Annotated in this window: 55 protein-coding genes and 1 tRNA gene (1 of these 56 running past the window's edge); 26 read left to right on the top strand and 30 right to left on the bottom strand. The window is 52.3% G+C overall.

Annotation, left to right across the window (positions count from 1 at the left end; all coding sequences use genetic code 11):
• From Q394_RS0111740 to Q394_RS0111680, 13 genes are all read right to left on the bottom strand, one after another.
• Positions 1–495 carry the 5' portion of a phosphatase PAP2 family protein gene (locus tag Q394_RS0111740; RefSeq protein WP_028489452.1) on the bottom strand. Its footprint begins 39 nt before the window's first position, so the window shows 495 of its 534 coding nt (coding positions 1–495); it begins with the start codon at positions 493–495; the stop codon falls past the left edge of the window.
• A complete protein-coding gene (locus Q394_RS0111735) occupies positions 470–1,627 on the bottom strand; it encodes a glycosyltransferase family 4 protein (protein ID WP_245606786.1) in 1,158 nt (385 codons plus the stop codon). The genes Q394_RS0111740 and Q394_RS0111735 overlap by 26 nt, the downstream gene beginning before the upstream one ends.
• A gap of 142 nt (positions 1,628–1,769) precedes the next feature.
• A complete protein-coding gene (gene phoB, locus Q394_RS0111730; RefSeq protein WP_028489450.1) occupies positions 1,770–2,456 on the bottom strand; it encodes a phosphate regulon transcriptional regulator PhoB in 687 nt (228 codons plus the stop codon).
• A gap of 75 nt (positions 2,457–2,531) precedes the next feature.
• Positions 2,532–3,395, bottom strand: coding sequence for an RNase adapter RapZ (gene rapZ, locus Q394_RS0111725; RefSeq protein WP_028489449.1), 864 nt, complete (start codon positions 3,393–3,395; stop codon positions 2,532–2,534).
• A 4-nt stretch (positions 3,396–3,399) separates the two neighbouring features.
• Entirely contained in the window at positions 3,400–3,888 is a 489-nt protein-coding gene (locus Q394_RS20090; protein ID WP_051543346.1) for a PTS sugar transporter subunit IIA, read from the bottom strand.
• A 9-nt stretch (positions 3,889–3,897) separates the two neighbouring features.
• Positions 3,898–4,236 (bottom strand): ribosome hibernation-promoting factor, HPF/YfiA family, encoded by a 339-nt coding sequence (gene hpf, locus Q394_RS0111715; RefSeq protein WP_028489448.1) that lies wholly within the window; start codon positions 4,234–4,236, stop codon positions 3,898–3,900.
• Between the two features lie 62 nt (positions 4,237–4,298).
• Positions 4,299–5,792 carry an RNA polymerase factor sigma-54 gene (locus Q394_RS0111710; RefSeq protein ID WP_028489447.1) on the bottom strand — a complete coding sequence of 498 codons (1,494 nt, stop codon included), beginning with the start codon at positions 5,790–5,792 and terminating at the stop codon, positions 4,299–4,301.
• 127 nt (positions 5,793–5,919) lie between these two features.
• The gene (lptB, locus tag Q394_RS0111705) at positions 5,920–6,645 is read right to left on the bottom strand and encodes an LPS export ABC transporter ATP-binding protein (protein WP_028489446.1); all 726 of its coding nucleotides are present in this window, start codon (positions 6,643–6,645) and stop codon (positions 5,920–5,922) included.
• Positions 6,642–7,106 (bottom strand): lipopolysaccharide transport periplasmic protein LptA, encoded by a 465-nt coding sequence (gene lptA, locus Q394_RS0111700; RefSeq protein ID WP_245606785.1) that lies wholly within the window; start codon positions 7,104–7,106, stop codon positions 6,642–6,644. The genes lptB and lptA overlap by 4 nt, the downstream gene beginning before the upstream one ends.
• Positions 7,107–7,146: 40 nt before the next feature.
• On the bottom strand, positions 7,147–7,587 hold the full coding sequence (gene lptC / locus Q394_RS0111695; RefSeq protein ID WP_028489444.1) for an LPS export ABC transporter periplasmic protein LptC: 441 nt from the start codon (positions 7,585–7,587) through the stop codon (positions 7,147–7,149).
• Positions 7,584–8,138: a 3-deoxy-manno-octulosonate-8-phosphatase KdsC gene (kdsC, locus tag Q394_RS0111690; protein ID WP_051543344.1), complete on the bottom strand. Its 555-nt coding sequence runs from the start codon at positions 8,136–8,138 to the stop codon at positions 7,584–7,586. The genes lptC and kdsC overlap by 4 nt, the downstream gene beginning before the upstream one ends.
• A complete protein-coding gene (locus tag Q394_RS0111685; RefSeq protein WP_028489442.1) occupies positions 8,138–9,112 on the bottom strand; it encodes a KpsF/GutQ family sugar-phosphate isomerase in 975 nt (324 codons plus the stop codon). The genes kdsC and Q394_RS0111685 overlap by 1 nt, the downstream gene beginning before the upstream one ends.
• 111 nt (positions 9,113–9,223) lie before the next feature.
• A tRNA-Leu gene (locus Q394_RS0111680) sits at positions 9,224–9,310 on the bottom strand.
• Positions 9,311–9,420: 110 nt separating this feature from the next.
• Between Q394_RS0111680 and queA the strand changes: the two genes are divergently transcribed.
• Positions 9,421–10,458, top strand: coding sequence for a tRNA preQ1(34) S-adenosylmethionine ribosyltransferase-isomerase QueA (gene queA, locus Q394_RS0111675; RefSeq protein WP_028489441.1), 1,038 nt, complete (start codon positions 9,421–9,423; stop codon positions 10,456–10,458).
• A 137-nt stretch (positions 10,459–10,595) separates the two neighbouring features.
• Positions 10,596–11,426 (top strand): hypothetical protein, encoded by an 831-nt coding sequence (locus Q394_RS20085; protein WP_038141347.1) that lies wholly within the window; start codon positions 10,596–10,598, stop codon positions 11,424–11,426.
• Between the two features lie 43 nt (positions 11,427–11,469).
• Here the strand turns inward: Q394_RS20085 and folD are convergent, their stop codons facing one another.
• From folD to ppsA, 3 genes are read right to left on the bottom strand one after another with little or no spacing between them, the layout of a single operon-like run.
• Positions 11,470–12,327: a bifunctional methylenetetrahydrofolate dehydrogenase/methenyltetrahydrofolate cyclohydrolase FolD gene (folD, locus tag Q394_RS0111665; protein WP_028489440.1), complete on the bottom strand. Its 858-nt coding sequence runs from the start codon at positions 12,325–12,327 to the stop codon at positions 11,470–11,472.
• 44 nt (positions 12,328–12,371) lie between these two features.
• On the bottom strand, positions 12,372–13,217 hold the full coding sequence (gene ppsR / locus Q394_RS0111660; protein WP_028489439.1) for a posphoenolpyruvate synthetase regulatory kinase/phosphorylase PpsR: 846 nt from the start codon (positions 13,215–13,217) through the stop codon (positions 12,372–12,374).
• On the bottom strand, positions 13,214–15,604 hold the full coding sequence (gene ppsA / locus Q394_RS0111655; RefSeq protein ID WP_028489438.1) for a phosphoenolpyruvate synthase: 2,391 nt from the start codon (positions 15,602–15,604) through the stop codon (positions 13,214–13,216). The genes ppsR and ppsA overlap by 4 nt, the downstream gene beginning before the upstream one ends.
• 269 nt (positions 15,605–15,873) lie before the next feature.
• Between ppsA and Q394_RS0111650 the strand changes: the two genes are divergently transcribed.
• The gene (locus tag Q394_RS0111650) at positions 15,874–16,785 is read left to right on the top strand and encodes a LysR family transcriptional regulator (RefSeq protein WP_038141345.1); all 912 of its coding nucleotides are present in this window, start codon (positions 15,874–15,876) and stop codon (positions 16,783–16,785) included.
• 9 nt (positions 16,786–16,794) lie between these two features.
• Here Q394_RS0111650 and asnB read toward each other — a convergent pair whose 3' ends face one another.
• The 3 genes from asnB to Q394_RS0111640 form a co-directional block, all read right to left on the bottom strand.
• Complete coding sequence (gene asnB / locus Q394_RS0111645) at positions 16,795–18,654, bottom strand: asparagine synthase (glutamine-hydrolyzing) (RefSeq protein WP_051543343.1); 1,860 nt, start codon at positions 18,652–18,654, stop codon at positions 16,795–16,797.
• Positions 18,599–19,867, bottom strand: a complete 1,269-nt coding sequence (locus Q394_RS22430; RefSeq protein ID WP_038141343.1) for a glycosyltransferase — start codon at positions 19,865–19,867, stop codon at positions 18,599–18,601. Before Q394_RS22430 ends, asnB begins: the two co-directional genes overlap by 56 nt.
• A gap of 145 nt (positions 19,868–20,012) precedes the next feature.
• Entirely contained in the window at positions 20,013–21,320 is a 1,308-nt protein-coding gene (locus Q394_RS0111640; protein WP_028489435.1) for a hypothetical protein, read from the bottom strand.
• A 703-nt stretch (positions 21,321–22,023) separates the two neighbouring features.
• Here Q394_RS0111640 and hemN point away from each other — a divergent pair.
• Positions 22,024–23,409, top strand: a complete 1,386-nt coding sequence (hemN, locus tag Q394_RS0111625) for an oxygen-independent coproporphyrinogen III oxidase (protein ID WP_028489434.1) — start codon at positions 22,024–22,026, stop codon at positions 23,407–23,409.
• A 17-nt stretch (positions 23,410–23,426) separates the two neighbouring features.
• Here the strand turns inward: hemN and fnr are convergent, their stop codons facing one another.
• Positions 23,427–24,179 (bottom strand): fumarate/nitrate reduction transcriptional regulator Fnr, encoded by a 753-nt coding sequence (gene fnr, locus Q394_RS20075; protein WP_038141341.1) that lies wholly within the window; start codon positions 24,177–24,179, stop codon positions 23,427–23,429.
• 257 nt (positions 24,180–24,436) lie between these two features.
• Between fnr and pssA the strand changes: the two genes are divergently transcribed.
• From pssA to folK, 6 genes are all read left to right on the top strand, one after another.
• Positions 24,437–25,219, top strand: a complete 783-nt coding sequence (gene pssA / locus Q394_RS0111615) for a CDP-diacylglycerol--serine O-phosphatidyltransferase (protein ID WP_028489433.1) — start codon at positions 24,437–24,439, stop codon at positions 25,217–25,219.
• Between the two features lie 116 nt (positions 25,220–25,335).
• A complete protein-coding gene (locus Q394_RS0111610) occupies positions 25,336–26,886 on the top strand; it encodes a 2-isopropylmalate synthase (protein WP_028489432.1) in 1,551 nt (516 codons plus the stop codon).
• 6 nt (positions 26,887–26,892) lie between these two features.
• Positions 26,893–27,627, top strand: a complete 735-nt coding sequence (locus tag Q394_RS0111605) for a uracil-DNA glycosylase (RefSeq protein WP_028489431.1) — start codon at positions 26,893–26,895, stop codon at positions 27,625–27,627.
• Entirely contained in the window at positions 27,590–28,078 is a 489-nt protein-coding gene (gene rimI / locus Q394_RS0111600) for a ribosomal protein S18-alanine N-acetyltransferase (protein ID WP_245606784.1), read from the top strand. The genes Q394_RS0111605 and rimI overlap by 38 nt, the downstream gene beginning before the upstream one ends.
• Positions 28,079–28,200: 122 nt before the next feature.
• A complete protein-coding gene (gene pcnB / locus Q394_RS0111595; RefSeq protein WP_051543340.1) occupies positions 28,201–29,535 on the top strand; it encodes a polynucleotide adenylyltransferase PcnB in 1,335 nt (444 codons plus the stop codon).
• Positions 29,532–30,023, top strand: a complete 492-nt coding sequence (folK, locus tag Q394_RS0111590) for a 2-amino-4-hydroxy-6-hydroxymethyldihydropteridine diphosphokinase (RefSeq protein WP_028489428.1) — start codon at positions 29,532–29,534, stop codon at positions 30,021–30,023. The genes pcnB and folK overlap by 4 nt, the downstream gene beginning before the upstream one ends.
• Here folK and Q394_RS0111585 read toward each other — a convergent pair.
• The 3 genes from Q394_RS0111585 to Q394_RS21515 are packed head-to-tail and all read right to left on the bottom strand — an operon-like array spanning position 30,008 to position 34,883.
• Entirely contained in the window at positions 30,008–33,148 is a 3,141-nt protein-coding gene (locus Q394_RS0111585; RefSeq protein ID WP_028489427.1) for an efflux RND transporter permease subunit, read from the bottom strand. The two genes, folK and Q394_RS0111585, sit on opposite strands and share 16 nt — an antisense overlap.
• Positions 33,145–34,242 (bottom strand): efflux RND transporter periplasmic adaptor subunit, encoded by a 1,098-nt coding sequence (locus Q394_RS20070; protein WP_051543339.1) that lies wholly within the window; start codon positions 34,240–34,242, stop codon positions 33,145–33,147. The genes Q394_RS0111585 and Q394_RS20070 overlap by 4 nt, the downstream gene beginning before the upstream one ends.
• 5 nt (positions 34,243–34,247) lie before the next feature.
• Positions 34,248–34,883: a TetR/AcrR family transcriptional regulator gene (locus Q394_RS21515; RefSeq protein WP_051543336.1), complete on the bottom strand. Its 636-nt coding sequence runs from the start codon at positions 34,881–34,883 to the stop codon at positions 34,248–34,250.
• A 115-nt stretch (positions 34,884–34,998) separates the two neighbouring features.
• Between Q394_RS21515 and Q394_RS0111570 the strand changes: the two genes are divergently transcribed.
• The 6 genes from Q394_RS0111570 (at position 34,999) to Q394_RS0111550 (ending at position 37,129) form a co-directional block, all read left to right on the top strand.
• Positions 34,999–35,349: a YajD family HNH nuclease gene (locus tag Q394_RS0111570; protein WP_028489426.1), complete on the top strand. Its 351-nt coding sequence runs from the start codon at positions 34,999–35,001 to the stop codon at positions 35,347–35,349.
• Positions 35,350–35,358: 9 nt separating this feature from the next.
• Entirely contained in the window at positions 35,359–35,532 is a 174-nt protein-coding gene (locus Q394_RS21955) for a toll/interleukin-1 receptor domain-containing protein (protein WP_084260443.1), read from the top strand.
• Positions 35,533–35,547: 15 nt separating this feature from the next.
• On the top strand, positions 35,548–36,015 hold the full coding sequence (locus tag Q394_RS0111560; protein ID WP_156946846.1) for a hypothetical protein: 468 nt from the start codon (positions 35,548–35,550) through the stop codon (positions 36,013–36,015).
• Positions 36,015–36,263, top strand: a complete 249-nt coding sequence (locus Q394_RS23085) for an SUMF1/EgtB/PvdO family nonheme iron enzyme (RefSeq protein WP_425426753.1) — start codon at positions 36,015–36,017, stop codon at positions 36,261–36,263. Before Q394_RS0111560 ends, Q394_RS23085 begins: the two co-directional genes overlap by 1 nt.
• Before the next feature lie 172 nt (positions 36,264–36,435).
• A complete protein-coding gene (locus Q394_RS0111555) occupies positions 36,436–36,801 on the top strand; it encodes a type II toxin-antitoxin system RelE/ParE family toxin (protein WP_028489424.1) in 366 nt (121 codons plus the stop codon).
• Positions 36,794–37,129 carry an XRE family transcriptional regulator gene (locus Q394_RS0111550; RefSeq protein WP_028489423.1) on the top strand — a complete coding sequence of 112 codons (336 nt, stop codon included), beginning with the start codon at positions 36,794–36,796 and terminating at the stop codon, positions 37,127–37,129. Before Q394_RS0111555 ends, Q394_RS0111550 begins: the two co-directional genes overlap by 8 nt.
• 19 nt (positions 37,130–37,148) lie before the next feature.
• Here the strand turns inward: Q394_RS0111550 and Q394_RS0111545 are convergent, their stop codons facing one another.
• From Q394_RS0111545 to Q394_RS0111535, 3 genes are all read right to left on the bottom strand, one after another.
• On the bottom strand, positions 37,149–40,208 hold the full coding sequence (locus tag Q394_RS0111545; protein WP_028489422.1) for an efflux RND transporter permease subunit: 3,060 nt from the start codon (positions 40,206–40,208) through the stop codon (positions 37,149–37,151).
• 105 nt (positions 40,209–40,313) lie between these two features.
• Positions 40,314–43,397, bottom strand: a complete 3,084-nt coding sequence (locus Q394_RS0111540) for an efflux RND transporter permease subunit (RefSeq protein ID WP_028489421.1) — start codon at positions 43,395–43,397, stop codon at positions 40,314–40,316.
• On the bottom strand, positions 43,394–44,539 hold the full coding sequence (locus Q394_RS0111535) for an efflux RND transporter periplasmic adaptor subunit (RefSeq protein WP_028489420.1): 1,146 nt from the start codon (positions 44,537–44,539) through the stop codon (positions 43,394–43,396). The genes Q394_RS0111540 and Q394_RS0111535 overlap by 4 nt, the downstream gene beginning before the upstream one ends.
• A gap of 220 nt (positions 44,540–44,759) precedes the next feature.
• Between Q394_RS0111535 and Q394_RS0111530 the strand changes: the two genes are divergently transcribed.
• The 3 genes from Q394_RS0111530 (at position 44,760) to lysS (ending at position 48,376) form a co-directional block, all read left to right on the top strand.
• Positions 44,760–45,638 carry a hypothetical protein gene (locus tag Q394_RS0111530; protein WP_156946845.1) on the top strand — a complete coding sequence of 293 codons (879 nt, stop codon included), beginning with the start codon at positions 44,760–44,762 and terminating at the stop codon, positions 45,636–45,638.
• Positions 45,639–45,758: 120 nt separating this feature from the next.
• A protein-coding gene (gene prfB, locus Q394_RS0111525; protein WP_156946850.1) for a peptide chain release factor 2 occupies positions 45,759–46,854 on the top strand; the annotation gives its coding sequence in 2 pieces (ribosomal slippage) (positions 45,759–45,830 and positions 45,832–46,854; 1,095 coding nt in all).
• A 13-nt stretch (positions 46,855–46,867) separates the two neighbouring features.
• Positions 46,868–48,376, top strand: coding sequence for a lysine--tRNA ligase (lysS, locus tag Q394_RS0111520; protein WP_028489417.1), 1,509 nt, complete (start codon positions 46,868–46,870; stop codon positions 48,374–48,376).
• Between the two features lie 42 nt (positions 48,377–48,418).
• On the opposite strand, the gene Q394_RS0111515 is transcribed toward lysS, so the two are convergent.
• On the bottom strand, positions 48,419–49,540 hold the full coding sequence (locus Q394_RS0111515) for a Fic family protein (RefSeq protein ID WP_028489416.1): 1,122 nt from the start codon (positions 49,538–49,540) through the stop codon (positions 48,419–48,421).
• A 207-nt stretch (positions 49,541–49,747) separates the two neighbouring features.
• Between Q394_RS0111515 and Q394_RS0111510 the strand changes: the two genes are divergently transcribed.
• From Q394_RS0111510 to Q394_RS22730, 4 genes are all read left to right on the top strand, one after another.
• The gene (locus Q394_RS0111510) at positions 49,748–50,812 is read left to right on the top strand and encodes an alkene reductase (RefSeq protein ID WP_028489415.1); all 1,065 of its coding nucleotides are present in this window, start codon (positions 49,748–49,750) and stop codon (positions 50,810–50,812) included.
• A gap of 82 nt (positions 50,813–50,894) precedes the next feature.
• The gene (locus Q394_RS20060; protein ID WP_051543335.1) at positions 50,895–51,179 is read left to right on the top strand and encodes a DUF1294 domain-containing protein; all 285 of its coding nucleotides are present in this window, start codon (positions 50,895–50,897) and stop codon (positions 51,177–51,179) included.
• Positions 51,180–51,283: 104 nt separating this feature from the next.
• On the top strand, positions 51,284–51,673 hold the full coding sequence (locus tag Q394_RS20055; RefSeq protein WP_051543332.1) for a YkgJ family cysteine cluster protein: 390 nt from the start codon (positions 51,284–51,286) through the stop codon (positions 51,671–51,673).
• 80 nt (positions 51,674–51,753) lie between these two features.
• A complete protein-coding gene (locus tag Q394_RS22730; RefSeq protein ID WP_028489414.1) occupies positions 51,754–52,500 on the top strand; it encodes a hypothetical protein in 747 nt (248 codons plus the stop codon).
• A gap of 69 nt (positions 52,501–52,569) precedes the next feature.
• Here the strand turns inward: Q394_RS22730 and moeA are convergent, their stop codons facing one another.
• Positions 52,570–53,808: a molybdopterin molybdotransferase MoeA gene (moeA, locus tag Q394_RS0111490; RefSeq protein ID WP_028489413.1), complete on the bottom strand. Its 1,239-nt coding sequence runs from the start codon at positions 53,806–53,808 to the stop codon at positions 52,570–52,572.
• Positions 53,809–53,935: 127 nt separating this feature from the next.
• Between moeA and Q394_RS0111485 the strand changes: the two genes are divergently transcribed.
• The 3 genes from Q394_RS0111485 to dapD all read left to right on the top strand — a co-directional run bounded on the left by Q394_RS0111485 (position 53,936) and on the right by dapD (position 56,523).
• Complete coding sequence (locus tag Q394_RS0111485; protein ID WP_028489412.1) at positions 53,936–54,379, top strand: hypothetical protein; 444 nt, start codon at positions 53,936–53,938, stop codon at positions 54,377–54,379.
• 89 nt (positions 54,380–54,468) lie between these two features.
• Positions 54,469–55,662, top strand: a complete 1,194-nt coding sequence (gene dapC, locus Q394_RS0111480) for a succinyldiaminopimelate transaminase (protein WP_028489411.1) — start codon at positions 54,469–54,471, stop codon at positions 55,660–55,662.
• A gap of 27 nt (positions 55,663–55,689) precedes the next feature.
• Entirely contained in the window at positions 55,690–56,523 is an 834-nt protein-coding gene (gene dapD, locus Q394_RS0111475; protein WP_028489410.1) for a 2,3,4,5-tetrahydropyridine-2,6-dicarboxylate N-succinyltransferase, read from the top strand.
• 128 nt (positions 56,524–56,651) lie between these two features.
• Here dapD and Q394_RS0111470 read toward each other — a convergent pair whose 3' ends face one another.
• A complete protein-coding gene (locus tag Q394_RS0111470) occupies positions 56,652–56,834 on the bottom strand; it encodes a hypothetical protein (RefSeq protein WP_156946700.1) in 183 nt (60 codons plus the stop codon).
• Positions 56,835–56,842: 8 nt separating this feature from the next.
• On the bottom strand, positions 56,843–57,008 hold a 166-nt coding region (locus Q394_RS23080; protein WP_038141337.1), incomplete at its 5' end, for a transposase.

Raw genomic sequence — 57,008 nt, 5'->3', positions numbered from 1 at the left:
CAGACCAGCGCCCAAAAACGCGCCCATCAGCACATCGCTAGGGTAATGCAGCCCCAGCACCACCCGCGACAAGGCGACGAGGATGGTAAACGGCACTACCAGCACGAACCATTCCGGGTAATAGCTCAGCAATACCCAGCTAAACCCAACCGCGTGCAAGGTATGCCCGGAAGGGAAGCTGAACTGGTCGAGTGCCGCTACATTTTGCAGGATATTGTCGCTGTGGCTGTAAGGGCGTACCCGCTCGGTGGAGCTTTTCAGCCATTTGTAAACCAGCAGGGCAGCCAGCCCCACCAAAGCCATGTGCAACGAGACTTGCAGGGCTTGCCAGCCGTAAATCAGCGGCAACATCAGCATGAGCACGTACCAAAAGACCCCGTTTCCCAAACGGCTGATCGCCGCAAAAAACAGGCTGATCGGTTTTAAGTGGTTGACCCGGTTGAACAGAAGGCACAACGGGATTTCACGGTCATTTAGTTGGTGTAGCAGCTTCATGGCGTACCTCGTGCAGAATGGTCTGGAGGGTTTGGTGTAAACGTTCCACCACTTTTTCCCAGCTCAAGCTGAGGGCGGTCTGGTGGGCGGCATGGCCTTGGGTTTTGCGTAAAACAGGGTTGAGCGCGAGTGTGGTGCTTGCTTGAATGAAAGCGGCATTGTCATCCAGTGCCATGCTCATGCCGTTGATATTGCTGCGTAAATGTTCGTGAGCGGCTGCGTAATCGAAGGTGACGACCGGCAGGCCGCTGGCCATCGCTTCTAGCACTACATTGCCGAAGGTTTCGCTGGTGCTGGGGTAAAGGAATAGGTCGCCGCTGGCGTAATGTTCCGCCAAGGTTGTGCCGGTTTGCATTCCTACGAACAGGCAGTCGGGGTGGGCATCTTGCAAGCGTTTGCGTTCTGGGCCATCGCCAACCAGCAGGAAACGTGCTTTGGGAACGTGTTGTTGAATCGCGCGAAAGGCTTCAAACGCCAGATCGAGGTTTTTTTCTTGTGCCATGCGTGAGACCAATGTGACCAGCAATTGGTCGGGCTGGACGCCGAGTTGTTCGCGCAGGGCAGGGCTGCGGCGTTGTGGGTTGAACATTTTTACATCAATGCCACGATCCAGAATGCCCAGTTTGGTGTAGCCGTTGGTGCTCAGTTGTTGCTGCAATTCTCGGGTGGGCACGAGCGTCACCAGTGTCTGGTTGTGGACGTGGCGTAAATAACGCTTTGCCAGACTAAACAGCCCGCTCAAGCGGTAGTAGCGGCTGTATTGGTCAAAGTTGGTGTGGAAGTCGCTGATGACCGGAATGCCGAGCTTGTTCGCCGCTTTCATGGCGGAATAACCGAGTGGGCCTTCGGTGACGATTTGCACGATGTCGGGGCGCTGCTTTTTCCACAAGCGTTTCAGGGCGTTGTATTGCGGGAAGCCGAGCCGAACTTCTTTGTAAAACGGCAGCGTCAGCCCATTGACGAGGTATTCCTGAAAACCGTCTGCGTGCAAGGCTTTGTCACGCGCAGTCTGGCGTGGGCGCACTAACTGGATGTGATAGCCGCCGTGTGCACGCAAGCCTGTCACCATCTGGCTGATGGTGCGTGCTACCCCGTTGATTTCTGGTGGCCACGTTTCGGTGACGACGCTCATGCGGGTGCTGCTGCTGATAAGCTGGAGGTTGGGCTTTGACACAAAAATGTACGTCTCGTAGTGGATACCTTACTGATTTTGCAGGGTTAATACTGCAAGACAGTGACGTTTTTGTGACGGTTGTGTTTACGCTGGCAGAAGGTCAGGGGTTCGGCGAAAAACGGTAGCCTGAGCCGCGCACGGTTTGGATGTAATGTTCAAACCCGTGCGGTGCGAGGGTCTTGCGTAGGCGCAAAATATGCACATCCACCGTGCGTTCTTCCACGTAAACATTGCGTCCCCAAGCGTTATCCAGCAGTTGTTCGCGGCTGTACACACGGTCTGGGTGTTGCATGAAAAATTTCAGCAGGCGGAATTCGGTGGGGCCAAATTCGAGTTCAGTGTCGCCTGCGGTCACGCGGTGGCTGAGTGGGTCGAGAGTCAGCCTGTCGAATGCGAGGATGTCTGCCGGTTGGGAATGCTGGGTGCGGCGCAATACGGCTTGAATTCTTACCACCAATTCGGCGGGGGAAAACGGCTTGCTGATGTAATCGTCGATGCCTGCCTGAAACCCGGAAATGCGGTCGGCTTCTTCGTTGCGTGCGGTTAGCATAATGACAGGGATGTCTTGGGTGTTGCTGTCGCGTTGTAAGCGCTTGACCAGTTCAATGCCGCTCATGCCGGGCAGCATCCAATCCATCAGGATCAGTTCCGGGCGTTGGCGGTGGATCGCGGTGTACGCTTGTTCAGCCGTTTCCGCTTCGTTCAGGGTGAAACCTGCCCGTCCTAGGGCAAAGCCGACCATTTTGCGGATCGGCTGTTCATCTTCGACAATCAGGATATTGCTCATGTGAAACCTGTATGAATTTCATGTTATACAGGCATTTAAGCGTAAGTATGTGTCACTTTCGTGACAGCAGCGCGACTAACGCACGTAGTTGAGTTCGCGGTGACGCAGGATGACGTTTTCACCCATGGTTTTGCGAAAGTGCTTGTAGAGCTGTTCGGCCAGATACACTGAACGGTGTCGTCCACCCGTGCAGCCAATGGAGACTGTCAGGTAAGCACGCTGGTTGGTGTTGTCGATACTGGGAATCCAGTTGTCTAGGAAAGCACGCAGATCGTGATACATACGTTGTACTTCATCATGCTTTTCGAGCCATTCGATAATGCCTGCATCTCGACCTGTCAGGGTGCGTAGGTCAGGTTCCCAGTAAGGATTGGGCAGGCAGCGCACGTCAAACAGAAAATCAGAATCCGACGGGGCAGTGTGTTTGAAGCCGAATGATTGGATCATCAGCGACAAGTGCTGTTGGTCGGTTTGGCTGATGCGTGCAGTTAGCATACGCCCCAACTCATACACGCCAATATGCGAGGTATCCAGCCGTAAGTCAGCGTCAATAGCCAGTGGCTCCAAGAGGGTGGACTCTAACGCAATGGCTTTGTCGAGTTCCTGAGCTTCGCTGGTTAAGGGGTGACGGCGGCGGGTTTCATTGTAACGTTTACGCAAGACTTCCTGTGTGGCATACAGGTAAATGACTTGTGTGCTGGGCACGCGCTGACGTACCCGCTTGATAATGTCGGGGGTATCCAGCAGGCTGTCGCGCCCACCTCGGATGTCAATGCCAACAGCTAAATATGGCTGTTTGGCTATTTGCGGAGTACTGAGCAAGGCTTCCAGCAGTTGGGAAGGCAAGTTATCAATACAGTAGTAACCGTTATCTTCGAGTGTGTGCAAGGCATAACTTTTGCCAGCACCAGACATACCGCTAATGATGACTAAATGCATACTATTAGGCCGCTAATGCACCCTCTAACGGGTGGTTGGATGGAGTGAATAACATAATGAAGTGATCCAGCATCGCTTCACTGTCACAATAGCTACAGATTTCTTCAATCAATGTTTTTTGTATCAGAGTGCTGGTCAGTTGGGTAATGAGCTCAGAATAATCAGGGGCTTGGTTGGGTGGAACCAGAATCGCCATGAACAGTTGCACGGGTTTTTTATCCGGCGCATCCATTTTGACCCCGTCTTCCACTAACAACAAAGCCCCGCAAGGTTGAGTGACGGACATACACGCATGGGGAATAGCAACGCCATTGCCGATAGTGGTACTACCCAGCTTCTCCCGGTTGATGAGTGCGTCAAAAACAGCATCGGCACTTAAGGTGCTTTGATTTAAGGCAAGCATTTCAGCCAAATATTCAAAGGCACGTTTCTTACTGGAAATGTCTGGCTTGCAGGCAATTCGCTCGGGAGATAGCAGGGTAGTGATGTCCATAATAATATATCAGTCCACAGTTTCTTCAGTGATAGCAGCTAGTTGTACAGCTTCCTGACGATGATGGTCTTTTATCTTTTCCTTGTGTTTGACAATTTGCCGATCGAGCTTGTCAGTCAGGGCGTCAATGGCTGCGTACATATCATCTGCAATGGCATCTGCAAAGAAGTGGTTGCCATTGACATGAAAAGTTGCTTCAGCCTTGTGGTTCTGTTTTTGGACTTCCAGAATGAAATGGATTTTCATTACTTGGTCAAAATGACGCTTCAGGCGTTCTGCCTTTTCACGCACATAGTTGTTCATGGAGTCTGTCACTTCAAGATGATGCCCAGTGATTTCTAATTGCATAATGCAAGCTCCTTATTCGAGGTCATGGATGAAACTGTGTTTGTCATGATAACAGTCACAGTTCAGGTCGGAACCAATGTCTTCCGATCATGTGATGACGGAATCGACATTGCTTCACGATACTTAGCGACAGTGCGTCGCGCTACATTAATACCCTGCTGGTTGAGCAGGTTGGTCAATTGGTTGTCGCTTAGGGGTAAGTGCTGGTCTTCTTCATTAATGAGTTTTTTGAGCATGGCACGAATGGCCGTCGAAGAGCAGCTAGATCCCGTATCAGTATCGACTTGACTGGAGAAGAAATATTTGAATTCAAAGATACCGCGTGGGGTATACAGGTATTTGTTGGTGGTGACGCGGGAGATGGTGGACTCGTGCATTTCAAGCTCTTCTGCTATATCCCTGAGAATCAATGGCTTCATTGCCTGCTCACCATATTGCATGAAAGCGCTTTGACGTTCAACTATTGCTTTGGCAACATTCAGCATGGTGGTATTGCGGCTTTCCACGCTGCGGATCAGCCAGCGGGCTTGTTGCAAATTGGATTTGAAGTAGCTGGCATCATGCTCACTTTTGGCCTGTCCCAGCATGTCAGCGTAATACTGATTGACTTGCAGGTGTGGTGTGACTTGCGCGTTCAGTGAAACCACCCATTCTCCTTTGATCTTGCGGACATAGGCATCAGGCACGATGTAATCGGCACTGGATGCTGAATAAGCACTACCCGGTCGTGGTTGAAGGCTGCGTAACAACAAGATGATCTCTTCGAGTTCTCCCTGTTCTATTTTCAACCTTTTGCTTATTTCTTTATAGTCGCGCCGCTCCATCAAGTCCAGATTTTTTTCGACGAGCTGGCGAGCCTTGAAGAGAATGCGGCTTTCTGGAAGGTGCGCCAACTGGATCAATAGGCATTCACGTAAGTCGCGTGCACCTACGCCTACCGGGTCGAGTTGCTGGATAAATTTGAGGACAACTTCGAGGTCTTCAATGTCAATCAGCAGGTCGTTGCGGAGGTCTTCAAAGATTTCTTCGAGCGGGTCGCACAAGTAACCGGCATCATCGAGCGAGCCTATCAGCACTTCCGCAATTTGCTTGTCGATGCTGGTCAGGTTGCTCATGCGAATTTGCCATAGCAGGTGTTCCTGCAAGCCACTGTCGGCGGTATCTCCTTGATTTTCTAGGAATCCATTCGCATCGCCGTTGCCGTCACTGTTGCTGCTGCGCGTATCGTAAATATCTTCCCATTCGGCATCCATGTGCAGTTCGTCGGGAATGTCCTGATCAAGCTGGGAATGGTCGTTAGATGCCTCTGCGGAAGATTCCGTGTCGGATAGCTCGGTAGTATTGGTGGTGGCTTCGGCGAGCGGCTCGTTGGGTATTTCAGGGCGCGAGTCATCGGCTTCATCGGCAAGTTGCAGCAAAGGATTGTCTTCCAGTGCTTGCTGAATTTCGTTCTGTAACTCCAGTGACGATAATTGCAACAAGCGAATGGCCTGTTGTAATTGTGGCGTCATCGAGAGTGTCTGGCCAAGTTTGAGATCAAATCCCTGTTTGAGCATTGTTCTTGTTATTCCTTTTTGCTGTGTCGCCGATGAATCCTGTCTGTCATGGCTTTTATACTACGCTAATCGTTTGCTGGTGCAAAGATGCGATAATCGAGGTGAATGGTGGCTGACTTAAGCTAGCTCACAATTTAAAATTTTCCCCGAGGTAGACACGCCGGGCTTGTTCATTCTGCAAAATGTCATCAGGTGAACCTTCGACCAGAATTTTACCTTCGCTGAGAATGTAGGCACGGTGGCAAATACCTAGGGTTTCGCGCACATTATGGTCGGTGATGAGCACGCCGATGTCGCGGGCGACTAGGTGTCGAATGATTTTCTGGATTTCCAGTACGGAAATCGGGTCAACCCCGGCAAATGGCTCGTCTAGCAGGATGAAGGCAGGTTCGCTGGCAAGGGCGCGGGCAATTTCAGCACGGCGCCGTTCGCCACCTGAGAGGCTGATGCCTTGGCTGTCACGCAGGTGAGTCAGTTGGAATTCTTCCAGTAAGCTATCAACCTTGGCTTGGCGTTGGCTACGGTTCAGCTCTTTGCGTAACTCCAGCACGGCCATGATGTTTTGCGCCACGGTCAGTTTGCGGAAGATGCTGGCTTCTTGTGGCAGGTAGCCGATGCCTTCACGGGCGCGTTCGTGCATGGCGGCGGCGGTCATGTCTTTGTCGTTGAGCATCACTTGCCCAGCATCAGCGCCAACCAGACCGACGATGATGTAGAAACAGGTGGTCTTACCCGCCCCGTTCGGCCCGAGTAAACCCACGACTTCTGCCGTGTTGACATGCAAATCTACACCTTTGAGGATTTGACGTTTTTTGTAACTTTTCTGCAAGTTACGGGCGGAAAGGGTATTCATTCGGCGGCTTTATTGGTGGGGTAAAACACGGCGGATACTCGGCCTGCTTTGCCTTTGCTACTGGTGCCGCCTGCTTTAAGTTGGCCTGTGCCTGTTAGGTATTCGATGTGATTGCTGGTGAATCTGTCCTGATCTTGCAGGAGCTCGGCATTACCGTTGAGGATCAGGCGCTTTTCCTTGACTAGATACTGCATTTCACGGGCTTTGCCACTGGCGAGTTTGCCATTGTCCATTTTTTGCTTGAGGCTGACGGGGGAGCCTGTGGCCACAATGCTGACGATTTCGTTGTTGGGGGCGTTGATTTCAATGTGGGCAGCGAGGATTTCCAGCGTTCCCTGACGGATGCTGACGTTGCCGTCGTAGCTGGCTTTACCCGCTATTTTGTCGAATACGGCTGAGTCCGCTTCAATTTGTACCGGAGCTTCCACATCGGAGGTAATAGCCTGAGTGGTCGAAACCATGCCTGCTAGCAGTAAGCACAAAATCCAAGGGGTTAACCCTTTATTTGACTTGATAGGTTGAGCGAACATTGGAATCCAGTTTTAGTAAATTATCGTCAAGTTTAGCGGTAAGTCCGGTAGATTGTGTGGTGCCAGAAGGTGATGTAATGAACACTTCGGCATCGGTGGAAATTTCCCGTGTGGCTTGATCATACAACAGACGGTCTGACTGTAGCTTGAATCCTGCCGAGGTCTTTATTTCTGCGGCAATGATGCGACTTTGGCGTTTGCCTTGCCAATGTGACAAGTGCTGCCCAGTCAGTTCATAACCTACCTTGCCATCGGACTCTATTGCCATGATGGAAAAATCGGATAGGTAGTAGTCTATCTGGTCTTTTTCCATCGTCAATTGGCTGATGTCGGTTTTACCTAGATAATCTTCAGCCTGCGTAATCAGCAGGATGATGATCAGGGTGACAACCAGCGCAATGAGGTGTTTCATGTCAGGTAGCTGTCTAGCTTGGCTTGTAATTTACCGTGGGCGTGTAGCAGCATTTCACAGACTTCACGGCCTGCGCCACGACCACCGTTGGTTTGCGTGACCCAGTGGGCGTGCTGTTTGACGTGGTAATGTGCATCCCCCACCGCGATAGCAAAACCGACTTGCGCCATGACAGGTAAATCCACCACGTCATCACCCACGTAAGCAATGTTTTCCGGCTTTAACCCGGTTTGGGCAAGTAGGTCGGCGAAGGCCGGACGCTTGTCGCGGTAGCCTTGCCAGATGCGGTTACGGGGAATTTTCAGGTTGTCGGCACGGTGCAACACCAGTTCGGATTGTCGCCCGGTGATCAGCGCCATTTCTAGGCCGCTTTCTAGCAACATGCGGATGCCGTGCCCGTCTTTGGAGTTGAAGGCTTTGTATTCTTGGCCGTCATCGCCGTAGAACAGGCTGCCATCGGTCAATACGCCGTCGATGTCGAAAATGACCAGACGGGTGTTGCGGGCGCGTTCGAGCACAGCGGCGGGGAGATTGTCAAAAGTGTTTATCATCAGGCGATTCCTGCGCGTAAAAGATCATGCATGTGGATGATACCGATAACGCTGCCATCCTGCACGACTGGCAGCACGGTAATCGCGTATTCCTGCATCAGGTTGAGGGCTTCGACCGCGAGGCTATTGGCGTCGATGCTACGGAATTGTGTAGTCATCAGGGCGGAAATGGGTTGTGTATGCAGGTCTTGGCCTTTATCGAAAGAGCGTCGCAAGTCACCATCGGTGAAGATACCTTGCAGTTTACCGTGAGTATCGGTGATGGCTGTCATGCCGAGTTTTTTGCGGGTCATTTCCAGAATCGCTTGTTGCAGCGGTGCATCTGGGTTGACCTGTGGGATGTCTGCACCGGTATGCATAATGTCATGCACATGTACCAGCAAGCGTTTGCCCAAGCGTCCGCCGGGGTGGGAACGGGCGAAATCTTCAGCGGTAAAGCCGCGTGCTTCCAGCAGGGCAACCGCGAGCGCATCGCCCATCACCAGTGTGGCGGTGGTGCTGGAGGTAGGTGCAAGCCCCAGCGGGCAGGCTTCTTTATCTACCCCAATATTGATGTGGAAATCGGCGGCTTCTGCCATTGGTGAGTGCGGGTCGCCAGTCATGGCGATGACACGCACGTCGAGGCGGCGAATGACGGGCAGTATGGCGAGAATTTCTGAACTCGTGCCGGAGTTGGAGAGTGCGATGATGACATCACCATTAACAATCATGCCGAGGTCGCCGTGGCTAGCTTCGCCGGGGTGCAGGAAAAACGCGGGTGTCCCGGTGCTGGCAAGCGTTGCCGCGATTTTATTGCCAATGTGTCCGGATTTGCCCATGCCGGTGACAATGACGCGCCCCTTACAGACCAGTATGGCTTCGCAGGCGTTCAGGAATTCGTTGTCTAAGCGTGAGGGTAGGGCGGCGAGGGCAGCAATTTCAGTGTCGATAACCGCTTTCGCGAGCGCGAGGAGGTCTTTGGCATGGTGTGACATTGTGGTTAGCCCTTTGTCGTTGTTAGCCTTTTGGTCTGGTGTGCCGAATGCGGGCACAAAAAAACCCGCGACTGGCGGGTTAGATGTTCTCACTTGTTATTAGTTCACAAGTGGTGCCGAGAGCGAGACTCGAACTCGCACAATGTTACCATCGGCGGATTTTGAATCCGCTGCGTCTACCAATTCCGCCATCCCGGCAGGGTGTGAAGGCTGCGAATTATACCTAAATTTTTCGATTTGTCGAAAGAAATTTTACGAAATGTTATTATTTCTTTCCTCATAACTGCCCAATACAATAACGGATGCCCATGCAACTGAGTGATTTCCATTATGACCTCCCGCCTGAACTGATTGCTGCTGAGCCATTGGCAGAACGTAGCGCCAGTCGTCTACTGATTCTGAATGGCACCACCGGTGCATACCGCGATGGTCGGTTCACCGATGTGTTAGACCTTATCCAGCCAGAAGATTTGTTGGTATTCAATAATACTCGGGTGATTCCTGCCCGCTTGCACGGTGAAAAGGCCAGCGGTGGCAAAGTCGAGGTGTTGGTGGAGCGTATTACAGGCGAACATACCGCGCTTGCTCATGTGCGTGCCAGTAAAGCGCCTAAAGCGGGGACGCGCTTACGGTTGGAACAAGCAATTGATGCAGAGGTGACTGGGCGTCAGGGGGATTTGTTTGAGGTGAAGTTTTTGCATACGGATTCTGCTTTGAGTTTATTGGAGCAGTATGGGCATATGCCCTTGCCACCCTATATTGAGCGTGAGGATACCTTAGCAGACCGGGAACGTTATCAAACGGTGTTTGCCCAGCAGCCCGGAGCAGTGGCAGCACCAACCGCTGGTTTGCATTTTGATCAGGCATTGTTGGATGCTTTGCAGCATAAAGGCGTGCAAATGGCTGCCGTGACCCTACACGTTGGCGCAGGAACGTTTCAGCCAGTGCGTGTGCAGGATTTATCGCAGCATGTTATGCATGCCGAATATGTTGAGGTTTCCCAGCAGGTTTGTGATGCGGTGGCGGCTTGTCATGCGCGTGGCGGTAAAGTGGTGGCTGTTGGTACAACCTCTGTGCGCAGCCTAGAAAGTGCGGCACAGGATGGCAGTTTAAAGCCTTTTCAAGGTGACACCCGTCTATTCATTACACCCGGTTGTGGGTTTCGAGTGGTAGGGGCGCTGATTACTAATTTCCATCTGTCTGAATCTACCCTGTTGATGTTGGTGTCTGCGTTTGCGGGTTATGAAAATATCAAGCAAGCCTATCAACACGCGATTCGTCAGCAATACCGCTTCTTTAGTTATGGTGATGCCATGTTTATGTCCTATAAGCAGAATAAATCGTAACTTCATCCGTCAAGGTTGTGACTTTTTTGCAACTGTAAGATCATAATCATCTTGTGTAAATATATGTTTATCAAAGATTAATCAGGCTTGTCATTGATTTCTTTTTGATCAAGTTGAGAATGTGCTGGAGATTGATTATGAATAAGCAAAGCGTCTTGAAAACAACCTCTCGGGTATGGTTGGGTGGTTTTATGTTGTTAGTTACACCATTACTGTGTAATGCAGCGTTGCCTATGCCTGCTGATACCTCGTTGGTTTACCGCGTCCAAGGTTTGGATGCGGGTAATGTCTTGAAAATGTACAAAGATCCGGGTAAAGAAGTTCTGGTCAATATTCCTCATAATGCTACTTGGATTGCTCGGCGCAATGCACAAATGACCGTTGGCGATCAAGTCTGGGAAAAGGTGAGTTGGGATGATCAAACGGGGTGGGTATTATCCGATGCATTAGTCGATGATCCCGCTGCGACAGCAGAGGCAAATAAACGGCGCCAATGTTTGATTGACCCAGCTATACAGGATAAGGAGTGCTGTGGTTATCCAGAGGCTGCTAAAGGTGGCTTATTCAAATCCATCCCGGTGTATGCTGTCCAAAATTTATCTCCCGGTGAAAGTTTGATGATGTTCGTTGATCATGGTGAGGATGCCATTGCGGTGGAAATTCCCCACAGCGGAACCAGCATCGTCAAGCTGGGGCAACGTGCCGAAGCCGGTGCATTTGCGATGGAACGCGTGCGCTGGGCAGGCCAGAATGGCTGGATTGATGCTGCTAAAATTACCTATGACGAAGCCAAAACCAAAGCAGGTGATGCCAAACGCCAGAAGTGCGGTGGTGTATCCGGCGGGGTTGATTTCCGCTCATCTGAGGTGGTTTGCTTGCCAGCACCGGTGATCCGCCGCTTGCAAGAGTCCGGTGCACTGGATGCCGAAACGGTTAAAATGCTGCTGGAACAAGCCGGTAAGAAATAAGAGGTTCAGGACAGGGGCGTATTGAATACGCCCCTGTTCACGCCTAGAACGAATGTTTTTCGCAGGCTTCCAGCGTATTTTTCATCAGCATGGCCACGGTCATCGGGCCGACGCCACCGGGAACCGGGGTAATCCACGCTGCGCGTTCTGCTGCGGCGGCAAATTCTACATCGCCAGCCAGTTTGCCGTTTGCTAGTCGGTTGATGCCTACGTCGATCACGGTTGCGCCCGGTTTGATCCAGTCACCCTTGACTAGCCCCGGTTTGCCCGCCGCAGCGATTACGATGTCGGCTTGCCGAACCAGATCGGGGGTGGAACAGCCACTAAAGCGGTGGGTGACGGTGATGGTTGCACCGGCTAATAGTAATTCCAGCGCCATCGGGCGACCGACAATATTGGACGCGCCCACAATGACCGCATGGCGGCCTTTGTAGACTTCGCCGGTGCTATCCAGTAGGCGCATTATGCCATAGGGTGTGCAAGGGCGGAGGCTGGGAATACGTAGGGTTAGTCTGCCAACATTGGTGGGATGGAACCCATCCACGTCTTTGCTAGGATTGATTTGTTCGATGATCAGGGATGAATCTAGATGCGCAGGCAGGGGTAGTTGCACCAGAATGCCGTCAATCAGCGGGTCGTTGTTGAGTTCGTTGACCAGTTCGATCAGTTCGTGCTGGGTGGTTTGCGGGGGCAGGTCGTAAGAGCGTGACATAATGCCCACTTCGTCGCAGGCTTTGCGCTTGTGGCTGACGTACACTTGCGACGCAGGGTCGGAACCGATGAGGATAACGGCAAGGCCGGGGCGGCGCTTGCCTTGTTGTAGGCGTGCATCGACACCTTGTTTGACTTCGACACGGACGTCGGCGGCGATTTTCTTTCCATCAATGATCTGGGCTGTCATGGCGTTTCCGGGGCTGGGAAAAAGTGCGTATTGTCGCACTTGACTTACTCCCCGTACAACTGCCGTTTCAAGCCGCTGCGGTTGAGGATGGTGGTCGCCATTTCCTCAATCGACGTTGCAGTCGTGTCGATGTAGGGAATTTTTTCGCGTTGATACAAACTTTGCTGCCATTGAAGTTCTTGCTGGCATTGATTCAGCGAGGAGTAGCGGCTGTTAGGTTTGCGTTCTTGGCGAATTTTATGTAACTGCTCTGCCGTAATCGTTAAGCCAAACAATTTGTTTTTGAAGGGCTTGATGATTGAGGGAAGGGATGATGAATCCATGTCCTCTTCCGTCAGTGGGTAGTTAGCAGCGTAAATGCCGTATTGCAAGGCCAGATACAAGCAGGTTGGCGTTTTGCCAGAGCGTGAAACCCCCACCAGAATGATGTCAGCTTCGGCGAAACTTTTCGCGCTGATACCATCATCGTTGGTTTGGGCAAAGTTGACGGCTGCAATCCGCTTGGTGTACGAGGCATTGTTATTGACCCCGTGCGAACGCCCGATAGCGTGGGAGGATTGCTGCCCCAGTTCCTTTTCCATCGAGTCAATGAAGCTCTCGAAAAAATCGTAAATGGCGCAGTCAGCCCGCTCTATCAGGGAACGTACCGCAGGATCGATCAGGGTACTGAATACCAGCGGGCGGCAGCCATCCTGTTTGCCGGTCAGGTTGATTTGGTCGGCGGCAGCTTTGGCTTTTTCCTCAGAATCCAGAAACGGGATGCTGATTTTACGCCATTTAATGCCATCGAACTGGGTCAACAAGCTGTGACCCAGCGTTTCGACGGTAATGCCTGTGCGGTCGGACAGGTAAAACACTGTCCGCTGCTTCTTGCACGTTTCGGTACTCATGCCTTGGCGTTGTCAAGGCTGGCGAGGTGCAGCCAAGTATCCACCACCGTATCCGGGTTCAATGACAAGCTGCTGATGCCTTGTTCGTGCAACCAAACCGCGAAGTCGGGGTAGTCCGAAGGCCCTTGTCCGCAAATACCGATGTATTTGCCTTGCTTGTGGCAAGCATCAATCGCCATTTTCAGCAGCTTTTTCACCGCAGGGTTACGCTCGTCGAACAGATGTGCGATCAGGCCAGAGTCACGGTCAAGACCGAGTGTCAATTGTGTCATGTCGTTGGAGCCAATGGAGAAGCCATCGAAGTATTCGAGGAATTCTTCGGCTAGTACAGCATTGGAGGGGATTTCGCACATCATGATGAGGCGTAAACCGTTTTCACCCCGTTTGATGCCTTGTGTTGCCAGCAATTCGGTAACTTGCTGAGCCTCTTCCAAGGTACGGCAGAACGGGATCATGATTTCGACGTTGGTTAAGCCCATTTCTTCGCGGACTTTACGCAAGGCACGGCATTCCAGTTCGAAGCAATCCCGGAAATTGGTGGACAGGTAACGGGAAACGCCACGGTAGCCGATCATTGGGTTTTCTTCGTGTGGCTCGTAACGGTCGCCCGCCATCAGGTTGGCGTATTCGTTCGACTTGAAGTCGGACATGCGCACGATCACCTTGTTGGGTGCGTAGGCAGCCGCAAGCGTGGCGATGCCTTCGACCAGTTTTTCCACGTAGAAATCGACCGGGCTGGCGTAACCGGCAATCTTCGCGCCGATTTTGGCTTTCAGGTCGGCGGGTAGGTTATCGAATTCTAGCAAAGCCTTCGGGTGAATACCGATGGTGTTGTTGATGATGAATTCTAACCGTGCCAGACCAACGCCCGCATTCGGCAGGCGTGAGAAGGCGAAGGCGCGGGACGGATTGCCCACGTTCATCATGATTTTCACGGAAAGGTCAGGCAAATTGCCCGTGTCAGCCGTGCGCACTTCAAACGGCAGTAGGCCGCTGTAGATGAAGCCGGTGTCGCCTTCTGCACAGGAAACGGTGATAGGGTCGCCGTCTTTGATGTGTTGAGTGGCATCGCCACAACCAACGACAGCAGGGATGCCCATTTCACGCGCAATGATCGCAGCGTGGCAAGTACGTCCACCCCGGTTGGTGACGATGGCGGAGGCGCGTTTCATGATCGGTTCCCAATCTGGGTCGGTCATGTCGGTTACGAGTACATCGCCTTCCTTCACTTCGTCCATCTGGCTGATGCTCATGATGATACGGGCAGGGCCTTGGCCTATTTTCTGACCGATTGAGCGGCCTTCAGCAACGACATCGCCTTTGGCTTTAAGCTGGTAACGTTCGATGATGGTGGCAGAGGCGCGGCTTTCGACGGTTTCAGGGCGAGCTTGCACGATGTAGAGCTTGCCATCACCGCCATCCAGTGCCCATTCGATGTCCATCGGGCGTTGGTAATGCTTTTCGATGATCATGGCTTGGCGGGCAAGCGATTCGACCTGTTCTTCGGTTAGGCAGAAGCGTTGGCTGCGTGCTGCGTCGACTTCACGGGTTAATGTTGCTTTATTGTGCGCGTCGCCTGCGGTAGCAGCGTAGACCATTTCAATGGCCTTAGTGCCCAAACGACGGCTGAGGGTCGCAGGACGACCAGCTTCAATATTAGGCTTGTAAACGTAAAATTCGTCGGGGTTGACAGCACCTTGTACGACCGTTTCGCCCAAGCCATACGCGCCGGTTACGAATACTGCGTCGCGGAAACCAGATTCGGTGTCGAGGGTGAACAGTACGCCACTGGCACCAATGTCACTGCGTACCATTTTTTGTACGCCAGCTGACAGGAATACCTTGTCGTGCTCGAAATGCTGGTGGACGCGGTAGGCAATGGCGCGGTCATTATACAGGGAGGCGAATACTTCCTTGATGGCGGCAATGACATTGTCGAGGCCACGTACATTGAGGAATGTTTCTTGCTGGCCTGCAAAGGAGGCATCTGGCAAATCTTCAGCGGTGGCTGAAGAACGTACTGCGAAAGAAGCGGTGTCGCCAGAACCAGCGGCTAAGGTGTCATAAGCTTCACGTACCGTTTCCAGTAGTTTTTGTGGTAAGGGAGTATCCATTACCCAACCACGGATGGTCTTCCCCGCCGTCGTGAGTGCGTGGATGTCATCGACATCGAGTGAATTCAGTAGCGCGTTGATGCGGTCAGCGAGACCATCAGCGCGGATAAAATCTTGATAAGCATGTGTGGTGGTCGCAAAGCCATTGGGTACGCTAACGCCCGCGTTTGCCAGATTGCTGATCATTTCTCCAAGAGATGCGTTTTTGCCGCCGACGATATTAACGTCATGCATCCCCAATTGATCAAACCAAAGAATGTAATCTTCTGCCATTATGAAATCTCCGTCAGTCGTGTTGGGAAGTATGGGATCTTTTATTTGTCGGTATTAAGGCATTGTTTCACAGGGGAGGGAGAGAAAAAAGAGCGGCGTCTACTATTGACGCCGCAAGCACCACAGTTAGCATAGATAAGCACCCGTAATGAGTGCTTAACTGCGGCGTAAGATACCGAAATTCTTGATAAGTAAAAAATCAATTGTTTCAATTATTACTATTGTATTGCACAATAATGAGACCAAAAAGGAGGATAAAAACGTTGGCAATGCACTACTACAAACAAACACGTTACAAGTTACTGCGGACTTTTTGTGTGGTGGCACAGAAAGAAAATATTACCCATGCAGCAGAACAATTACATATTAGTCAGCCGACTGTTTCCCTTCAAATTCAAGCTCTTGAGAGGGAAATGGGTGAGCAGTTGTTAGAGCGGCGTGGGCCTAGTGTGAGGTTGACGCCAGAAGGTAAAGTACTTTACCAACTTGTTCAGCCAATTGCAGCGGGTATTGATTCTCTCAAGGAAACGTTTGCGGCAAGCCTTGGCAAAATGGAACAGGGTGAGTTAAATATAGCTGTTGGCCAATCTACTGCTTTGTATGTATTACCCCGTTACTTGGAGCGTTTCTGCGAGGCTTATCCAGGGATTCGCATTAATCTACATAATGTAGAAGGCCAGAGTGGTATGAAAAAGCTACTGGACGATCAGGTGGATTTGGCGGTGGGTCCCTTGCTGCATATCCCTGATACGATCGTCTATAAGCCATTTGCATCGTTTGGCTCGATTTTGATTACACCCGAAAAACATCCGCTGGCTAAATTAAAGCGAAAAATCAAGTTGGAGGATATAGGGCCTTATGGCTTGATTCTGCCACCCCGTAACATGAGTACATGGCGGATGGTGGATACGGTATTCCGTCAGCATGAAGTGCCTTATTCGGTTGCGATGGAAGCAGGTGGCTGGGAAATCGTTAAACGTTATGTGGAAATGGGGTTAGGGGTGTCGATTGTCACGGAGGTATGCCTGACGGGTCATGAGAAGATTGTGGCAATTCCACTGGGTGATTATTTTCCTTCGCGCAGTTATGGCTTGATTGCACGACGTGGCAAGTTTTTTACACCACAGGCTAAGCGTTTTATTGAAATGTTCGATGAAAACTTTTTCATGGAAGGTGGTTAATCTATTTGATTAAGCGGCGATTGTTCGCTTAATAGGACTTTGGTGCTCATGCCAGGTTTGGAACATTAATAGATCCCACAAGTAATATTGCCAGTTATGGCTTCCTGATAAATGTTGCCGCCATTTTTCACGAATGGGAGTGGGATCAAAAAAACCTTCTTGGCGTAAGCGTGAAGGGTCTAACAATGCTTCTGCCCAATCACGTAGATGCGTTCGTAGCCAATCACCTAATGGTGGCGGAGAGGAAGGTTGTTTAAGAGACTTACTCAAGTGCCGGGGGATATGGCGTTCCAATGCTTGGCGTAATAGCCACGCACCCTTACCATGACGAATTTTCATGTGTACTGGCAATTGCCATGCAAATTCAACCATGCGTTTATCAAGAAACGGTGAGCGTGTTTCAAGACCGATCCCCATACTGGTGCGATCCATTTTAGTTAGGCTATTGTCAGGTAGATAACCTAGTGCATCCATGTACATCATGCGTTCGGTGAAACTGAGTCGTTTGGGTATAGTGGTGGGAAGAAAGTTTTGAGTCGAGTTGACGCCTAGCACTAAATCTTCCGATATTTTTCCGTGTGAAAGGAGATGTCGGTAAATATCCTCAGGCGAGCGTACATTGAGCATTTTTGCTGAGTAGCTCGTGTTAGTGTACGGCAAGGTGATTGTAACCGTGTTGTGTAAAAAGCGGGGCAGGTGTGTTAAGCGTTGCCAGAGTTGTTGAGCGTAGTGGTAGCGGTGATAGCCACCAAAGAGTGTATTTGCGCCAGATCCTGATAGGCAGACATCTACGTTAGTTCTAGCTAGCTGTGCCATGAGTAAAGCTGGAATCTGTTCTATATCCGAGAATGGTTCATCAAACAAGGTGGGAAGTAAGCCAATACTATCCTGTATATCCATCGGTGTGGCATGAAATTCACTGTGCTCGGTTCCGAGATATTCAGCAATGGCACGTGCCTGAGAGGTTTTGTGATTTTCGATACCTTCATAGGTGATATGGAAAGTTCTCAGGGGTTGTCTGGATTGCTTTTGCATTAGGGCTGTTATCAATGAGGAGCCTACTCCACCTGATAGGAAGCTGCCCATAGTTGCATCGGTATGCATATGCCGACGTATGATGTTATTGAGCAAGTTCTCCAATATATCCGTTTGCTTGTGTGTGTGCCAAAAGAGGTGTTGGGGGAAATGTGCTTGTTTGGTTTGTGCGACTTGTTTTTCCAATGACCACCATGCTGTTGCCGTGATGGGGTTGCTAGAAGAACTATTCGCCGTTATCTGTAATAGATGACCTGGTTCAAGCTTGTAAATATTGTGATAAATGGTCAGGGGTGTAGGAATGTAACTCAGGCGTAATTGGTTGGCGATAGCGTCACGATTGATGGTCGCATTCCATGCTGGGTGCATTTTTAAAGCTTTTAATGCTGAGCCGAACAAAAACGTGTTTTTCATCCAGCCGTAGTACAGGGGTTTTTCACCCATACGGTCACGTATTAAGGTCAGGCTGCGTGTTTTGCTGTCCCATAAAGCAATGGCGAATGAACCATTGCAGGCTTGTAGTGTGCGACGAATGCCCCAGCAAGCAAAGGCAATGAGCAGTGTTTCGATGGTTGAGGTGCTTTGCCAGTCACTATGTCCTTCAAGGGTGAGGCGTTGCCGCAATGCTGCTTGATTGTAAATTTCACCGTCAAGTGCGATGGCATAGCGCCCTGCTAGGGTTGTCATGGGATGGGAACTATGAGGGGCATGGCCTGTGGGATTAAGCGTTTGGTTTCCCAGTGCAATGCCTGCTTCCCGATCTAGCCATATGCTGGCGTTATCTGCTCCCCTGTGTACAAGACTTGCTGTCATTCTGCGTACATTTTTCAGCATGTCGGCTGAATTGCGTTTGTTGGAAAGGGAGTAGAAACCCGTTAGTCCGCCCATGATTGACTAACTCCTTGTATGTCGCTTGGTATTGGTCTGTGATCTGACGGATATTGTAATGTTGCTGAATATACGCCATGCCTCTTAAGCCCATTTCTTTGCGCCAAGCTTCACCTGCATTAATCCACTCCAGCCAGATAAAGGCTAGCGCGGATGGTGTGGTGTCAGATGTTTGCAGGGTTTGTCCGGTATGGCCAGTGATATGCGGTAGATCGATAATATCGGTGGTTATACAAGGGATACCGCACGCCATCGCTTCGATGACGCTATTGGGAAAGCCGTCCGCACTAGAGGATATTAATGAGAAAATATCCAATGTATTCATTAGGCTGTGAGTGTCTTTGCGTTCCCCTAGTAGATGTATGTTTTGTGGCATGGGGGAGCGTTTTAACAAGGAAATAATCGAGGGGTGTTCTGGTGTGAGGTCTTGTCCAACAAGTAGGAAATGCACATTTTTATGGTGTTGCAGTAGTAAATGCGTGGCTTCTAGAAATAGCGTATGGTCGTTTAAAGAGAAATCATGAGTAAACATGCCGATGACAATCGCATCTTCTGGTATCCCTAGCATTTGACGGCTATTACTCCGACGATAGGCATTGGGTGAGAATAGCTGGGTATCAAAACCATTGGGTATGATTTGGGTGTGTTGGTCATCATAGCCAATGCTGATGTGTTGTGATGCGTTGAGTTCAGTATTGTAAAGAATACGCGTAGCTGTATTGGAACGTTTTGTGGTCAACTCAATAATCCAGCGAGTCGTTCGTGATTTTTGACGAATATTGTATAGAGTATTATGTACAGTCCATATTAGGGGATAGCGATTTCCCAATGATAGGTTGGCGAGTGAGGTCGCTAGGTTTCCATGGTACATCCAACCTTGAATGATGTCGGGCTTGATGGAGCGCAGTAAGTGAGCTAGTTTGAAAATTTGCCAGCCAACCGTTAGATTGTTGCTCATATCCAGTGAATAGACTGTAATGCCATGCGCTCTAATACGGTTGCTCAGATCCGCTTCACCATCAAGTGAAATAACGACTGGCTCGAATTGACTGCGATCAATATGCGCTAATAGTTTATATAGCATGAGTGCTGATTCATCTGCATCAAGACCCGTGATAATGTGTACCACACAGATTTTTTTGGTTTTATTTTCCATCATTAAATAGATCCCCTATACCCGCCACTGTTTAAACGTGACGTTTTTTGCCACTGATTACAGTCGATGCTGTTATATATTGGGGAACGTCGGAAGGAGGAGCTGGATGGAGAAGAGCATTTGTCAGATAAGTGTTAAGTTTGCTGTGTTAGTTAGCAGCTTTTGTTTTCTGAGCGTGTTGAGCTAATGTTGTGGTGGGTGTCAGGCTAAATATCCACTCTTCGATATTGGTATAGCCATTCACATTACGGTCTTCTGTGGCATCAGGTTTGTCTGGATTCAGTGTGTTTGCCTGCTCCCACGCATCGGGTATGCCATCATCATCTTTATCGGGTTCTGGTGAGCCGTTGGCGTAAGCACTGGGAAATGCTGAATTAACAGGGCATTCTGGTGGCGTAGGACAGGGTGGAATGGTGCCTTGTTGTGTTTTGACATCCTCAATCGCATGGCGGTCGGTAGCATCTCGACTTGGCAGTATTGCGCCGACTGTCGGTAGTACTTTTTCCAGTAAAGTGGGGGATTTGAAAGTGGTAATGCCCGGTGCAGGAAATCGTTTATTGGCTTCCCAATCAGGTGTGGGCCAGCCTAATAAGCTGAAATTGATGGGAAGTGGTTCCGGTTGTTCTGGGTCACGGATGCTGAGGTTTTCTTCAGGAAAAATCTGATAATGTTTATTTGCATTTCGAGCGGTTAATTCAGGTGCATCTCGCGAAGAATCTTTGCCCATAATGTAAAGATTGTGAACGAGATTAGCTTGAATGTTGCCATGTTTACTGGTGATGTCTGTGCCATTTTTCCCCCAGTTGTAAATGAGGTTATTGACGATGTCCACAACACCAGCGCCAGTGTTGATGCTGGGATTATTGCCTTGACTGTGGATGATGAGATTATGGTGCAGGCTAAGGGAATGTATGCCGGGAGAGCTGAACACTACCCCTTGATTATGGTCGATATCTTTTTCTGTATCGTGTTGGAGACCTGGGCCAATAATGCTGTGGCTGATGGTGATGTTGTCGGTATTGTTTAGGCAGGCAATGATGCCTGTTGTTCCTCCTGAAAAGGAGCAGTGGTCTAAGATGATATTGGTAAGCTGGTCATGATTGTCTGAGGATGCAATGGTGAGTGGATAGCTGCAACATTCAGGTTCACCCCCCAAGCTAGTTCGAAAGCGCAGGTGTTGTATAGAAATATCATGAGTGGCAATAGTCACTAACGCTTGCTTAATGGCTGGCTTGCCAGTAATGACAATGCCATCGCCGGGGGCAGTTTGCCCAAAGATGGACATGTAAGGGTGGCTGATTGTCAGGTTGCTTTCAAGACGAATAACACCACCTATGGTAAAGATGATGATGCGTGATTTTGGGTTATCCGTACAGTCTCGTAAGCTGCCTGACCCGCTATCGTTTAGATTGGTTACTTTACAAACAATACCCGCACGTCCACCACTGGTGTACATGCCAAAGCCTTCTGCTCCTGGAAATACAGGTAATTTGAGTGTATCAGCGTTAGCGTTTACGCCGAGTGTACAGATAAGAAAAACCAAAAGGATTCTTAACACGACCATACCCGTGATTAATATTGGTATAGCCTAGTACAATAGTTGCTCTTATGTCTATGATTTCTGTTATTTATTGGAAATAGAATCCGTTTGCGTAGATTGATTGTTTACATTGTTTTGGCTGCGTGATCTGTAATGCGTCTCAAACCATACTAAGGCTGCTGCAAAGATGGCAAAAACTAACGTTGGTAACAAAACTATCAGGCCCTGCATGATTTTTTCCTTCTCTACTTAATTAGTTGTTTTTTTGTATTGTTTTTTCTTAACGTTAAAAATACTTTTTTTTAATCAAAAAGTCCATGTTTATTTTTTGCTCGAAAATGCTATTTTTAACAAAAGAAGGCTCTCCAAAGAGGAGAGCCAAGTGCTTTAGGGTATGTAGAGCGTTGAAGATCACTGAGGCAGAGGAGGTAACAAACATCGATCTCAGTAACCTTCGAGAGTCATTACACCTGTTTTCTATAGGGTTTACAATGTGCTCGCTTCCGGTTTCTTGATACAAGTCAATTAAGTTTACTGTTTTGTTTCAATCTCTTGTAATTAGTGGTGGGATACGGCATTTATGCATATTGCTTGATGTTGGGCAGATAAAGAGGTTGGTATGAGTACAGTACAGTTCGATGCTGAGTTGATCCGTCGTTATGATACGGCAGGGCCGCGTTATACGTCTTATCCAACGGCTGTTGCATTCGGGCCTTTTACTGAAGACGAGTATAAGGCACATGCTTATATGAGTAACGAAGACCCGATTCCATTACCTTTGTCACTGTATTTTCATATCCCGTTTTGCGATACGGTTTGCTTCTACTGTGCTTGCAACAAGGTGGTCACCAAAGACCACAGCAAGTCCGTGACATATCTGGAATACCTGTTCCGTGAAATCGAGATGCAGGCGAAATTGTATGACCGTGATCGTACCGTGGAGCAGTTGCATTGGGGTGGGGGCACACCGACCTTCCTCAATCACGATGAAATGCGGGCGTTGATGGAAAAGACCCGCGAGCATTTTTCCCTGCATATCACCGATGAGGGCGATTATTCCATCGAGATTGACCCGCGTTCGGTGACACCGGAAACCATTGGGGTGTTGCGTGAAATCGGTTTTAACCGCTTTAGTTTGGGCGTGCAGGATGTGAATGAGCGGGTGCAGGCGGCGGTTAACCGTATCCAGCCGATTGAGCAGACCTTGGCGATTATTGAAGCTTGCCGGGCGCAGGGGGCGAAATCCATCAGCGTGGATTTGATTTACGGCTTGCCTTTCCAGAGTGTTGAAAGCTTCCGCGAGACGCTGGATACGATTATTACGCTGTCGCCAGACCGTATTTCGGTATTCAATTATGCGCATATGCCGAACCTGTTCAAGCCGCAACGGCGGATTAACGAGGTTGACTTGCCTTCCCCCGAAACCAAGCTGCAAATCATGCAACTGGCGGTGGAGCACCTGACGTCAGCCGGTTATGAATACATTGGTATGGATCATTTCGCCAAGCCGGATGATGAGTTGGCAATTGCCCAGCGTAACGGCACCTTGCACCGTAATTTCCAAGGTTATACCACTCATGCGGATTGCGATTTGGTGGCGCTGGGGGTGAGTTCGATCAGCAGTGTGGCGGAATCATATAGCCAGAATGCTAAGAACCTGGACGATTATTATGCAGCTATTGATGCTGGGCATTTTCCAGTAGTGAAGGGTCTGACACTGGATGATGATGATGTGCTGCGGCGCTATATCATTCAGCAACTGGCTTGCCATTTTACACTGGATTTCACGCAGGTTGAGCGCTTGTTTGATTTGACGTTTGCGCGTTATTTTGAGCGTGAACTGGCAATGTTAGAGGCGATGATAGGCGATGATTTGTTAAAGTTTACGGATACAGGGCTGGATGTCACACCGAGCGGACGTTTCCTGATCCGCAATATTTGTATGGTGTTTGATGTCAGTCTGCGCAAACAGGGTGTGCAACAACGTTTTTCACGAGTCATTTAAATTCGTGCGTCAGGATGTTAAAGCACATCACTCGCTGGACGGCAGGTGTGATGTGCTAGTTGTTTGAGGCGACCCATGTCTTCGATTTTGACGAGGCGATGTTGTACCGCGATGATTTTTTCTTCTTGCAAGCGGGAGAACATGCGGCTGAGGGTTTCAACAGCCATGCCGAGGTAGTTGGCAAGGTCATGGCGTGCCATCGGCAGGTTGAATTCTGCTTGCGAGAAGCCGCGATCTTTGTTGCGTTCTGACAGGCTGGATAAGAATGTGGCGAGACGTTCTTCGGTGCGCATCTGCCCTAATGTTAGCAGTAGCATTTGTTCGCGTTCAATTTCTGTGCCGATCTGGCGCATCATTTGCCCACGCATAATAGGGAGCTTGCCGCATAACTCTTGAAAGTTATCCATGCTCAATTCACATACTAGCGTATCGTCGAGTGCTTGCGCATCGCAGGTATGGCGGTCGCGGGCAAAGGCATCAAATCCCAGTAGGTCGCCGGGCAGGTAGAAACCAAGAATTTGCTCCTCACCATCTGGGGTGGAAAGGGAAGTTTTGATAGCACCTGCTTTGATAGCAAAAATGGCTTTTTGATTGTCACCACGATGAAAAAGGTAATCCTTCTTCTTGATTTTTATTGTTTTGTTGATGGAGCTTTCCAGCAGATCCAACTCTTCACGGTTTAATCCACGAGGTAGGCAAAGTTCACTCAAGCTACAATTGTGGCAGGAAACTGCTGATTTTTTTGCACTTTGTAACGGAACTGTTTTCATGCTGGCGGGATCTCTTAAAATGTCATGTTTTTTGATTTAAATCAAAACACTGCGGGGTGTATATATCCTAGGTTTCTGATTGTACACGTTTATTCACATTAGTATAGGGGATTGGCTATTATGATTGGCGTGCTGTTGAAAAGCTGAATGGGCTTGGGTATTGCTTTTAGGTTGGAGAGTCGTTCAGCAGAAACACATTTCACTTTTGTGTAATGCTGGCTACTATGCACTTACAGTGGTAAACGGGAATAATATAAGTGGAAAATCAACAATCAGAACACAAAGCTCTTCCGAGCAAGGGTATTTACCTATTGCCTAATCTACTCACTACCGGGGCTATGTTTGCTGGCTTCTATGCTGTAGTCGCTGCTATGCAAGGTAAGTTTGAGGCGGCGGCAGTGGCGGTCTTTATCGCTATGATTCTGGATGGTTTGGATGGGCGAGTTGCCCGTATGACCAATACCCAAACCGAGTTTGGGGCGCAATACGATAGTTTAGCTGACTTGATTTCCTTTGGTGTTGCACCGGGTTTGGTGATGTATCAATGGGCTTTGGTGCATTTGCAATCTGCGGGCGTGGCCTGGGGTAAAGCTGGGTGGTTGGTTGCGTTTGTGTACGTAGCATGTGCGGCATTGCGCTTAGCACGTTTCAATACACAGATAGGTAAAGTAGATAAGCGCTTTTTTGTGGGTTTGCCAAGCCCCGCTGCCGCCGCTGTGATGGTGGGGATGGTGTGGGTGTTCCACGATTTAGAAGTGAATGGTGGCAATGTTCAAATTCCTGCCTTAATCCTAACCTTGGGCGTGGGATTGTTGATGGTTAGTAATTTCAGTTTCTATAGCTTCAAAGATGTTGATCTGCGTAATCGTGTGCCATTTGTCGCCGTACTGGTGGTATTGCTGGTTTTTGCATTAACTACGATTGATCCGCCTAAGGTGTTGTTTGGCGTGTTTTTGTCGTATGCGTTGTCAGGGCCTTTGTGGTGGGCTTGGCGTCGTTATCGCAAGTTTCAGCGCCGTAAGAAAGGTACGGACGTTTGAGTGCTGATGAAATTTTTACGCCCAATGGGGCAACACGCGCTATTATTACACCCCACTTTTAGGTTGTTATCGGTTGCTAAATAAATAGTAGGCAGCCGTGTTTTGGAGTAGGAATTATGTCTAAAGACCGTTTAATCATTTTTGATACTACCTTGCGTGATGGCGAGCAAAGCCCCGGCGCATCCATGACGCAGGAAGAAAAAATTCGCATTGCCTTGATGCTGGAAAAAATGCGGGTGGATGTCATCGAAGGTGGCTTCCCTATTGCCAGTGTCGGCGACTTCGAGTCAGTTAGAGCGATTGCTCGTCTTGTCAAAGACAGCACTGTCTGTGGCCTTGCTCGTGCCTTGGAAAAAGACATTGACCGGGCGGCAGAAGCGATCAAGCCCGCCAATTCCGGGCGTATCCACACGTTCATCGCCACCTCTCCGATCCACATGCAGAACAAGCTGCGTATGACGCCGGATCAGGTGGTCGAACAAGCGGTGTTTGCGGTGAAACGGGCGCGGAATTACACCGATGATGTGGAATTTTCCTGCGAAGATGCCGGGCGTTCCGAGTTCGATTTCCTGTGTCGGGTGATCGAAGCAGCGATTGCTGCCGGGGCGCGTACCATCAATATTCCCGACACGGTTGGCTACCAGATTCCATCCGTATTTGGCGATATGGTCGGACGTTTGATTGCTACCATTCCGAATGCTGACCAAGCCATTTTCTCGGTGCATTGCCACAACGACCTGGGTTTGGCGGTAGGCAATTCCTTGGCGGCGGTGATGCAAGGCGCACGCCAGGTCGAATGCACTATCAACGGTTTGGGCGAACGTGCCGGTAATGCCTCTCTCGAAGAAGTGGTGATGGCGATTCGGGTGCGCCCTGACGTATTCCCAGTCGAAACCCGTATCGACGCTACCCACATTGTGCCAACCTCACGGCTGGTTTCTAGCGTTACCGGCTTCCCAGTGCAGCCGAACAAGGCCATTGTTGGCGCGAATGCGTTTGCCCACGAATCCGGCATTCATCAGGATGGCGTGTTGAAACACCGCGAAACCTACGAAATCATGCGTGCGCAAGATGTGGGCTGGAGCGACAACAAGATCGTGCTCGGCAAGCATTCCGGTCGTAACGCCTTCAAGACCCGCTTGCAGGAACTCAATATCGAGTTGAAGTCCGAAGAAGAACTTAACGCCGCCTTTTCACGCTTCAAGGACTTGGCAGACCGTAAGCACGACATCTTCGACGAAGACCTGATGGTATTGATGATGGATACCCGTTCGGCCGAGGATGAGGTGGCCTATGAACTGATTTCCTTACATGTCTGCTCAACCACGGGCGAAGCACCAGAAGCCCGCGTGACCCTGAAAGTTCACGACACAGAACATACTGCGACGGCTATTGGTGGCGGGCCAGTCGATGCGGTCTATAAAGCGATCGAAAGCATCGTCGGCGAAAGCGCCAGCCTTGCATTGTATTCCGTCAACAATATCACCAGCGGCACAGATGCGCAGGGCGAAGTAACGGTACGGCTGGAAAAGGGTGGGCGCATTATCCACGGGCACGGGGCGGATACCGACATCGTGATTGCCTCCGCCAAAGCCTATGTGGATGCGTGGAACAAGCTCGCCGGTCAGTCACTGCGCGAACATCCGCAGCACCATCAGGGAGTGTAAGCACGGGTGGATGCGCAGGTACGCAATCGCTACATGCAGGCAATGGGAATCCCGGTGTGGATGCCAAAAGATAGTAGGGTGCAGGAAGAGGTGGGGGAGGTGCAGGAGGTTGTCCCTGACATAAAACGGCCTCCTCCCTCGCCAATACCCGTTTCTTTCGACTGTTCCTACATGGACTGGCAGCAACTCCGCACCGCCGTCCAATCCTGTGCCCGTTGCGACATCAGCAAAACCCGTACCCAGACCGTGTTCGGTGCGGGTAATCAGCAAGCACCTTGGATGGTAATTGGTGAAGCCCCCGGTGCGGAAGAAGACCGCCAAGGCGAGCCTTTCGTCGGCAAGGCTGGGCAGTTGCTCAACAATATGCTGTTGGCGATTGGGATGCCCCGTGAAACGGTTTACATCGCTAATGTCCTTAAATGCCGACCGCCCAATAATCGCGATCCGAAGCCAGATGAGGCTGCCAATTGCCGAGGGTATTTGGAGCGCCAGATTGAATTAGTGAACCCATCGCTGATTTTGGTGGTAGGCCGCATTGCTGCCCAAAACCTGTTGCAGACGACTGAGCCGCTAGCGCGTTTACGCCTCAAGCAACATCTTGCTCCCTTGAGTGGTAAGCCAGTTGTTGTGACTTATCACCCTGCTTACCTGTTGCGTCAGCCTGCTGACAAACGCAAGGCGTGGCAGGATTTATTATTTGCTCGTGAAGTTTTTAGTCAATATGCCTCAACACCGCACTGATGCTGATTTTCTACCATTACGCCCGATGACAGCAGAGGATGTGGCGGCTGTCATGGCATTGGAAGCCCGTGCTTACCCGTTCCCGTGGACAGCGGCGATTTTTCTGGACTGCCTCAAGCATGGTCATTCTGGCTGGGTCTATGAGCAGGACGGGCAGTTGCAAGGGTATGCCATGATGATGTTCGTGCTGGATGAAATGCATTTGCTGAATATATGTATTGCCCCCGAATGCCAAGGCCAAGGTTTGGGTAGCCGTTTTTTGAAAACGTTGGAGCGTATTGCGCGGACTGCCAAAGCAGAAACCTGTTTTCTGGAAGTACGTCAGTCCAATTTTTCTGCTATTCGTTTGTATTTGAACACAGGTTTTAACGAAGTTGGTATCCGTAAAGGCTATTATCCAACCGAGTTTGGGCGTGAAGACGCCATGGTCATGGCAAAAACCTTGTTTTGAGATGTTGTAAAAAAGTCGTCAATAGGATAGGTATTCATGCCTGCTAGTAGTATTATTGCCACTTTTGTGGCTGGAGTTTCAACAATAGTGTGTGTAAAACGGAATTTGCAAGGTCAATCGAGATGTTAAATCACGAGGACGCCGCTGTGCACGTACCTTCCGCCGTGCATCATATACCCCCTGAGAAAGTCTGTGGTCGCGCCAAAGATGTGATTCGCCGCTTGCAAAAAGCAGGTTACGAAGCCTATTTAGTGGGCGGTTGTGTGCGCGATTTGTTATTGGGGATTACCCCGAAAGATTTTGATATTGCTACCAGCGCCCGCCCGGAAGAAATTCGCCGATTGTTTAATTCCTGCCGTTTGATCGGGCGACGTTTCCGCTTGGCGCATATTTATTACGGGCGCGATTATCTGGAAGTCGCCACGTTCCGTGCCCCGCATGATGACAGTAGCGAGGATGGTGGCAAGGTCAATGACGAAGGCCGCATTATCCACGATAACGTTTATGGCACACTCGATGAAGATGTGTGGCGGCGTGATTTCACCATCAATGCGTTGTTTTACAACCCGATTAGTGGTGAGTTGCTGGATTTTGTGGGTGGTTTGGAAGATTTGAGTAACGGCCAAGTACGCTTGATTGGCGACCCGGAAATGCGTTTCCGCGAAGACCCTGTGCGTTTGCTTCGCGCTATCCGCTTTGCTGCCAAATTAGGGTTTGCGATCGAGGAAGGCACGCGTGAGCCGATGACTTCGCTAGCGATTTTGCTGGAAGGGGTGTCGTCGGCGCGTTTGTTCGACGAAATCATCAAGTTATTGCACAGCGGCGATGGCTTGAATACGTTCCGTCTGCTGCGCGAATACGATATGTTGCAACACTTGCTGCCGTTGACGGCCGAGAGCATTGAGGAAGACAGCAGCGGTAATTTCGAGCGCATGGTGGAATTATCGTTAGGCAATACCGATCAGCGTTTGCGTGAAGGTAAATCAGTCATGCCGGGGTTCTTGTACGCCGTGCTGTTGTGGCACAAGGTGAACTTGGCGGCACTGGCCTTACAGACCGAGGGAGCGCCGGAACTCCAAGCACTGAATGAAGCGGCTACGGATGCTTTGCGTGATCAAGTCGATTTCACCGCTGTACCGCGCCGTTTCAGCAATATTACCCGCGAAATCTGGGCGTTGCAGGCGCGTTTTCGCTACCGTGATTTGCGTCGTGCTTCGGCGTTGGTGGGGAATGTGCGTTTCCGTGCGGCTTATGACTTCCTGTGTTTGCGTGCCGAAGCAGGCGAGCCAGTGAAGGAAGACGCTGAATGGTGGACGACCTTCCAGTTTGCCACGCATGAAGAGCGCGAAGTGCTGTGTAAGGATTCTGCCGATAAAAAAGGTAGCCTGCGCCGCCGTAAAAAACGCAAGAAAAGCACGGGCAGTAGCAAAGCCGCGCCACCACCGTCTGCGGAATGAAGGCTGTGATTTGTTATATCGGCTTGGGCAGTAATCTGGGCGATTCTGTCGCCAATCTGCATTCTGCCATTGCGCAACTTGCTACGGCTGATGGGGTGGAATTGCGTGGCGTGTCGCGCTTTTTCACCAGCAAACCGATGGGGCCGCAAGACCAGCCGGATTATGTGAATGCCGTCGCTTGCGTCCACACCGATCTGTCTGCCCATGCCTTGCTGGAAACCCTGTTTGTGGTGGAACGGGCGCATGGGCGGGTACGTGATGCTGGTTTACGTTGGGGTGCGCGAACGCTTGATCTGGATTTGCTGTTATACGGCGATGCAGTGATCACCACACCTGCTTTACACGTACCGCATCCGGGTATCGCTGAACGTTCTTTTGTGTTGCTGCCGCTGGCCGATCTTGCGCCGCATCGGGTGTTCCCGGATGGGCGCAAGTTGCAGGATTGTCTAGCAGCCTTGCCCTGCGATGACCTTTACCCGTTGGCTTGAGTTTCTCCGCTAAAGGCTTGGCGGCCTTGTGTCATTTTAAACCATACCGTATACACTGCTGGCAAAAATAACAGCGTCAGCAGTGTTGCCACCAGTAACCCCCCCATAATCGCCACCGCCATCGGTCCAAAAAACACGCTTTTCGACAAGGGAATCATGGCGAGAATAGCCGCTAACGCCGTTAGCATGATCGGACGGAAACGCCGTACCGCTGCTTCGATCACGGCTTCGCGTGGGATATGCCCTTCAGTAATATTACGTTCAATTTGGTCTACCAGAATCACCGAGTTGCGCATAATCATGCCCGATAGTGCAATCGTCCCCAACATAGCCACGAACCCAAAGGGGCGGTCAAACAGCAGCAGGAATAGCGTGACCCCGATCAGGCCAAACGGTGCAGTTAGTACTACCATGATGACCCGCTGGAAACTCTGGAGCTGGATCATCAACAAGGTCAACACCACCACAATGAACAGCGGGAAACCTGCACCGATGGATTCGTTGCCTTTGGCGCTCTCCTCGACGGCTCCGCCTGTTTCGAGCTTGTAGCCTAACGGCAGTTTGGTGCGAATGTCACCGAGCCGTGATTCGACTTCCGTCGTTACGGTGGGGGCTTGAATTTTGCTGTAAATATCCCCGCGCACCGTGATGGTTCGGGTACGGTTGCGATGCCAGAGAATACCTTCTTCCTGCTCGTAGTCGATTTTCGCCAGTTGCGACAACGGCACAGTTTTGCCCGTTGAAGTCGGCACATTCAAACCGGCAAGGCGTGACAGCATGTCACGTTCGCCTGCCACGCCGCGTAACAAAATGGGGATGGTTTGATCCTGTTCGCGGAATTCGCCAATCGGTGTGCCGCTCAGGGTGCTTTGTAACAACTGTGACAAGGCCGATTGGGTTACGCCGAGGCTGATGGCTTTGGCGGTATCCAATTTAAGGCTGATGGCTTTGCTGCGTTCGTTCCAGTCCAGATGCACGTTGACCAGATGTGGATTGCCTCGCATCACCGTTGCCACTTGCTCAGCCAGTTCGCGCAGTTGCCACAAGTCATCACCCGACACGCGGAATTGTACCGGGTAGCCAACCGGCGGGCCATTTTCGAGGCGGATCACGCGCCCGCGTGCCAGACTGAAATCGGGGTTGGTATCCAGTAGTGTAATTAACTTGCTGCGTAAGGCTTCACGGTCAGCAATGCTGTTGGTGGTAATCACGAATTGCGCAAAGCTCGCGGCAGGCAATTGCTGATCCAGCGGCAGGTAGAAACGTGGTGAACCGTTGCCTACATACGCCACAAAATTCTCAAGGTGTTCTTTTTGGGTATTCAGGTACTGTTCCAGCTTGTCCACTTCGGTTTGGGTGGCTTGCAGGGAAGAGCCTTCCGGCAGTTTCAGGTCAACAATCAATTCCATCCGAGTGGAGTCCGGGAAGAACTGTTGCTGCACAAACTGAAACATGAACAGTGACCCGGCGAAGGTGGCAATCGTCAAGAAAATCACCGTTAGCGGATAGCCCACGCAGGCTTTGATCAGACCCCGAAACCAGCGGTAAAAGCCTTCCGCCAGATGATGCTGGAAATCTAGAAAGGGTTTTAGCAGGCGTGAAATAGCGCCTGTTTTTTTCACCGTGGGGTCGTGTGGCACATGATCCGGCAACAACTTAAACCCCAGATATGGGATGACAATGACTGCCGCAAACCACGAAATCACCAGTGCAATGGTGACGACCTGAAAGATCGAGCGGGTAAATTCCCCGACCGACGATTGAGCGGTGGCAATCGGTAAAAAGCCTGCGGCGGTGACGAGCGTGCCGGTTAGCATTGGAATCGCGGTGGTGGTGTAGGCAAAACTGGCGGCTTTTACCCTGTCCCAGCCTTCTTCCATTTTCACCACCATCATTTCAATGGCAATGATCGCGTCATCCACCAGTAGCCCCAACGCCAGCACCAGCGAACCCAGTGAGATTTTGTGCAGGCCAATATCAAACAAATGCATGGCGAAAAACGTGCCTGCCAACACCAGCGGAATGGAAAGTGCCACCACCGTGCCTGCCCGCATCCCCAAGCTGATGAAACTCACCGCCAACACGATGATGATGGCTTCAAACACCACTTGCAGGAATTCACCCACGGAACGTTTCACGGCGGAAGGTTGGTCGTTGACGCGGTGTAATTCCATGCCAACCGGCAGTTGGCTTTCGATGCGCACCAAGGCTTCATCCAGTGACTTGCCCAGCGCGATAATATCGCCGCCTTTGCGCATGGAAACACCAATGCCCAGCGCCTCGGTTCCCTCATAACGGAAGGTGGAGTGCGCTGGGTCAGCGTATCCACGCTTGACTTCCGCGACTTCGCGCAAGCGCAGGGTGCGGTTGCCGATATTGATGGGCAGGTTGCGGATATCTTCCAGATTGCTGAAAGCACCTTCAGGGCGCACGTAAATACGGTCAGATGCGGTGTTGTAAGCGCCCACAGCGGCGATGCCGTTTTGTGCCTGCAAGACATCGACCAGTTGCTGCACGCTGAAGCCAAGGTTTGCCAGCTTGCTGTTGGAAAGCTCGATAGTGACACGTTCGCTTTGTTCGCCAATGCTGAGTATTTTGGCAACATCCTTAACCAGCAACAGCTCCTTGCGGATGTTGTCGGCTGTATCACGCAATTGCGCAAAGTTAAAACCGTCACCTGTCAGGGCGAACACATTGCCGTAAGTTTCCCCGAATTCGTCGTTGAATACGGGGCCGATCACCCCTTGTGGCAGGGTGCTGCTCATGTCGCCGACCCGTTTGCGGATGTCGTAAAACATGCCTGCCATGGCGCTTGAGGGGGCATTGTCTTTGGCAATCACGAAAATATTGGCTTCACCGGGGCGTGAAAAGCTACGCACCACGTCAACATAGGCCGTTTCGATAATGGTTTTTTCCACGCGCTCAGTGACTTGTGTTTCCATTTCTTCGGCAGTTGCCCCCGGCCAGTAGGCTTGCACCAGCATGACCTTGAAGGTAAACGGCGGGTCTTCCGATTGCCCCAGCTTGCTGTAGCCGAAAATACCCAAGCCTAGCGTCAGGATCATCAAATACAGCACGAAATTGCGGTGGCGTAATGCCCATTCGGACAGATTAAAACCTTTCATGCACCAGCCTCGCTTCGGCTACGCTCAGCGTCCGTGCCGTCATAGGGGACGGGGTTGATGACTTGCCCAGCGCTGAGTTTGTGGACACCGGCAGCAATCACTTTTGTACCCGGTTGCAGGCCAGTCACGGTGACGCCGCTTTCGTGGTAAGCGAGCACTTTGATGGGAAGTAATTGCACTTGCTGATCAGCATTCACCACCCACACAGCGGTTTGCTGGCCTTGCTGGAACAGGGCGGAGGCGGGCAGCCAGTGGCTGGCTTCGGTGGTCGTGCTGGCCAGACTGACATCTGCCGTGACCCCCAAGCGTAAATCGGCTGGCGGGTTGAGCAAACTTATTTTGACCAGAAAGCTACGGGTGGTGTCGGTGGCGGGGGAAATTTCACGTACCTTGCCCTGAAATACGGTGTCGGGTTGTGACCAGAGTTTGATGTCGGTCAGTGCGCCGGTTTGCAGGGTTTGGGCGGTGGCTTCGCCCACACGGATATGGATGTCGCGTTCGCCTGCGTAAGCAATGTGGGCGGCGGGGGTTCCGGCGGCGATGACTTGCCCCGCTTCAATATTAACTTGGGTAATGATGCCGGGTTGCTCGGCGCGGAGTTCGGTATAGCTTGCTTGATTGCCGCTCAGTTTGAGCTGGGCTTTGGCAGAGGCAACTTTGGCGGCAGCGGCATCATGCGCGGCTTGGGCGCTATCCAGTGAGGCTTGCCCGATGAATTGCTTGCGGCGCAATGTGCTGACCCGTGCTAGCTCGGTTTTGGCTTGGGTGAAATCGGCTTCCGCAGCGGCGAGGCTGGCGCGGGCGGTGTTGATATTGAGGTTTAAATCGGTGGTGTCGAGGCTGGCGAGCACTTGCCCGGCTTTGACGCTATCACCGGGGTCAACCTTGCGGGTAATGACTTTGCCACTCACGCGGAAGGCAAGGTCGGCTTCCTCGCGTGCTTTGGTTTCGCCGGAATAGGTGACGCCATTGCGGGTAGTGGCTTGGTCGCTGATTGTCCAGACTTGCGCGGGGCGGATCACGGTTGCCGGTATTTCGGGTTCTTTACACGCGCCTAGTGTGAGTAACAGCAGGAGTGGAATGATTTTTTTCATTGCAGTCAGTCCTTTGAGGTGAGTGAGCCGCGCCACAGGGCGTGCAGGGCTGCTTCCAGCATGTCGAGGTAGTCATTGTTGCAAGTGGATAGTAATGAACGCTCTTTCATGAGCTCTTTCAATGGGGTAGGGCGCAGTAATTGCCATAAGCCCAGCATCAGGGCGTAGCTTTGCATCATCAAGGGCTGGTTTGCTTGCGGAAAATGGCGTTGCAGCGCGGTGACTACTTGGTTCAGATGGGTGTAGGTGCGTTCTTCAAACGCGTAAGCGATTTCCAGTGGTATTTGCCGCTCCAGTAAGCCGTGACAGAGTGTCGCGAGTGGCAGGAAAGCGGGTGTATCCATCAGAAACTGACGGTTGATATTGAACATGCTGTCCAACGACATCGGTTTGTCTTGTAGGGCGCGTTGTGTCATCCGCTGGAAAAACGTGCCGACATGGCGCTCGTGAATGCCGAGGAACAACTCTTCCTTGCTGCGGAAATACAGGTAAACTGTGCCTTTGGCAAGCCCCGCCGCGCTGGCAATTTCTGCTACATTGGAGGTGCGCTCAGGCTGTGAAAGCCAAAGTTGTTCGGCAGCATCAAGGATCGCTTCGCGGCGCTGTTCCTTGTCTTCGGGGTTGGTGGCACGGATTTGCATATAAATGACTGCTGGTCAGTTGTTTGTAACGAGTGTAAATGACTCGCGGTCAGTTGTCGAGTTTCAGCGCCAAAATCGTATACAATAAACCCATCATCATTGTTAGGGGAAAACCATGAATCCAGATCACGCCAAAATTGTCCTGAATGCCCGCAAAAACGCGGATGAACGCGCCAAAGGCTACCGCGAACAAGCCTTGAAACTGTACCCGTGGATTTGTGGGCGTTGCGCCCGCGAATTCAGCCATGCCAACTTGCGTGAATTGACCGTGCACCACCGCGACCACAACCACGACAATAACCCGAAGGATGGCAGTAATTGGGAATTGCTGTGCCTGTATTGCCACGACAACGAACACCAAAAGCAGATCGAAGCGGAACATGGTGGTTCAGCAGGTACGAAAGGGCCAGCCGCAGCGACCCACAACCCGTTTGCGGATTTGAAGGCGCGGATGGGGAAGAAGTAGAGGGAAAGCATGAGTGTAATCCCGCCGACCGCACAAATCTTCCTCAGTTATAGCCGCACCAATCTGGAAGCGGCAGTGGCTTTGCGTACCGAGCTGGTAAAAGCCGGGTTTAAAGTCTTCCGCGATGAAGATGATATTCGTGCTGGCGACAACTGGATGGAGCGGCTGCAAACCGCACTGTAAGGCTGTTCCGCCTTCGTGCTGCTCTACGGGCGCGAAGGGGTAAGGCGTTGGGTGGGAGCGGAAGTGCAGTATGCCTTGGGTCGCAACCTTTCCCCGCATGATGATGCTTTGCGCCTGCCGATTTTCCCCATTCTGTTGCCGGAAGGTGACTTGCACAACCTGCCACCTTTTTTGAGCCTGTTTCAGGTTCAGCACTGGCAGGCAGGGGAGGCCGTGCCGGAAAAGCTCATCAATGCTATCCGTGACAAAACCGAACTGCTGGATGACAGCAATACTTTCACGGGCTGCCCGTTCCTTGGTCTGAGTGCGTTTCAGCCGGAACATGCCAACTTGTTCTTTGGGCGGCGCGAGGAAACGCTGGATGCACTCAAACTACTCGGCACGTTGTATCGCCAGCGGCTGTGTGAGCGGTATTTGCTGCCGACAGGGCTGGATGTCAGCGCGGTGACAACGGCGATGCTGAACGATGCCAAATTTTTCTGATGGGGAAGAAGGCATTAGCGCGTCGTGTCTCGCGGGGCGGTTCGTGGAACACCAATACGGTGTTCTCGCGCCCTTCCGCCCGCAACAGGAACAACACAGACAACCGTAACAACAATGTCGGTTTGCGTGTTTTGCGTGCATCCAGTCCGCCCTTGGAGTATCAGACTCCATTCGCCAGAGTCCGTCTGCCTACGGTCAGCGGGAGTGTGCGCTGGGGTGTCCATGACCTTCTTTCCAGCGCCCGGTAAGGATGCTGAGGCCAAATAGATAGGCAGGGATGTTGCAGGCGGGGCTGGTAGCTACGGCGAACGTCCCGCCAGCCTTGCTGTACCAGCCGTCGGTTTAAATATTGAAGCACTGAATGGAATGCTGTAATCTTCTGAATATTCCATTCAAGGAATGTTTTGTGTTTGAGGTGCTATGACGTGGGTAGTTGAGTACACCGATGAATTCGGGGAATGGTGGGATAGTCTGACCGCAGAAGAACAGGTTTCGATCAAGGCATCGGTTGATTTGCTGGAAATGTTCGGGGCAGGTTTGCCATTCCCGCACAGTAGCGGCATCAATGGCTCAAAGCATTCTCATATGCGTGAATTAAGGACGCAGCATGGTGGGCGGCCTTTTCGCACCTTGTACGCATTTGATCCCCGGCGTTGTGCCATTTTGTTGATTGGCGGAGACAAAACGGGTGACAAGCGTTGGTATGAAGTGCATGTGCCGATAGCCGACCGCCTGTATGACGAACATCTGGAAGAACTACGCAAGGAGGGCTTGCTCAATGGCTAAGAAATTTTCTGAACTGACAGCCAAAATGTCCCCTGAAGCACAGGCTCAGGCTAAAGCGAAACTGCATGTCATGCTGGCAGAAATGCCACTGGATGAATTACGCCGTGCCCGTGGCTTGTCACAAAAAGCTTTGGCTGACATCCTGCACGTACAGCAACCTGCCATTGCGAAACTGGAACGGCGCACGGATATGTACATTTCAACCCTGCGCAGCCATATTGAAGCGATGGGTGGGCAACTGGACATTGTGGCGCGTTTCCCAGATGGAACGGTTAAAATCAACAACTTTGCAGATATGGATATGAATGATATGGCAGTTGTCGAGTAGTTGCTTTGGCGATACAGCCCTACGCCGTCTTCGCCATCCCAAACAGCCGCCGAATCCCTTTCAGCACATCATCCACAAACGTAAACACCACTGGCACGACCAACAAACTTAGCAAGGTCGACGCAATCAGCCCGCCAATCAGCACAATCGCCATCGGCGCACGGAAGCTGGGGTCAGCGCCCAACCCCAGCGCGGTCGGCATCATCCCCGCGCCCATTGCAATCGTGGTCATCACAATTGGCCTTGCGCGTTTGTGGCAAGCATCCACCAGTGCATCAAAGCGCCCCAGCCCGTGTTCGTGCAGCCCCAGCATGGCGTAATCCACCAGCAGGATCGAGTTCTTGGTCACAATCCCCATCAACATCAATAAGCCAATCACCGATGGCATCGACAGGCTATTGCCCGTGACCAGCAAGGCCAGTAATGCCCCGCCTAGCGACAACGGCAGTGCCGCCAGAATCGTTACAGGTTGCAGGAAGTCATGCAGCAACAACACCAGCACAATGTAAATACAGATGATCCCGATCAGCATTGCCGTACCGAAACTGCCGAACAATTCCCCCATGGTTTCCGCATCGCCGATATTCTGGCGTTTAACCCCAGCGGGCAGGTTTTGCAGCGAGGGTAACTTATCCGCTTCGGCGATCACCTCGCCCAAGCTGCGCCCGTTGAGTTCCACATCCAGTGTCACGTTTTGCTTGCGGTCGAAACGGTCGATTTGCGCTGCGCCGCTGCCCATGCGCACCTCGGCGACATTGGCAAGGTTGACCATGCCTTTGCTGCCAGGAATCTTGATCTGGCGGATTTGATCCAAATCTTCGCGGAAGGATTTATCCAGCCGTACCCGGATCGGAATCTGGCGTTGTGGCAAGTTCAGCTTGGGCAATTGCGCGGAAAAATCCCCGCTGGTGGCCATCTGGATGGTGCTGGACAAGGCTTGCGCGGTAATGCCCGCATTCGCCGCCCGCGCATAGTTGGGGATAATCTGGATTTCCGGGCGTTGCAAGCTGGAACTGGACGACAAATTGCCGATACCCTTCAGGGTGCGCAAGTCGCGGGTGACGGCATTGGACGCTGTTTTCAAGGCTTGCGCATCATCGCTGGCCAGAACAATTTGCATCTTTTCGCCGCCTAGCCCGACTGTTACCCGTGCGCCCGGCAAGGCTTGCAGGCGTTGGCGGATGTCAGCTTCGATAGCACCTTGCTTGCGGCTGCGTTCGTGGCGGTTTTTCAGCACCATGCTCAGGGTGGCTTTGCGCACGTCGGCACTTGCCCCCATCGCAAATGGGCCACCGTCGCCACTGAAATAGCCGACTGTGGTAAATACGCGGGTAATTTCCGGCACGTCTGCCAGCAAATGGCGGGCTTGCTCTGCGACGGCGTAGGTTTCATCGAGGTTGCTGCCCGGTTGCAATTCGAGTTTGGCGGCGGTTTGCACCCCGTCATCGGCCGGGATAAAGCCAGTCGGCAACAGGGGTACAATCGCCAGCGATGCTACAAACAAGCCAAGCGCGGCTACCAGCGTGATCAGGCGATGGCGTAAACACCAGCGTGCCAGCCGCAGGTAGTGGCGCATAATGAAGCCATCTTCAGCGTTGGGCTGGGGGTGCGCTTTCATGATGTAAGCCGCCATCATTGGCGTGAGCAACCGCGCCACCACCAGCGAGAAGAAGATCGCCACCGCAGCGGTAATCCCGAACGGTTCAAAAAATTTCCCCGGTATCCCGCCCATGAAAGCGGTCGGCAGAAACACCGCAATCAGCGTAAACGTGGTGGCAATGACCGCGAGGCCGATTTCGTCGGCGGCTTCCATCGCAGCTTGATAAGGCGTTTTGCCCATGCGCAAGTGGCGTTCGATGTTTTCCACTTCTACAATCGCGTCATCGACCAAAACCCCGACTACCAGCGCCATTGCCAGCAAGGTCAGCAGGTTGAGGGAATAGCCGAAATAGTGCATCACCGCAAAGGTGGGGATGATGGCCAGCGGCAGCGCCGCCGCCGACACCAACGTTGCCCGCCAGTCACGCAGGAAAATGAAAACCACCAGAATCGCGAGGGCAGCACCTTCATACAGCAAGAGCATTGAACCGTCGTAGTTTTCCTGCACCGGGGTCACGGTGTCGAAGGCTTCTTCAAAAGTGACTTGCGGGTAAGCGGTTTTGAGTTGTTCGATGGTGGCACGAGCCGCCGCTGCAACCGCCACTTCGCTTGCGCCCTTAGTGCGGGTGACTTGAAAGCCGATGACAGGTTTGCCATCCAGCAAGGCATAGGTGGAACGTTCGGCGGCAGTGTCGTTGATTTGCGCAATCTGGTTAAGGCGCACCTGTCGTCCATCGGAGAGGGGAATGTCGAGCGTAGCGATTTCATCCGCCGTTTGCACCGCAGCAAGGGTGCGGATCGACTGGATATTGCCGCCCACATCGCCGCGCCCGCCGGAGGCATCCTGTTGCACTTGCAGCAATTGCCGGGAAATATCGCTGGCGGTAACGCCCAAACCGCTCATACGGGTGGGGTCGAGGTTGACCTGTACTTCGCGGTCAACGCCGCCGAGTCGTGATACCCGCCCGACGCCTTTGGTGGCCAGCAATTCCTTGGTGACTTCATTGTCCACAAACCATGACAAGCCTTGCTCGTCCAGCTTGTCGGAAGCAACCGTCACGGTCAGGATAGGGCTGCCAGTGGTGCTGATTTTGGATACCACCGGGTCAGTCATGGCGGCAGGCAAGGTAGCGCGGACGGTATCAACCGCGTTACGCACTTCGTTTTGCGCGACCTCGTTGTCTTTGTCGATGGTGAATTCGACGCTGACCACTGCCATGCCGTCGGTGAGGTTGGCGTAAATGTGCTTGATGCCGCTCAAACTGGCGACGGCATTTTCCACCTTACGCGCCACCTCGGTTTCCAATTGCGTAGGGGATGCACCCTCCAACGCCATGCTGACCGTGATAATGGGCAATTCAATATCCGGGAATTGCTGGATACCCAGTGACTTGAAGCCGCCAATGCCCAAGAAGGTCAGTAGCGCGAACAGCAGAATCGCGGGAACAGGGTTGCGGATCGACCAAGCAGAGACGTTCATGAAGAAACCCCTCCTAACCTCCCCTTATCAGGGGAGGAACAAGAGGTTGACAGGGCGTTCTTGGCTCCCTTCCCTGATAAGGGGAGGGCTGGGGAGGGGTTTCTTCTAAGCATGTTTCAATTTCCCGCTGACTTTTCTGAAGCCGACCAAAATGTCATCAATAAAGGTAAACACGGCTGGAACCACCAACAAACTCAGGAAGGTTGAGGCGATCAAACCGCCAATCACCACAATCGCCATCGGCTGGCGGAAGCTGGGGTCGGCTGCCAAACCCAGCGCGGTTGGCATCATCCCCGCGCCCATCGCAATCGTGGTCATCACAATCGGGCGTGCCCGTTTGTGGCAAGCGTCGATCAGCGCAGGGATGCGCCCGGTTTGGTCACGTTCCCGCGCCATGACCGCGTAATCCACTAACAGGATCGAGTTTTTGGTCACAATCCCCATCAGCATCAGCAAGCCGATAACCGCAGGCATCGAGAAACTCATCCCCGTCAACAATAGCGCGACGAATGCCCCGCCCACTGACAACGGCAGCGCGGTCAAAATAGTGATCGGTTGCAAGAAGTCGTGGAACAACAGCACCAGCACGATATAAATCAGCAATACGCCGATCAGCATGGCGCCACCAAAGCCACCAAACAGTTCCGCCATGCGCTCCGCATCGCCTGACGATTGGCGGATGACGCCCGGTGGCAAGGTTTGCATGGAGGGCAATTTATCCACTTCCGCCATCACTTGCCCGACGGGTAAGCCGTTCAATTCCACGTCGATACTGACGTTACGCATCCGGTCAAAGCGGGCGAGTTGTGCTGGGCCGCTGCCCATTTCGACGGTTGCTACGGCAGAGAGTGGCACGGAACCGTTGCGCCCCGGAATGCGTAATTGGCGGATGGTATCCAGATTTTCGCGCACTGAACGTTCCAGCTCCACCCGGATCGGGATTTGCCGTTGTGGCAAATTCAGCTTGGGCAAACGGGTGGAGAAGTCGCCGCTGGTGGCGATTCGTACCACAGCACCCAAGGCTTCAGTGGTCACACCTAATTCTGCCGCGCGGGTGAAATTGGGAGTGATGTGAATTTCTGGGCGTTGTAGGCTAGCGCCAGAAACTACGTTGCCAATGCCTTGCAGGGTGCGCAAATCGCGTTCCGCCGCTTGAGCAGCGGTGAGCAGCAAGCCGCCATCATCACTGGCAAGTACCACCTGCATTTTGTCGCCAGAACCGCCAGAACCTACGGTGAAGCGTACCCCCGGCAATGGTTTCAGGCGGGTACGGATTTCGCTTTCCACTTCGGTTTGTGAACGTGAACGTTCTTCGCGGGTGGTGAGTTGCAGGGTGAGGCTGGCTTTACGCACATCCGCTGCGCTGCTTTCCTGCATAGGGCCGCTGCTGACGCCACCACCACCGCCACCTGCTACCGCGAAGACTTTTTTTACATCGGTCATTGGTGCGAGTAACTGCCGCGCTTGTTCAGAAAGTGCTAGGGATTCTTCCAACGTGCTGCCCGGTTGTAATTCCAGTGACACCGAGGTTAATGCAGTGTCCGCTGGTGGTACGAAGCCTTTCGGTAGCAATTGAGCCAGCATCAGGGAGCCAATGAACAGAGCAATCGCCAAGCCGACGGTGATAAAGCGATGCTTCAAACACCAACTGACGGTTTTGAGGTAAGAGCGCATGATCCAGCCGTCACTCTCTGGCTCCTTGTTGTTGGACGCTTTGTGCGGCTTGAGCATGTAGGCCGCCATCATGGGCGTGAGTAATCGCGCCACCAAGAGTGAAAATACCACCGACACCGCCGCGGTAATGCCAAAGGATTCAAAGAATTTCCCCGGTATGCCGCCCATGAAGGCTGTGGGTAGGAATACGGCAACCAGCGTAAAGGTGGTGGCAACAACGGCGAGGCCGATTTCATCAGAAGCTTCCATTGCGGCTTGATACGGGGTTTTACCCATACGCAAGTGACGTTCGATGTTTTCCACTTCCACAATGGCATCATCGACCAGTACCCCCACGACCAAGGCAAGCGCCAGCAGGGTGAGGATATTGAGGGAAAAGCCGAAATATTGCATGGCTGCAAAGGTAGGGATTATCGCCAGTGGCAAGGCGGCTGCCGACACAAAGGTTGCCCGCCAGTCACGCAGGAACAGCAGTACCACCAAAATGGCGAGGGCTGCACCTTCGTAGAGCAGGTGCATGGAGCCAGTGTAGTTGGCTTGAATCCGTTCAACCGAGTTGTAGGCTTCCTCAATCTTGACTTGCGGGTGGCTGGTGGCAAATTTTGTCAACTCGGCTCGCACGCCATCGACCACGGCAATTTCACTCGCGCCGCGTGTACGGGTGATCTGGAAACCGACGACTTCTTGCCCATTCAGCAAGGCGTGGGTGGAACGTTCGGCAATAGTGTCTTCAACGCGGGCAATCTGATCCAGACGTACATGCCGCCCGTTGGATAGGGGGATGTCGATGCTGGCGAGTTCATCAGCGGTTTTTACCCGCCCCAGCGTGCGCACGGATTGGGTGCTGCCGCCGACATCGCCACGTCCGCCGGGGGCATCTTGTTGCATTTGCCCCAAGCGAGCGGAAACGTCCGCCGAGGTGACGCCCAAGCCTGCCATCAGTGCCGGGTTGAGCGAGATGCGCACTTCACGGTTGACGCCGCCGACCCGTGAGACTTTGCCAACGCCTTTAACGGCCATGAGTTTGCGGGTAATGTCGTTGTCGACAAACCACGAGAGCGCTTCCTCATCCATATTCGGGGAGGCAACGGTGAACGTCACCAGTGCGCTGCCTGCGGTGGTAACTTTGGAGACGATCGGGTCGTTCATTTGCGAAGGCAAATTGGCGCGGATGGTGTCGACCGCGTTGCGCACTTCGTTGAGGGCGACTTCGGTATCCTTGTCGATATCGAATTCGGTGGCAATGTTCGCCGAACTGTCGGTCAGGGTGGTGCGGATGTGCTTGACACCGGCAATGGTGGCAAGCTGGTTTTCGATTTTGCGGGCGACTTCGCTTTCGAGCTGTTCCGGGTCAGCCCCTTCCAGCGAGGCATTGACCGTGATGGTGGGCAGGTCAATGTCGGGGAAGTTCTGAATACCCAGTGCTTTGAAGCCTTTGACACCGAGGAATGTCAGCAGTGCAAACAGCAGGATGGCGGGAACCGGGTTGCGGATTGACCAAGCGGATACATTCATGGTTTTGGCTTATCCCGGTTACTGGCGTTATTGGGGGCAGTTTCGGGGGCTTTGTCGATGATTTGTACGGTGTCACCGTCATTGAGGAATGCGCCACCGGTGGCGACTACCCGTGCAGCCGGGGTAATGCCTTCGAGGATTTCAACTTTGCCGTCAGCCTGTCGCCCGGTTTTGACGAGGCGTTGGAGCACATGGTTATCCGCGTTGACTTCAAATACGTAACGGTTGCCATCACGCAGGATAACCGCCGATTGTGGCAGCCCCATGGCCTTGCTGGAACCGGTGAGAATTTGGCCTTCCGCAAACATGCCTGCTTTGGCGGGGCTGTCGCTGGGCAGGCTGATGTAAACCATGGCGTTACGGGTGTTGGCGTCGAGTGTGGGGGAAACTACGCGGACGATTCCGCTGACGCTTTCGCCGGTGGGCAGGGTCAGGTTGGCGGATTGCCCGGTCTGAATGCTGGCAACATCACGCCCTGCGACTTCTGCCCGCCATTCGATCTTGTTTTGGCGGACTAGCCGGAAGAGTTCTGTGCCCGTTTGTACGACCGCACCAAGAGTGGCACTGCGGGAAGACACAATGCCATTGTCGGGTGCGGTGATGCGGGTTTGCTCTAGGCGAATTTGCTGGGCTTGCAAGGCAGCTTTTTGGGCGGCAAGGTTGGCTTTTGCGGTTGCTTCGCCTGTCAGGTATTGGTCAATTTGTTGGGCAGGGAGCGCACCAGAAGATTTCAGGGTGCGGGCGCGTCCTGCATTGGTTTTGGCTTCATCAAGGCTGGCTTCGGCTTGAGTGACACGGGCAGTGGCTTGGGCAACGTCGGCTTGCACTGCTTCGGGGGCGAGGATGGCGAGCGTCTGGCCTTGTTTGACCTTATCGCCGATGTCGACCAACAGTTTGGCGATGCGTTGCCCGCCGATTTCGGAGGCGACAATCGCTTCTTGCCATGGGCTGAGTGTACCGCTGGCCGTAATGCCGCTGTTCCAATCGGCTGCGCTGGGGTTGGTGATAGTGACTGCAAGTGCTGCATTGGTGGCGGCGGGTGGTGCATCTTCCGCGTGGGTAATGGCACTAAGGGTTGTTAGGCTAGTTGCCAGTAACAAGGTTTGTACGAAACGGGATGCAAGCGAGGAATGATTTTTCATATTAATGACTGCCGGTCAATTGATTGTGGAGAATCTTAAATGACCGGGAGTCAGTTGTCGAGATTGAATTAGAGGTAGTAGGGTGTGAGGCAGGTTTAAGTGGGAATGGCATTTCGACAGTATTTCTATCCTTGCTCATCAAATTTATTCTATAATTTAATGGATTAAATCAATTAAATGGATGGTAGTGGTTATGATAATTAAAAAGTTTTTCTCATTCATGGTTGTTCCTGTTTTTTTGACAGCTTGCGGGGGGGGGAGTGACTCTGGCAGTGCTAGCAGCGCTAATAGTGCTTACACAGGAAAACGAGAGTTAGCTGCTTTGAGTGTTGCTAATCAGGCTATTTTTGATGAAGCGCTAACGGTATCTTCCGTGGGGATTTTGTCTGGCACGGTTTATTTGGAGAAATCATCGAGCCATGCGATGCTAGGCGGTGTGACGAGGCTACAGCAACGTTATGATAGCCTTGATAAAATATTGGATCGGTATGTCGATAGTAGTCGTTATCAAGCGCGTAATGTCGATCTCAATGAGGCTTGCACCAATGGGGGGTCTATCAGTGTGAGCGGTAGCTTGAGTGATACTACGAATACAGGTACGTTGAATCTTAATTCAAATCAGTGTAATGAAGATGGCGTCATTACCAATGGCGTGGGTTCTCTCATTGTGCATAGCTTTGATACCAATATGCAGCAAATCACTGATTTTACGCTGACGACCAATAGCAGCTTTACTTACGATGGGGTTACTTATACGGAAACGGGTGAGCAACGATTTACCTATAATCCCTACAGTGATTACCTGACGGCTGTGTCTAACCTGACTCGTAAGTCTGCATCCCAGCAGTTTTTGGATAATAACCTCATGTTGGTTGTCAACGACCTTGGTATGTCGCTGTCTGGACAGTTGTGCGAAGGGAGCAATGGTTGCGTCAATCTTTCAACACCACAACCCTTGAATAGTAGCGGTACAGCCGGAGAAGTCATTCTAACGGGGGCGAGTAACAGCAAAATTCGTTACTACTTCGTGGGTACTGCCTCCTGGGTTGGTGTGGATATGAATGGTGATGGCGTTTATGAAACCACCTCGCCGTATTAATTTGTACCTATTGTATTAGTGTAAGGAGCGGGGATTCCTAGCGTGAACGACTGTTTTCTGCTGGGAATCGCCTGCCATGATTGCTATTATCGTCAGCTTTTCTTGCAGATTGGCAGAATCATGGAACTCAACCCCACCTATACCAAAATCAAAGATCTCCAAGGGCGCGTGGACGCTCTGAGGGGGTATCTTTGACTACGAAACCAAGCACGAACGCCTAGAAGAAGTTACCCGCGAACTGGAAGACCCCAAAGTCTGGGATAATCCACAACGTGCCCAAGATTTGGGTAAGGAACGCGCCATTCTCGATGGCATTGTCGGCGGTATTGATAAGATCAGTTCCGGCCTCAGTGATGCGAAAGAATTGCTCGAACTTGCCGAAATGGAAGACGATGAAGACAGTGCTAATGCCGTCATCGCCGACGTAGACGGCATCGACAAGCACGTTGCCCAGCTCGAATTTGAACGCATGTTCTCCGGGCCGATGGATCGCAACAACGCTTTCCTCGACATTCAGGCCGGTTCCGGCGGCACGGAAGCACAAGACTGGGCGGAAATCCTGTTGCGCATGTACCTGCGCTGGGGTGAAGCCAAAGGTTTCAAGGTTGAACTGCTCGAAGCCAGCCCCGGCGACGTGGCGGGTATCAAAGGTGCGAGTATCAGCTTTGAAGGCCCTTACGCCTACGGTTGGTTGCGTACCGAAACTGGCGTACACCGTTTGGTGCGCAAGTCGCCCTTCGATTCTGGCAACCGCCGCCACACCTCGTTCAGTGGTGTTTTCGTCTCGCCTGAAGTCGATGACAATATTGAAATCGACATCAACCCGGCGGATTTACGCATCGACGTTTACCGTGCCTCCGGCGCGGGTGGTCAGCACATCAATAAAACCGAATCAGCGGTACGGATTACCCACACGCCGACCAATACGGTGGTGCAATGCCAAAGCGGACGTTCCCAGCATCAAAATAAAGACAACGCCATGAAACAATTGCGTGCCAAACTTTATGAGCTGGAAATGCAAAAGCGCAATGTCGAAAAGCAGGCGCTGGAAGACAGCAAGTCCGACATTGGTTGGGGCAGTCAAATCCGGTCGTATGTTCTCGACCAGTCACGCATCAAGGATTTGCGGACTGGCGTAGAAACAGCCAATACACAAGCGGTATTGGATGGCGATCTGGACAAATTTATTGAAGCAAGCCTGAAAAGCGGCCTGTGATAGCGAGAATTTTATGAGCGAACACGAAACCCCTCACGACCATCACGATGAAAACAAACTGATCACGCAACGCCGCGAAAAGCTGGCGAAATTGCGCGAACAGGGTACGGCATTCCCCAATGACGTGGTGCGTGAACACAAAGCCGCCGACCTGCACGCGCAGTACGGTGCACATGACAAGCCGTGGTTTGAAGAAAACCCGATTGAAGTGACCATCGCCGGGCGCATGATGCTCAAGCGTTTGATGGGCAAGGCCAGCTTTGCCACGATTTCGGATGTATCCGGGCGTATCCAACTTTATTCGCAGAAAAACGTGCTCGGCGATACCGTCTTTGAAGACTACAGCCACTGGGATTTGGGCGATATTATCTGGGCATCCGGCGTGCTGTTCAAAACCCAGACGGGCGAATTGTCGGTAAAGGTTAAAGAAATCCGTTTGTTGACCAAATCGCTGCGCCCGCTGCCGGAAAAATTCCACGGTTTGACCGACCATGAGCAGCGTTACCGCCAGCGTTACATTGACCTGATCATGAACCACGATACCCGTGATGCGTTCATGATGCGTTCCAAGATTGTGGCTTATATCCGCAACTTCTTCCTCCAGCGCGATTATCTGGAAGTGGAAACGCCGATGTTGCAGACCATCCCCGGTGGTGCGGTGGCGCGGCCTTTCATTACGCACCACAATGCGCTGGATCTACCGATGTATATGCGGATTGCGCCGGAATTGTTCCTCAAGCGGCTGGTGGTCGGCGGTTTCGAGCGCGTGTTTGAAATCAACCGCAACTTCCGTAACGAAGGGCTTTCCACCCGCCATAACCCTGAATTCACCATGATCGAATTCTATCAGGCGTATGCGACTTACCACGATTTGATGGATTTGACCGAAAGCCTGATGCGCGGCATTGCCACTGATGTCGTTGGCAGCCATGAAATCGTGTATCAGGGCGAAACCTTCGACTTCAGCCAGCCCTTTACCCGCATCAGCGTGCGCGATTCCATTTTGCACTTCAACCCGGATGTCAGCGGCGAGCAAATCGACACGCTGGAAGGTGCGAAAGCCGTAGCGACCAAGCTGGGCATTCCGCTCAAGGACAGCTACGGCCTCGGCAAAGTGCAGATCGAAATCTTCGAGAAAACTGTTGAGCATCGTCTGTTGCAACCGACGTTTATCACCGAATACCCGGCAGAAGTGTCACCACTGGCACGCCGTAATGACAATAATCCCTTCATTACCGACCGTTTCGAGTTCTTTGTGGGCGGGCGTGAAATTGGCAATGGCTTCTCCGAGTTGAATGACGCGGAAGACCAAGCCGAACGTTTCATGCAGCAGGTGGCAGATAAGGATGCGGGCGACGATGAAGCCATGCATTACGACGCTGATTACATCCGTGCGCTGGAATACGGGATGCCGCCGACAGCGGGCGAGGGGATTGGGATTGACCGGCTGGTGATGTTGTTTACCGATGCGCCGTCGATCAGGGATGTTATTTTATTCCCGCATATGCGCCCTGAGCATTGAGTTAACGCCCCTCAGCACCTGATAGTTGCTGGGGGGAATTGCTTACAACTGCGGTAATTCCCCCGCCGTCACCAGCCGATAACTGGTACTACGCCCCTTCGCCGGATTCTGTACCAACACCCCCCACGCTACCAACGCACCAATATCCCGCAAGGCCGTATCCGTCGAGCATTTTGCCATCTTGGCGTATTTCGAGGTATTCATGTGCCCCTCAAAATCATCCATCATCCGGTTCATAATCAAGCGTTGCCGCTCATTCACCGTATAAAGGTGCAGGTGTTCCCACACCTTGGCCTTGTGCAACACCGTACCCAACGCCTCGCCAGCACTGGCAATTGCCCGCCCCAGACAAGCCAGAAACCAGCTCAGCCACGGGGTAATGTCCAGCGAACCGCGTTGCTGGCGTTCGAGTTGTTCATAGTAGTGTTTGCGTTCCGCCTCAATTTGCGCCGACATGCTGTAAAAGCGCTGCGGGGTAGCATCCGCCCGCGCCAACGCCATATCCGCCAGCGCACGGGCAATCCGCCCATTACCATCTTCAAAGGGGTGCAAGGTGATAAACCAGAAATGCGCCACACCCGCCTTCAATACCGGGTCAAGACCACCGTCATGCTCAAACCAGTCGAGAAACGCTGCCATTTCAGCGGGCAACCGATTAGCATCCGGTGCTTCAAAGTGCACCCGCCTGCGCCCATAAGCCCCGGAGATAACCTGCATCGCCCCGGCAGAAGGCGGTCGCCACATCCCAACCATAATCGGCGTCATGCCACTAAAGCCGCTCGGAAACAGCGCGGAATGCCAAGCGCACAGGCGTTCTTCCGTCAGTGGTTGCTGGTAAACCTGTGTTGCATCCAGCAGCACTTCGACAATGCCATTGATATGGCGGCTGGTGGGGAGATGACCGCCCTGATCAACACCCAGATGATGGGCAATCGAAGAACGTACTTCCTCACGATCCAGTTGTTCACCTTCAATCGCGGAGGATTTCACCGCATCACTGGTTAGGGTATTCAAGTTGGCTTCCATCTGGAGTGAAAATCCAAGGTGTGACATCCGCCCCAGTAAGTGACCTTGTTGGTGACGCAGGTGTGCCAGTGGGGTACTCAGGGCTTTTTCATCCCAGTGAAATTGTGGCCATTCAGGCCGTTCGTGTATCCATTTCATATTAATCACCGCAGCGTTTACGGTGTTTATAGACGCTAATCACCGCAAGCACAAGCCTAATCTCCGCAAATAATGCGGTGATTAGCGCCTCTATTCACCGCAACAAGTATCAACTGAAGGCGCAGACAGCTTTAAATATCCGTCAGCGGTAAGGGCATTGAAAGCGTGCTACTCTCGCGGCTATTCAATACACAGGAACACCTTGATATGACTTCATTGTTTGACGCTGCCCAACTGGGCGAGCTCACTTTACGCAATCGCTGCATCATGGCACCACTCACCCGTTGCCGCGCCAGTGTTGGGCGTGTGCCGAATGCGTTGATGGCGAAGTATTACCAGCAACGTGCCAGCGCGGGGTTGATCCTGACCGAAGCCACGTCTGTTACCCCGATGGGCGTTGGCTACCCCGATACACCGGGGATTTGGTCGGCAGAACAAGTGGAAGGCTGGAAGCTGACTACAGAGGCCGTGCATCAAGCGGGCGGGCTGATTTTCTTGCAGCTTTGGCACGTTGGGCGCATTTCCGATTCGAGTTATTTGAATGGCGAATTGCCAGTTGCGCCGAGCGCGATTGCTGCTGAGGGGCACGTTAGTCTGGTGCGGCCAGAGAAACATTACGACGTACCGCGTGCGCTGGAAACCGACGAAATTCCGGGCATTGTCGCGGCGTATCGTTTGGGCGCTGAAAACGCCAAACTGGCGGGCTTTGATGGCGTGGAAATTCACGGTGCGAATGGCTATTTGCTCGACCAATTCCTGCAAGACAGCACCAATAAACGCACCGATGCCTACGGCGGTTCGCTGGAAAATAGGGCGCGTTTGTTACTGGAAGTGACCGATGCGGTGATTGACGTGTGGGGTGCAGGTCGGGTCGGAATGCACCTTGCGCCGCGTGGTGATGCGCACACAATGGGCGATTCCAACCCGCTGGCGACGTTTGGCTATGTGGCGGAAGAGCTGGGTAAACGCAATATCGCCTTCATCTTCACTCGCGAAGCGCTGAAAGAAGACAGCATCAGCTCAGTTTTGAAACAGCGTTTCGGTGGCTTCTTTATCGCCAACGAAGGCTTTGATGTCGACAGTGCGCAGACTGTATTAGCGACTGGCAACGCCGATGCGGTGTCCTTCGGTAAAGCGTTTATTGCCAACCCTGATTTGCCACGGCGTTTGCAGGAAAACCTGCCGCTGAATCCGCCCGATTTCGGCACGTTTTATGGTGTAGGTTTGGCTGATCCGGCGGTGGGGTATACGGATTATCCGTTCGCGGATTAACGTCTAGAAAACGCTGGTGTTGAGGGTGTGTTGTTGTCGTATCAGTTACAATAGCCATAATCATCTTATTATGAAATGGGCTATGTCTGTTACCGTCATCCTCACAATCTACCTAATCGCCAGCGTTATTACGTTTCTGGTATATGCGCAGGACAAATCCGCCGCGCGGCACAACCGTTGGCGCACTAAGGAAAGCACCCTGCACAGTTTGGCTTTAACGGGCGGTTGGCCGGGGGCGTTACTCGCGCAAAAAGTCTTGCGTCACAAGTCCAGCAAAGTGGCGTTCCAGCGCGTGTTCTGGGTAACAGTGGTCGTGAATGTGGGCGTCGTCGGGTGGTTGCTGAATATGGGGGTGATCAAAATGTGATAGTTTGCCATAGATTAGTCCAGTTGCATGGGTAAGTCAGCTTTAACATCATTGGTTCACCTCGTTTGCTACTATGGCACGGATGTATCTTGAAAGGAGCTTGTATGGCGTTGCTAGAACCTAATCCCTGTATGACTTGTGGCGCGTGTTGCGCTAGTTTTCGTGTCTCGTTTTACTGGGGGGAAACCGATGCAGCACCCGGTGGCCTAGTGCCTGCACACCTGACAGAAGCGATTGCCCCGCATCACGTCGCTATGTTAGGTACAAACCAAGCCAAACCCCATTGCATCGCGCTGCAAGGTGAGGTTGGTCAGTGCGTTAGTTGCAACATTTACTCGCTGCGCTCATCCACTTGCCATGAATTCACCGCATCATGGGAAGATGGTAAACATAATCCCACCTGTGATCGCGCTCGTGCCAATTACGGCTTGCTTCCGTTGGATGAAAGGGTTCCATCCATAGGTGCTGCTGATAAATTTGTTGCCAGTGCATAAGGCAGGGCATACCATCAGTATTGTCTGAATACACCGCAGTCGCGGATTCCAACCGTTAGAGAGAGAAGAGGTAATAATTTATGAAATACACTCACACCGCACTTTTCATTGTAGGACTTGCCATGTCCAGTTTGGCTTCTGCCGAGTTTATGGATGGTATGGAAAATGGTAGTGGTACCGGTCAGGGCTATGGTTCTGGTCAAGCGAATACCAGTGGTCAGGGGCAGGGCTACGGTTCTGGTGCGAGCGATGCATCCGGTTTCGGCCGTGGCAAAGGTGATGCTGATGGCTCTGTCGATTTCACTGTTACCATGAAGGGTAAAGGCAAAACCGATATGGCGAGTGACGCTGCTGGTAGCGGGCGCGGTGATGGCGCAAGCAACCTGCAAGGCAGTGGCTATGGTTACGGCAATGGCTACAACAACATGTCTGGTTACAGCAACACGTCTAGCAATGGCTACGGTGGTGGAAACCCTTGGGGTAACATGCCGAACATGAACATGATGCAGCCACAAATGATGCAACAAACACCCGGCCAAATGCCTCAGGGCATGATGCCGATGCAGGGTATGCCACAAGGTCAAGGCATGGCGCAACAGCCACAAATGATCATGATGCCTGTGCAACAAGCACCGAGTTTTGAGCAGATTTATCAGCAGATGCTGATGCAACGTGCCCAAGCGGATGCATTCTTTAAGAAAGTTGACGAAATGCGGGCAGCCGCCGCTGCCAGTAAAACAGCAGCACCTGCTGCCGCTGCGACAGCACCAGCACCAGCCGCTGCCCCAGCTGTTGATACACCAGCTGCAACACCAGCTGCAAAGTAATCACTACTTTGAGCCGACGTGTTCAAAGGAGGCTGCTAAGGCAGCCTCTTTTTTTGCCTATCCATTCGGTTAGAGCAATCCTTCAAACGGTATAATGCTGACCGTTGTCCCCGCTTCTACATTGCCCCATTCAAGTGGCAAAGCGATGAAACAATTCGCCTGACTCATGGAGCGTAGGATGTGCGAGCCTTGTCCGCCCGTGCTGCTGACGCGCCATTGCCCACTAGCATCGCGCTGGCAAATACCCCGCTGATAGTCTTTGCGTCCGGCTGCTTTTTGCAGAGGGGTGTCGCAAATGGCGTGATATTCAGGCACAAGTGGCACGTTTTCACCGCGCATCCGCAGGATTGCTGGGCGTAAAAACAGCAGGAAGGTTGCCATCACCGATACCGGATTGCCGGGTAGCCCGAAGAAAAACCCTTGTCCGAGTGTGCCAAAGGCCAGCGGTTTGCCCGGTTTCATGGCGATTTTCCAGAAATTGACTTGCCCCAATCGTTGCAAGGTGGCGGTGACATAATCGGCTTCGCCAACGGATACGCCGCCGCTGGTGATGAGGATGTCGGCAAGTTGCATGGCTTGTTGGAAGGCGTGTTCGACCGCTTCGGGGGTATCTTTGACCACGCCGAGGTCGATGATTTCCACGTCAAGCTTTTGCAGCAGGCCGTAGAGGGTGTAGCGGTTACTGTCGTAAATGTCGCCGGGTTGCAGGGTTTCACCGATGCTTTTGAGTTCGTCGCCAGTTGAGCAGAAAGCTACACGCGGACGGCGCAATACGCTGACTTCGCCAATGCCGAGGGAGGCCAGCAGGCCGAGGTCAGCCGCATTCAGCTTATCCCCGGCTTGTAATACGCTGTCGCCCGTGCGCATGTCTTCGCCGGGGTGACGCACGTTTTCACCTGCTTGGAGTGTGGCGGTGAGTCTGATGGTGTCGCCATCGCGTTGTACGTTTTCCTGCATCACCACGCTATCTGTGCCATCAGGCACTACCGCACCGGTCATGATGCGCACGCATTCGCCGGGTTGGACAGCGCCCGCAAATGGTCGCCCGGCAAAGGCAGTGCCAATGACGTTCAATGGGGTGGTTGTGGTGAGGTCAGTGTGGCGCAGGGCGTAGCCATCCATCGCCGAATTACGGTGCGGGGGAACGTCCAGCGGGGCGCTGACCGTTTCAGCCAGAATGCGCCCTTGTGCTTGCCACAAGGTGACTTGTTCGCTGGCCTGTAACACCGGGATGCTGGCGAGGATGTGTGCCTGTGCCTGTTCGACGTTCAGGGTTCCTTGGGGGAGGGTGTCGCAACTGATGGTCATACAAAATCTCTCATCTCAAGCGCAAAGTACTACAGTATAACGTGACCAATTGTCGACTTGTCATCTTGTTGTATTAGCATTTTGCTATATTTCGGGATACGACAATAAAAATATAGAGTGTGTATATATGAACGAACCTAAACGCTGTGCGATGGATACCCGCGATCTTGTCACTTTGTTGGCTGATCTTGCGGAACAGATTGAGATCCTGATCGGTAAAAAAGGCACGATTAGCGTCTTCCGCTATGCAGGCAAGCAGATGGGTAAACGTCTGGGCGCAGGGCAGGTGGGTGATGCTGATCTGGCACGTAGTATCGTGGCGAATTTTTTCCAGGAAAAAGAGTTTATGGATGGCGTGAATTTGTCAGGCAATACTGCCGAATTACACGGCTGTCGGATTGGATTGGTGCTGAAAGACCGTGGTGTTCAAGCAGGTAGTCATGCTTTGTGTAATTTTGGCTTTGGTTTGATTGATGGTGTCACCGAGGCGGTGACCGGCAAAAAAATCATTACCCTGCACGTTGCCTCGGAATACCATGCGGCAGGCGTAACTTGCCACGAGACTTGGTAACACAGCTTTCCTAGTGGTTTGATGGGGTTTGTGACGCTTTTCGGTTTTCCGGTATACTGGGCGTTTTCCGCACGTAACTTGGGATAGCGATGAACCCTGATCTTGCCCGTTTGCAAGCCTACCCGTTTGAAAGAATCCGCGCCTTGCTTCAAGGCGTCAGTCCGGCTGACCTGCCAGCGGTTTCGTTGGCAATGGGTGAGCCGAAACACCCGACCCCGGACTTTATCCAGCAGGCGATTGCTGCCAACTGGAGTGGTTTGGCGAATTACCCGTTGACCAAGGGCATTCCTGCCTTGCGTGAAACCATTGCGGCGTGGTTGACGCGGCGTTTTCAGCTTCCGGCTGATTCGGTGGATGCAGAACAACACGTGATTCCGGTGAACGGCACACGCGAAGCGTTGTTTGCGTTTGCCCAAGCCGTGGTAGACCGCAGTGCTGATGCAGCGGTGGTAATGCCGAACCCTTTCTATCAGATTTATGAAGGCGCGGCATTGTTGGCGGGGGCGGAGCCAGTGTTTCTGCCTTGCACGGCCGACAATGGTTTCATTCCTGATTTTGCTGCTGTACCGGCGGCAACCTGGCAGCGTTGCCAATTACTGTATCTGTGCAACCCCGGCAATCCGACGGGTGCAGTCATGTCGCTGGAAACCCTGCAACAGGTGCTGAAGCTGGCGGAACAGCATGATTTTATCGTGGCTTCCGACGAGTGTTATTCCGAACTGTATGCTGATGAAGACCAGCCGCCACCGGGCTTATTGCAAGCCGCTGCCCAAATGGGGAATACGGCGTGGAAGCGTTGTGTGGTATTTCATAGCTTGTCGAAACGCTCGAATGTGCCGGGGATGCGCTCCGGCTTCGTGGCGGGCGATGCCGAGGTGTTGAAGCAATTCTTGTTGTTTCGTACCTACCACGGCTGCGCGATGCCTCCACCGTTTCAGGCAGCTAGCGTGGCAGCGTGGGCAGATGAGGCGCATGTGCAGGAAAACCGTCGTTTGTACCGGCAGAAATTTGCAGCGGTGATGGATATACTGAAACCTGTGATGAAGGTGGAATTGCCCCCCGCGAGTTTTTACCTGTGGCCTGAAACCCCGGTGGATGACACCCTGTTTACCCGCGAATTGTTTGCTCGTGCGCATGTGAATGTGGTTCCCGGCAGTTATTTGTCGCGGGAAGTGAATGGGCTGAATCCGGGCGCAAACCGGGTGCGTTTGGCACTGGTTGCCCCACTGGATGAATGTATTGAAGCGGCGGGACGTATCCGGCGCGTAGTCGAAACCCTTTAAGTATTTCCCCCAAATATGGAGACAAAAATGTCAGACGTAAGCCAACTGCAAAGCATTATCGAGGAATCCTTCGAGCGCCGCGCCGACATCAACCCGCGCAATGCTGACGCGCAAACCCGTGATGCCGTGAATGAGGCGTTGGAACTGCTGAATGCAGGTAAATTACGCATTGCTACCCAGCACGGCGTGGGTAAGTGGGAAGTGAACCAATGGCTGAAAAAAGCCGTGCTGCTGTCGTTCCGTCTGAATGACAACGAAGTGATGGATGGCGGTTGCACCAACTATTACGATAAAGTGCCTTCCAAGTTTGCAGGCATGAGTGCGGATGAATTTGCCGCAGGCGGTGTGCGTGTGGTGCCGAATGCGATTGCGCGGCGTGGTGCTTACATTGCACCGGGCTGCGTGCTGATGCCTTCTTACGTCAATATCGGTGCGTATGTGGATAGCGGCACGATGGTGGATACCTGGGCAACCGTAGGCTCTTGCGCCCAAATTGGCAAGAACGTGCATTTGTCCGGCGGCGTGGGCATCGGTGGCGTATTGGAACCCGTGCAAGCAGGCCCGACCATTATCGAAGATAACTGCTTTATCGGCGCCCGTTCCGAAGTCGTCGAAGGCGTGATTGTGGAAGAGGGTGCAGTGATTTCGATGGGCGTTTACATCGGTCAGAGCACTCGCATTTATGATCGCGAAACTGGCGAAATCATGTACGGGCGTGTTCCGGCGGGTTCAGTGGTGGTTTCCGGCAATCTGCCTTCCAGCGACGGCAAATACAGCTTGTATTGTGCGGTTATTGTCAAGAAAGTCGACGCAAAAACCCGTAGCAAAGTGGGCATTAACGAGTTGTTGCGCGATATCTAAGTGATGGAGGTGCGAGGAGTAGTGAGTATTCCTCGCACTGCAAACGGGTGATTTAGTCGTCGCTAGTTAAACCATCCCAGATCCATCCACCTACAGTGGTGACGCCATCGACGGCCATCGTAACGCCATCAACGAGGGTGTAGAAAAACCCGAATCTGATCATCCCATCCAGATCGGGCAGTCATTTTTTTGAACATCCCAAACGACCGGGCGTTTTTTTCAGCGTTGCCGACTTCCTGCTTCCCCATAACGCCCTGAATGCCACCTGATACGCTCAATACGGTGCATTTTTGCGTGTTTGGCAGCATCATTTCCCCCTTCATGCGACATACCCGTAATGTGCCAGCTTTTCGAGGTTGTGCATCAGGCAAAACAGTTTCCATTGCCCGTCCACTTTGGCTTTGCTGCGCAAGGTGAAGCGGTGCAGGCGTTTGTTGCCGCGCAAGTTCCCAAACACGGGTTCGACGGTGGCGAAGCGTTGGGTG

Origin of the sequence: Thiothrix lacustris DSM 21227 (assembly GCF_000621325.1) — a bacterium.
Taxonomy (GTDB): Bacteria; Pseudomonadota; Gammaproteobacteria; order Thiotrichales; family Thiotrichaceae; genus Thiothrix; species Thiothrix lacustris.
The sequence above is the reverse complement of the archived record's forward strand: the minus strand, read 5'-3'. Positions and strand labels throughout refer to the sequence as shown.

Coding starts and splice junctions, on each gene's coding strand:
- Q394_RS0111735 (WP_245606786.1), bottom strand. CDS start 1,627: ATGAGCGTCGTCACCGAAACGTGGCCACCAGAAATCAACGGGGTAGCA.
- phoB (WP_028489450.1), bottom strand. CDS start 2,456: ATGAGCAATATCCTGATTGTCGAAGATGAACAGCCGATCCGCAAAATG.
- rapZ (WP_028489449.1), bottom strand. CDS start 3,395: ATGCATTTAGTCATCATTAGCGGTATGTCTGGTGCTGGCAAAAGTTAT.
- Q394_RS20090 (WP_051543346.1), bottom strand. CDS start 3,888: ATGGACATCACTACCCTGCTATCTCCCGAGCGAATTGCCTGCAAGCCA.
- hpf (WP_028489448.1), bottom strand. CDS start 4,236: ATGCAATTAGAAATCACTGGGCATCATCTTGAAGTGACAGACTCCATG.
- Q394_RS0111710 (WP_028489447.1), bottom strand. CDS start 5,792: ATGCTCAAACAGGGATTTGATCTCAAACTTGGCCAGACACTCTCGATG.
- lptB (WP_028489446.1), bottom strand. CDS start 6,645: ATGAATACCCTTTCCGCCCGTAACTTGCAGAAAAGTTACAAAAAACGT.
- lptA (WP_245606785.1), bottom strand. CDS start 7,106: ATGGTTTCGACCACTCAGGCTATTACCTCCGATGTGGAAGCTCCGGTA.
- lptC (WP_028489444.1), bottom strand. CDS start 7,587: ATGAAACACCTCATTGCGCTGGTTGTCACCCTGATCATCATCCTGCTG.
- kdsC (WP_051543344.1), bottom strand. CDS start 8,138: ATGATAAACACTTTTGACAATCTCCCCGCCGCTGTGCTCGAACGCGCC.
- Q394_RS0111685 (WP_028489442.1), bottom strand. CDS start 9,112: ATGTCACACCATGCCAAAGACCTCCTCGCGCTCGCGAAAGCGGTTATC.
- queA (WP_028489441.1), top strand. CDS start 9,421: ATGCAACTGAGTGATTTCCATTATGACCTCCCGCCTGAACTGATTGCT.
- Q394_RS20085 (WP_038141347.1), top strand. CDS start 10,596: ATGAATAAGCAAAGCGTCTTGAAAACAACCTCTCGGGTATGGTTGGGT.
- folD (WP_028489440.1), bottom strand. CDS start 12,327: ATGACAGCCCAGATCATTGATGGAAAGAAAATCGCCGCCGACGTCCGT.
- ppsR (WP_028489439.1), bottom strand. CDS start 13,217: ATGAGTACCGAAACGTGCAAGAAGCAGCGGACAGTGTTTTACCTGTCC.
- ppsA (WP_028489438.1), bottom strand. CDS start 15,604: ATGGCAGAAGATTACATTCTTTGGTTTGATCAATTGGGGATGCATGAC.
- Q394_RS0111650 (WP_038141345.1), top strand. CDS start 15,874: ATGCACTACTACAAACAAACACGTTACAAGTTACTGCGGACTTTTTGT.
- asnB (WP_051543343.1), bottom strand. CDS start 18,654: ATGCTGAAAAATGTACGCAGAATGACAGCAAGTCTTGTACACAGGGGA.
- Q394_RS22430 (WP_038141343.1), bottom strand. CDS start 19,867: ATGATGGAAAATAAAACCAAAAAAATCTGTGTGGTACACATTATCACG.
- Q394_RS0111640 (WP_028489435.1), bottom strand. CDS start 21,320: ATGTACACCAGTGGTGGACGTGCGGGTATTGTTTGTAAAGTAACCAAT.
- hemN (WP_028489434.1), top strand. CDS start 22,024: ATGAGTACAGTACAGTTCGATGCTGAGTTGATCCGTCGTTATGATACG.
- fnr (WP_038141341.1), bottom strand. CDS start 24,179: ATGAAAACAGTTCCGTTACAAAGTGCAAAAAAATCAGCAGTTTCCTGC.
- Q394_RS0111610 (WP_028489432.1), top strand. CDS start 25,336: ATGTCTAAAGACCGTTTAATCATTTTTGATACTACCTTGCGTGATGGC.
- pcnB (WP_051543340.1), top strand. CDS start 28,201: ATGTTAAATCACGAGGACGCCGCTGTGCACGTACCTTCCGCCGTGCAT.
- folK (WP_028489428.1), top strand. CDS start 29,532: ATGAAGGCTGTGATTTGTTATATCGGCTTGGGCAGTAATCTGGGCGAT.
- Q394_RS0111585 (WP_028489427.1), bottom strand. CDS start 33,148: ATGAAAGGTTTTAATCTGTCCGAATGGGCATTACGCCACCGCAATTTC.
- Q394_RS20070 (WP_051543339.1), bottom strand. CDS start 34,242: ATGAAAAAAATCATTCCACTCCTGCTGTTACTCACACTAGGCGCGTGT.
- Q394_RS21515 (WP_051543336.1), bottom strand. CDS start 34,883: ATGCAAATCCGTGCCACCAACCCCGAAGACAAGGAACAGCGCCGCGAA.
- Q394_RS0111570 (WP_028489426.1), top strand. CDS start 34,999: ATGAATCCAGATCACGCCAAAATTGTCCTGAATGCCCGCAAAAACGCG.
- Q394_RS21955 (WP_084260443.1), top strand. CDS start 35,359: ATGAGTGTAATCCCGCCGACCGCACAAATCTTCCTCAGTTATAGCCGC.
- Q394_RS23085 (WP_425426753.1), top strand. CDS start 36,015: ATGGGGAAGAAGGCATTAGCGCGTCGTGTCTCGCGGGGCGGTTCGTGG.
- Q394_RS0111555 (WP_028489424.1), top strand. CDS start 36,436: ATGACGTGGGTAGTTGAGTACACCGATGAATTCGGGGAATGGTGGGAT.
- Q394_RS0111550 (WP_028489423.1), top strand. CDS start 36,794: ATGGCTAAGAAATTTTCTGAACTGACAGCCAAAATGTCCCCTGAAGCA.
- Q394_RS0111545 (WP_028489422.1), bottom strand. CDS start 40,208: ATGAACGTCTCTGCTTGGTCGATCCGCAACCCTGTTCCCGCGATTCTG.
- Q394_RS0111540 (WP_028489421.1), bottom strand. CDS start 43,397: ATGAATGTATCCGCTTGGTCAATCCGCAACCCGGTTCCCGCCATCCTG.
- Q394_RS0111535 (WP_028489420.1), bottom strand. CDS start 44,539: ATGAAAAATCATTCCTCGCTTGCATCCCGTTTCGTACAAACCTTGTTA.
- Q394_RS0111530 (WP_156946845.1), top strand. CDS start 44,760: ATGGTTGTTCCTGTTTTTTTGACAGCTTGCGGGGGGGGGAGTGACTCT.
- lysS (WP_028489417.1), top strand. CDS start 46,868: ATGAGCGAACACGAAACCCCTCACGACCATCACGATGAAAACAAACTG.
- Q394_RS0111515 (WP_028489416.1), bottom strand. CDS start 49,540: ATGAAATGGATACACGAACGGCCTGAATGGCCACAATTTCACTGGGAT.
- Q394_RS0111510 (WP_028489415.1), top strand. CDS start 49,748: ATGACTTCATTGTTTGACGCTGCCCAACTGGGCGAGCTCACTTTACGC.
- Q394_RS20060 (WP_051543335.1), top strand. CDS start 50,895: ATGTCTGTTACCGTCATCCTCACAATCTACCTAATCGCCAGCGTTATT.
- Q394_RS20055 (WP_051543332.1), top strand. CDS start 51,284: ATGGCGTTGCTAGAACCTAATCCCTGTATGACTTGTGGCGCGTGTTGC.
- Q394_RS22730 (WP_028489414.1), top strand. CDS start 51,754: ATGAAATACACTCACACCGCACTTTTCATTGTAGGACTTGCCATGTCC.
- moeA (WP_028489413.1), bottom strand. CDS start 53,808: ATGACCATCAGTTGCGACACCCTCCCCCAAGGAACCCTGAACGTCGAA.
- Q394_RS0111485 (WP_028489412.1), top strand. CDS start 53,936: ATGAACGAACCTAAACGCTGTGCGATGGATACCCGCGATCTTGTCACT.
- dapC (WP_028489411.1), top strand. CDS start 54,469: ATGAACCCTGATCTTGCCCGTTTGCAAGCCTACCCGTTTGAAAGAATC.
- dapD (WP_028489410.1), top strand. CDS start 55,690: ATGTCAGACGTAAGCCAACTGCAAAGCATTATCGAGGAATCCTTCGAG.
- Q394_RS0111470 (WP_156946700.1), bottom strand. CDS start 56,834: ATGATGCTGCCAAACACGCAAAAATGCACCGTATTGAGCGTATCAGGT.